48 protein-coding genes and 1 riboswitch (1 of these 49 cut by a window edge) are annotated in these 56,548 nt (G+C 74.1%); of the genes, 13 read left to right on the plus strand and 35 right to left on the minus strand.

The features are described 5' to 3' along the window. Positions 1 to 106: 106 nt before the first annotated feature. From ABZ721_RS22305 to ABZ721_RS22315, 3 genes are all read right to left on the minus strand, one after another. Complete coding sequence (locus ABZ721_RS22305) at positions 107 to 949, minus strand: AfsR/SARP family transcriptional regulator (protein WP_358790409.1); 843 nt, start codon at positions 947 to 949, stop codon at positions 107 to 109. 21 nt (positions 950 to 970) lie between these two features. Further along, a complete protein-coding gene (locus ABZ721_RS22310; protein WP_358790410.1) occupies positions 971 to 1,720 on the minus strand; it encodes a thioesterase domain-containing protein in 750 nt (249 codons plus the stop codon). Between the two features lie 109 nt (positions 1,721 to 1,829). After that, positions 1,830 to 2,639, minus strand: a complete 810-nt coding sequence (locus ABZ721_RS22315; protein ID WP_358790411.1) for an AfsR/SARP family transcriptional regulator — start codon at positions 2,637 to 2,639, stop codon at positions 1,830 to 1,832. A 285-nt stretch (positions 2,640 to 2,924) separates the two neighbouring features. Here ABZ721_RS22315 and ABZ721_RS22320 point away from each other — a divergent pair, with 285 nt between their 5' ends. The 4 genes from ABZ721_RS22320 to ABZ721_RS22335 all read left to right on the plus strand — a co-directional run bounded on the left by ABZ721_RS22320 (position 2,925) and on the right by ABZ721_RS22335 (position 8,342). Beyond that, entirely contained in the window at positions 2,925 to 3,167 is a 243-nt protein-coding gene (locus ABZ721_RS22320; RefSeq protein WP_358790412.1) for a hypothetical protein, read from the plus strand. Between the two features lie 36 nt (positions 3,168 to 3,203). Further along, positions 3,204 to 5,489 (plus strand): TOMM precursor leader peptide-binding protein, encoded by a 2,286-nt coding sequence (locus tag ABZ721_RS22325; protein ID WP_358790413.1) that lies wholly within the window; start codon positions 3,204 to 3,206, stop codon positions 5,487 to 5,489. Between the two features lie 38 nt (positions 5,490 to 5,527). Next, the gene (locus ABZ721_RS22330) at positions 5,528 to 7,159 is read left to right on the plus strand and encodes a SagB family peptide dehydrogenase (protein ID WP_358790414.1); all 1,632 of its coding nucleotides are present in this window, start codon (positions 5,528 to 5,530) and stop codon (positions 7,157 to 7,159) included. A 115-nt stretch (positions 7,160 to 7,274) separates the two neighbouring features. After that, complete coding sequence (locus ABZ721_RS22335) at positions 7,275 to 8,342, plus strand: histidine kinase (protein WP_358790515.1); 1,068 nt, start codon at positions 7,275 to 7,277, stop codon at positions 8,340 to 8,342. A 33-nt stretch (positions 8,343 to 8,375) separates the two neighbouring features. On the opposite strand, the gene ABZ721_RS22340 is transcribed toward ABZ721_RS22335, so the two are convergent. The 3 genes from ABZ721_RS22340 to ABZ721_RS22350 form a co-directional block, all read right to left on the minus strand. Continuing rightward, on the minus strand, positions 8,376 to 8,981 hold the full coding sequence (locus ABZ721_RS22340) for a response regulator transcription factor (RefSeq protein ID WP_358790415.1): 606 nt from the start codon (positions 8,979 to 8,981) through the stop codon (positions 8,376 to 8,378). Positions 8,982 to 9,073: 92 nt separating this feature from the next. Further along, positions 9,074 to 10,831, minus strand: coding sequence for a fatty acyl-AMP ligase (locus ABZ721_RS22345; protein WP_358790416.1), 1,758 nt, complete (start codon positions 10,829 to 10,831; stop codon positions 9,074 to 9,076). Positions 10,832 to 10,907: 76 nt separating this feature from the next. Continuing rightward, positions 10,908 to 11,192 carry a DUF6059 family protein gene (locus tag ABZ721_RS22350; protein WP_358790417.1) on the minus strand — a complete coding sequence of 95 codons (285 nt, stop codon included), beginning with the start codon at positions 11,190 to 11,192 and terminating at the stop codon, positions 10,908 to 10,910. Positions 11,193 to 11,430: 238 nt separating this feature from the next. Here ABZ721_RS22350 and ABZ721_RS22355 point away from each other — a divergent pair, with 238 nt between their 5' ends. Continuing rightward, positions 11,431 to 12,600, plus strand: coding sequence for a cytochrome P450 (locus ABZ721_RS22355; RefSeq protein ID WP_358790418.1), 1,170 nt, complete (start codon positions 11,431 to 11,433; stop codon positions 12,598 to 12,600). Here the strand turns inward: ABZ721_RS22355 and ABZ721_RS22360 are convergent. The 11 genes from ABZ721_RS22360 to ABZ721_RS22410 are packed head-to-tail and all read right to left on the minus strand — an operon-like array spanning position 12,590 to position 25,470. Beyond that, the gene (locus ABZ721_RS22360) at positions 12,590 to 13,072 is read right to left on the minus strand and encodes a DUF4260 family protein (RefSeq protein WP_358790419.1); all 483 of its coding nucleotides are present in this window, start codon (positions 13,070 to 13,072) and stop codon (positions 12,590 to 12,592) included. The two genes, ABZ721_RS22355 and ABZ721_RS22360, sit on opposite strands and share 11 nt — an antisense overlap. Further along, positions 13,072 to 14,148, minus strand: a complete 1,077-nt coding sequence (locus ABZ721_RS22365) for an alpha/beta hydrolase (RefSeq protein ID WP_358790420.1) — start codon at positions 14,146 to 14,148, stop codon at positions 13,072 to 13,074. The genes ABZ721_RS22360 and ABZ721_RS22365 overlap by 1 nt, the downstream gene beginning before the upstream one ends. Beyond that, complete coding sequence (locus ABZ721_RS22370; RefSeq protein ID WP_358790421.1) at positions 14,145 to 15,428, minus strand: FAD-dependent oxidoreductase; 1,284 nt, start codon at positions 15,426 to 15,428, stop codon at positions 14,145 to 14,147. Before ABZ721_RS22370 ends, ABZ721_RS22365 begins: the two co-directional genes overlap by 4 nt. After that, entirely contained in the window at positions 15,425 to 16,252 is an 828-nt protein-coding gene (locus ABZ721_RS22375; protein WP_358790422.1) for a 4'-phosphopantetheinyl transferase superfamily protein, read from the minus strand. The genes ABZ721_RS22370 and ABZ721_RS22375 overlap by 4 nt, the downstream gene beginning before the upstream one ends. Beyond that, positions 16,245 to 17,171 (minus strand): 2-oxo acid dehydrogenase subunit E2, encoded by a 927-nt coding sequence (locus tag ABZ721_RS22380; RefSeq protein WP_358790423.1) that lies wholly within the window; start codon positions 17,169 to 17,171, stop codon positions 16,245 to 16,247. Before ABZ721_RS22380 ends, ABZ721_RS22375 begins: the two co-directional genes overlap by 8 nt. Continuing rightward, a complete protein-coding gene (locus tag ABZ721_RS22385; RefSeq protein WP_358790424.1) occupies positions 17,168 to 17,395 on the minus strand; it encodes a phosphopantetheine-binding protein in 228 nt (75 codons plus the stop codon). Before ABZ721_RS22385 ends, ABZ721_RS22380 begins: the two co-directional genes overlap by 4 nt. Positions 17,396 to 17,432: 37 nt before the next feature. Next, the gene (locus ABZ721_RS22390) at positions 17,433 to 18,494 is read right to left on the minus strand and encodes a 3-oxoacyl-ACP synthase III family protein (RefSeq protein ID WP_358790425.1); all 1,062 of its coding nucleotides are present in this window, start codon (positions 18,492 to 18,494) and stop codon (positions 17,433 to 17,435) included. Beyond that, positions 18,494 to 21,469: a beta-ketoacyl synthase N-terminal-like domain-containing protein gene (locus ABZ721_RS22395; protein ID WP_358790426.1), complete on the minus strand. Its 2,976-nt coding sequence runs from the start codon at positions 21,467 to 21,469 to the stop codon at positions 18,494 to 18,496. The genes ABZ721_RS22390 and ABZ721_RS22395 overlap by 1 nt, the downstream gene beginning before the upstream one ends. Beyond that, complete coding sequence (locus ABZ721_RS22400; protein ID WP_358790427.1) at positions 21,466 to 21,867, minus strand: acyl carrier protein; 402 nt, start codon at positions 21,865 to 21,867, stop codon at positions 21,466 to 21,468. Before ABZ721_RS22400 ends, ABZ721_RS22395 begins: the two co-directional genes overlap by 4 nt. Positions 21,868 to 21,898: 31 nt before the next feature. After that, positions 21,899 to 23,707 (minus strand): acyl-CoA dehydrogenase, encoded by a 1,809-nt coding sequence (locus ABZ721_RS22405; protein ID WP_358790428.1) that lies wholly within the window; start codon positions 23,705 to 23,707, stop codon positions 21,899 to 21,901. After that, positions 23,701 to 25,470, minus strand: a complete 1,770-nt coding sequence (locus ABZ721_RS22410) for an acyl-CoA dehydrogenase family protein (protein WP_358790429.1) — start codon at positions 25,468 to 25,470, stop codon at positions 23,701 to 23,703. Before ABZ721_RS22410 ends, ABZ721_RS22405 begins: the two co-directional genes overlap by 7 nt. 281 nt (positions 25,471 to 25,751) lie before the next feature. Here ABZ721_RS22410 and ABZ721_RS22415 point away from each other — a divergent pair, with 281 nt between their 5' ends. After that, the gene (locus ABZ721_RS22415) at positions 25,752 to 26,618 is read left to right on the plus strand and encodes a nuclease (RefSeq protein WP_358790430.1); all 867 of its coding nucleotides are present in this window, start codon (positions 25,752 to 25,754) and stop codon (positions 26,616 to 26,618) included. Positions 26,619 to 26,679: 61 nt separating this feature from the next. Here the strand turns inward: ABZ721_RS22415 and ABZ721_RS22420 are convergent, their stop codons facing one another. Then, a complete protein-coding gene (locus ABZ721_RS22420; protein WP_358790431.1) occupies positions 26,680 to 26,895 on the minus strand; it encodes a hypothetical protein in 216 nt (71 codons plus the stop codon). Positions 26,896 to 27,004: 109 nt separating this feature from the next. On the opposite strand from ABZ721_RS22420, the gene trxA reads away from it, so the two are divergent. From trxA to ABZ721_RS22435, 3 genes are all read left to right on the plus strand, one after another. After that, positions 27,005 to 27,373, plus strand: a complete 369-nt coding sequence (gene trxA / locus ABZ721_RS22425) for a thioredoxin (RefSeq protein WP_358790432.1) — start codon at positions 27,005 to 27,007, stop codon at positions 27,371 to 27,373. A gap of 132 nt (positions 27,374 to 27,505) precedes the next feature. Then, positions 27,506 to 29,233 carry an AMP-binding protein gene (locus ABZ721_RS22430; protein ID WP_358790516.1) on the plus strand — a complete coding sequence of 576 codons (1,728 nt, stop codon included), beginning with the start codon at positions 27,506 to 27,508 and terminating at the stop codon, positions 29,231 to 29,233. Between the two features lie 61 nt (positions 29,234 to 29,294). After that, a complete protein-coding gene (locus ABZ721_RS22435; RefSeq protein WP_358790433.1) occupies positions 29,295 to 31,019 on the plus strand; it encodes a bifunctional 3'-5' exonuclease/DNA polymerase in 1,725 nt (574 codons plus the stop codon). Between the two features lie 34 nt (positions 31,020 to 31,053). On the opposite strand, the gene ABZ721_RS22440 is transcribed toward ABZ721_RS22435, so the two are convergent. From ABZ721_RS22440 to ABZ721_RS22485, 10 genes are all read right to left on the minus strand, one after another. After that, a complete protein-coding gene (locus ABZ721_RS22440) occupies positions 31,054 to 31,260 on the minus strand; it encodes a hypothetical protein (RefSeq protein ID WP_358790434.1) in 207 nt (68 codons plus the stop codon). Further along, entirely contained in the window at positions 31,257 to 31,649 is a 393-nt protein-coding gene (locus tag ABZ721_RS22445; protein WP_358790435.1) for a hypothetical protein, read from the minus strand. The genes ABZ721_RS22440 and ABZ721_RS22445 overlap by 4 nt, the downstream gene beginning before the upstream one ends. 48 nt (positions 31,650 to 31,697) lie before the next feature. Continuing rightward, positions 31,698 to 33,176, minus strand: coding sequence for a HAMP domain-containing sensor histidine kinase (locus ABZ721_RS22450; RefSeq protein ID WP_358790517.1), 1,479 nt, complete (start codon positions 33,174 to 33,176; stop codon positions 31,698 to 31,700). Between the two features lie 2 nt (positions 33,177 to 33,178). Then, positions 33,179 to 33,901, minus strand: coding sequence for a response regulator transcription factor (locus tag ABZ721_RS22455; protein ID WP_358790436.1), 723 nt, complete (start codon positions 33,899 to 33,901; stop codon positions 33,179 to 33,181). 109 nt (positions 33,902 to 34,010) lie between these two features. Beyond that, positions 34,011 to 34,991 (minus strand): lysylphosphatidylglycerol synthase transmembrane domain-containing protein, encoded by a 981-nt coding sequence (locus ABZ721_RS22460; RefSeq protein WP_358790437.1) that lies wholly within the window; start codon positions 34,989 to 34,991, stop codon positions 34,011 to 34,013. A gap of 325 nt (positions 34,992 to 35,316) precedes the next feature. Next, a complete protein-coding gene (locus ABZ721_RS22465; RefSeq protein WP_358790438.1) occupies positions 35,317 to 37,380 on the minus strand; it encodes a PQQ-dependent sugar dehydrogenase in 2,064 nt (687 codons plus the stop codon). Between the two features lie 173 nt (positions 37,381 to 37,553). Further along, the gene (locus ABZ721_RS22470) at positions 37,554 to 38,309 is read right to left on the minus strand and encodes a dienelactone hydrolase family protein (RefSeq protein WP_358790439.1); all 756 of its coding nucleotides are present in this window, start codon (positions 38,307 to 38,309) and stop codon (positions 37,554 to 37,556) included. Positions 38,310 to 38,425: 116 nt separating this feature from the next. Next, on the minus strand, positions 38,426 to 39,058 hold the full coding sequence (locus tag ABZ721_RS22475; RefSeq protein ID WP_358790440.1) for a hypothetical protein: 633 nt from the start codon (positions 39,056 to 39,058) through the stop codon (positions 38,426 to 38,428). Continuing rightward, positions 39,055 to 42,147 (minus strand): DEAD/DEAH box helicase, encoded by a 3,093-nt coding sequence (locus tag ABZ721_RS22480; RefSeq protein ID WP_358790441.1) that lies wholly within the window; start codon positions 42,145 to 42,147, stop codon positions 39,055 to 39,057. Before ABZ721_RS22480 ends, ABZ721_RS22475 begins: the two co-directional genes overlap by 4 nt. A gap of 54 nt (positions 42,148 to 42,201) precedes the next feature. After that, a complete protein-coding gene (locus ABZ721_RS22485) occupies positions 42,202 to 44,010 on the minus strand; it encodes a ricin-type beta-trefoil lectin domain protein (protein WP_358790518.1) in 1,809 nt (602 codons plus the stop codon). 316 nt (positions 44,011 to 44,326) lie between these two features. Between ABZ721_RS22485 and ABZ721_RS22490 the strand changes: the two genes are divergently transcribed. Beyond that, entirely contained in the window at positions 44,327 to 45,154 is an 828-nt protein-coding gene (locus tag ABZ721_RS22490; RefSeq protein WP_358790442.1) for an SDR family oxidoreductase, read from the plus strand. A gap of 45 nt (positions 45,155 to 45,199) precedes the next feature. Here the strand turns inward: ABZ721_RS22490 and ABZ721_RS22495 are convergent, their stop codons facing one another. Beyond that, a complete protein-coding gene (locus tag ABZ721_RS22495; RefSeq protein ID WP_358790443.1) occupies positions 45,200 to 46,777 on the minus strand; it encodes an acetolactate synthase large subunit in 1,578 nt (525 codons plus the stop codon). 152 nt (positions 46,778 to 46,929) lie between these two features. After that, positions 46,930 to 47,667, minus strand: coding sequence for a (2Fe-2S)-binding protein (locus ABZ721_RS22500; RefSeq protein ID WP_358790444.1), 738 nt, complete (start codon positions 47,665 to 47,667; stop codon positions 46,930 to 46,932). Positions 47,668 to 47,797: 130 nt separating this feature from the next. Between ABZ721_RS22500 and ABZ721_RS22505 the strand changes: the two genes are divergently transcribed. Continuing rightward, a complete protein-coding gene (locus ABZ721_RS22505; protein ID WP_358790445.1) occupies positions 47,798 to 48,661 on the plus strand; it encodes a serine protease in 864 nt (287 codons plus the stop codon). A gap of 89 nt (positions 48,662 to 48,750) precedes the next feature. Here the strand turns inward: ABZ721_RS22505 and ABZ721_RS22510 are convergent, their stop codons facing one another. From ABZ721_RS22510 to ABZ721_RS22525, 4 genes are all read right to left on the minus strand, one after another. After that, a complete protein-coding gene (locus ABZ721_RS22510; RefSeq protein ID WP_358790446.1) occupies positions 48,751 to 49,761 on the minus strand; it encodes an enoyl-CoA hydratase/isomerase family protein in 1,011 nt (336 codons plus the stop codon). Positions 49,762 to 49,831: 70 nt separating this feature from the next. After that, on the minus strand, positions 49,832 to 51,085 hold the full coding sequence (locus ABZ721_RS22515; RefSeq protein ID WP_358790447.1) for an MFS transporter: 1,254 nt from the start codon (positions 51,083 to 51,085) through the stop codon (positions 49,832 to 49,834). An 83-nt stretch (positions 51,086 to 51,168) separates the two neighbouring features. After that, positions 51,169 to 52,536, minus strand: a complete 1,368-nt coding sequence (locus ABZ721_RS22520; protein WP_358790448.1) for a GH1 family beta-glucosidase — start codon at positions 52,534 to 52,536, stop codon at positions 51,169 to 51,171. An 81-nt stretch (positions 52,537 to 52,617) separates the two neighbouring features. Continuing rightward, positions 52,618 to 53,442: a polysaccharide deacetylase family protein gene (locus ABZ721_RS22525; protein ID WP_358790449.1), complete on the minus strand. Its 825-nt coding sequence runs from the start codon at positions 53,440 to 53,442 to the stop codon at positions 52,618 to 52,620. 180 nt (positions 53,443 to 53,622) lie between these two features. Here ABZ721_RS22525 and ABZ721_RS22530 point away from each other — a divergent pair, with 180 nt between their 5' ends. Together ABZ721_RS22530 and ABZ721_RS22535 are read left to right on the plus strand one after the other, a co-directional pair. Beyond that, entirely contained in the window at positions 53,623 to 54,270 is a 648-nt protein-coding gene (locus tag ABZ721_RS22530) for a TetR/AcrR family transcriptional regulator (RefSeq protein ID WP_358790450.1), read from the plus strand. 39 nt (positions 54,271 to 54,309) lie between these two features. Beyond that, a riboswitch (ZMP/ZTP riboswitch) is annotated at positions 54,310 to 54,402 on the plus strand. Between the two features lie 20 nt (positions 54,403 to 54,422). After that, entirely contained in the window at positions 54,423 to 55,898 is a 1,476-nt protein-coding gene (locus ABZ721_RS22535) for a glycine hydroxymethyltransferase (RefSeq protein ID WP_358790451.1), read from the plus strand. A gap of 161 nt (positions 55,899 to 56,059) precedes the next feature. Here the strand turns inward: ABZ721_RS22535 and ABZ721_RS22540 are convergent, their stop codons facing one another. Beyond that, positions 56,060 to 56,548: the 3' end of a hypothetical protein gene (locus tag ABZ721_RS22540; RefSeq protein ID WP_358790452.1), read on the minus strand. Its footprint extends 681 nt past the window's final position; the window shows 489 of its 1,170 coding nt (coding positions 682–1,170); its start codon lies beyond the right edge, outside the window; the stop codon is at positions 56,060 to 56,062.

The following is a 56,548-nucleotide window of genomic DNA, read 5'->3' on the forward strand; positions in this document are numbered from 1 at the left end:
GCCGGCTGATGAACCAGCTGCGCTGGCAGCCGTGGACCGACCCGCACGTGTGGCAGCCGTACCCCACCGTCTTCCAGCTCGCCGACGCCGCCGGGACCTGCCCCGCTCAGCCGGCCCGCACCACCCGCAGCGGTCCCCCGCCGGGCAGCGCCCCGACCGGATCGCACTCCAGGCCCGGGTCGGACGCCAGCATCGCCTGCTGCAGTTCCTGCAGCGCCGAGGACGGGTCGAGCCCCAGCTCCCGGCCCAGCACGACCCGCATCCGGTGGTAGGCCTCCAGGGCGCCGCCCCGGCGGCCGGCCCGGTACAGCGCGAGCATCAGCTGTCCCTGCAACCGCTCGTGGGTGGGGTGCTGGGCGGCCAGCCCGGCCAGCTCGCCCAGGATCTCGTGGTGCCGGCCCAGCCGCAGATCGGCTTCGATGCGCTGGCTGAGGATGCTCATCCGCGATTCCTCCAGCCGGGTCACCTCCGCCTCCAGCAGCGGACCGACCTGCACGTCCACCAGCGCGGGCCCCCGCCACAGGGCGAGCGCCTGCTGGAACAGCACCGCCGCTCCCGCGTGGTCCCCGGTCTCCAGGGCCCGGTGGCCCGCGCCCGCCAGCCGCTCGTACTCCACCGAGTCCACGACGCCGCCCTGGGTGTCGAGCAGGTAGCCCCCGGCCTCGGTGACCAGGACGCTCTTGGCGCCGAGCGGGAGGTCGGGCTGGTCCTCCGCGACGAGCGCCCTCGTGATGAGGTTCCGTATCTGCAGGATGTAGGTCTGCAGGGTGGTCTGCACACTGCGTGGGGGATTACCGCCCCACAGCTCCTCGATCAGTGAACTCACCGAGACCACCCGGTCGGGCTGCAGGGCGAGCAGGGCGAGCACCTTGCGGGGCTTGATCGCGGTCGGGACGACGGAGAGTCCCGCCTGCGTCACCCGGCAGGGGCCAAGTACACCAATGTCCATCTTCTCGGCTCCTCTCGAGCGTCAGACGGCCGGTTCCAGCGGGTGGCGCTCGTCGAGCGCGTCACGCAGCAGGTCGGCCAGGTCGGCGTCCCTCACGAACAAGTGGTCCCCGGGCACGGAGCCCGTACGGAATCCCTCGGGCGCGTAGCGGGACCATGCGTGTACCGCACCGGGCGATACCAGCAGGTCGTCCTGGCCGGACACGGCCAGCACGGGACACGGGAGCGGGTCGCCGGCGGCGGCTCGCAGGCTGCGGGCGAGCAGCAGGTCGTCGCGCATGATCGTCATGGTCAGCCGCAGCCACTGCGGCCGGTCGAGCAGCTGGCCGGCGATACCGCCGGAAGCCCTCATCACGGAGAGCACGCTCTCCTCGGACACGTCGGCGCCCTCGAGCGCCGGCATCCCCAGGTGCGGTGCGGAGCAGGCTCCGACGGCCAGCATCTCGGGCGGGCGCCCGCCGGCCGCGTGGTGGTGGAGCGCGAAGGAGTACGCCACGAGGGCACCGAGACTGTGACCGTAGAAGGCGTACGGCCGATCGAGCCAGGGACCCAGTTCGGATTCCAACTCGCGCGACAGTTGCTCCCCGTCGACGACGCGTTCCTCGCGCAATCGCGTCTCGCGTCCGGGAAGTCGTACCGGGATAACGGAAATGTCAGAGCCGAAACGATTCTGCCATCGGGCGAACGACAAAGCGCCGCCCCCCGCATGATGGAAACAGAATAGCCGCAGCCTGGCGGCCGCTTTTGGCCTCACCGCCAGATATCCACCCACAGCTGACCGCCTCCTGGACTTGTGCCGCCCACATCCGGACGGATGCCGCGATCGTCCACAGGCCGCCTGGAAAGCGACTTGACGCAGGCTGGAGGCGGTGAGCCGGCTCTCAGCCGATACTCGACATCCCGACGACCGCGCCCGTGGGGACCCCGTCGAGCACCGGATCCGCCGAGAGAATCGCCCGCTGCAAACGCTGCACCCGGGCGGAGGGCTCCAGGCCCAACTCGTCCACCAGGCCCGACCGCAGCCGGCGAAAGGCCTCCAGCGCCTGCGAGGGCCGGCCGCACCGGTATAAAGCGAGCATGAACTGGGCGTGCAGGTTCTCGTGCAGCGGGAATTCCGCCGTGAGACCCGCCAGTTCGCCCAGGAGTTCGTGGTGCCGGCGCAGGGCCAGGTCGGCGTCGAGCCGGCGCTCCAGCGCGGCGAGGCGGCTCTCCCGCAGCCGCATCACCTCGACCTCGAGCAGCGACCCGTGCTGCAGGTCGACCAGCGCCGGCCCCCGCCACAGGCTCAGTGCCTCGCTCAGCCGGCGCGACGCCCGCGCCGCGTCCCCGGCCTCGTAGGCCGCATACCCGGCCACCGTCAGCTGGTCGAACTGCCAGGCATCGACGGCGGACGCGTCCATGCTCAGCTGGTAGCCGCTGTGCCGGGTGGCCAGCACGTCCTTCGCCCCCGTCACCGACCCGAGCGCCGCGCTCAGCTTCCGGCGCAGCTGCAGGATGTAGGTCTGCAGTGTCGTCGGCGCACTGCGCGGCAGATCCGATCCCCACAGCTCTTCCATCAGCCGGGCCACCGTCACCACGTGGTTGGCGTTGAGGGCGAGAACGGCCAGGATCTGCCGCGGCTTCGCCGCGCTGGGCACAATCGAAGTGCCGGCTTCGCTCGCCGTCAATGGTCCCAAGACGTTGATCTCCACAGGTGCCGTCCTCTCCCCGTTCCACGCCGCCGTTGTGTCGTCTCGACCCGGCGATCGCTGCGCACATAGGAGCACGAGCAAAGGTTCCCACCTAGGGCATTGGCCTGAACAGTGAGATCTTCATGGGTTTCGGCAGGAGCGGCCGAATCCGAGATCATGAAATCTTCACATGAGTTCCGTGACCGACCCACTGTTCGCTGCCCAATTTTCGGCCGCACACTCCTCGGTGTACGGCCAGGAACGCTTCTACGGGCCGCCGACAGGCCCGAGAACTGGAGAACTGAAATGCACGCAATAGAGCAGGACTGGCGTTTCGCCGAGCTGGTGGCGCTCAGTTGGATCGAGCCGGACTTAAGCATTCGGTACGCGCAGGACCCCTCGAAGGTTCTGGCCGAGTTCGGCCTGCACGTCACCGGTGACGGAACCACCCCCGACCTGCCGCCGGCGCCGGAACTGGCGCTGGTCATCGAGGACTTCACGGCGGCTTCGGCCCGCGGGTCCGTGCTCTGCATCTGTGGCAAGGGCTGATCCACCAAAACCGGACTGGCACAGGGGGATGTTGCTATGACCGAGTTCAAGGCTCATTTGCGGGCCGAGGTGGTACCCGGGGAAGGGACCTACATCTTCTCGGAGCGGGGCGTGAGGATGATCGACTGTCCGCAGTTGGAGCTGGTGGCTCCCCTCATGGACGGTCTTCGGGGATTGAACGAGATAGTCCGGGACGCGTCGCGGGAACTCGCACCGGAAGAGGTCGGATACGTATTGGCCCAACTCGCCGACGCCGCGCTGGTCGACTTCCGGCGTACCGCGCGGACGCTGAGGAACTCGGCCAGGACCGGCCTCGCGTTCTGGGAACTGGCCGGACTCGACGGTGAGCGGACCGCCGCCCGGCTCGCGGACGGCTCCGTCCGCGTCCTCACCGTCGGAGCCGTGGACGGCAGTGCGGTGCGGGCCGCGCTGCAGGCCACCGACCTGACCGTCGACACCATCTCGGCGGTGACCGGGTCCAGCTGCGAGATCCCGCGCACCGACCTGTCCGTCGTGGTCTGCGACGACTACCTGGCCAGCGAGCTGGCCGCGGTGGACACCGCACACCGCGCGGCCGGACGGCCGTGGCTGCTCGCGAAGCCGCACGGGGCCGACATCTGGCTCGGCCCCGTGTTCCAGCCCGGCGAGGGGCCCTGCTGGAACTGCCTCGCCCACCGGCTGCGCGGCCACCGGGAGGTGGAGAACCACGTGCAGCGCACCCTGGGCCGTACCGGTCCGCTGCTGATCCCGCAGGCTTCCATCCCCCCGAGCCAGGGGATGGGCCTGCACATGGTGGCGCTCGAAGCCGCGAAGTGGATGGCCGGACACCGCTACCACGGGCAGCAGTCCGTCCTCACCCTGGACAACTTCACGATGACGGCCCGTCACCACACCGTACAGCGCCGCCCGCAGTGCACCCACTGCGGCGACCCGGCCCGCGGCACCGAGCTGGCCGGCCGCCCGCTGCCCCTGCGTTCGCGCACCAAGGCGTACGCGAACGGCAGCGGTGACCGGTCCGCCTCCCCGGAGAACGTGCTGGCGAGGTACCGCTCGCAGGTCAGCCCGGTGACCGGGGTGGTGAGTCAGCTCGGCCCCGACCCGGCCGCGCCCCCCGGACTCCAGGTGTACCGGGCCGGGCACAACATGGCGCTGGGGACCTCCGGTCTGCGCTCGTTGCGGCAGGGGTTCCGCGGCATGAGCGCCGGCAAGGGCGTCACCGCGGTCGAGGCCGAGGTCGGGGCGCTCTGCGAGGCGCTCGAGCGGTTCTCCGGTGTCTTCACCGGTGAGGAGCTCCGGATCCGCGATTCGCTGCGGAACCTGGGCGACCGGGCCATCCACCCGAACCGCTGCCAGCTCTTCGACGAGCGCCAGTACGCCGACCGGGAGCGCTGGAACGCGACGCACGGGGACTTCCACCGGGTGAACCGGGTCTTCGACGTCGACGCCGAGGTGGACTGGACCCCGGTCTGGTCACTGACCGGCGGCGGGCAGCGGCTGCTGCCGACCAGCCTGCTGTACTACAACACCCCGGAGGCGTCCGGCCGCGGCTTCTGCGCGGCCGACTCCAACGGCTGTGCGGCGGGCAGCAGCCTGGAGGATGCCATCGTGCAGGGCTTCCTCGAGCTGATCGAGCGGGACTCCACCGCCCTGTGGTGGTACAACCGCACCCGCCACCCCGGGGTCAGCCTCAGCGCGTTCGAGGAGCCCTGGATCGCGGAGCGGCGCGCGCTGTACGCGGACCGCAACCGCGAGGTGTGGGCCCTGGACCTGACCGCCGACTTCGGCATCCCCGCGGTCGCGGCCCTGTCCCGCCGCACGGACAAGGAGGACGAGGACATCGTGATCGGGCTCGGCGCCCACTTCGACATGCGGATCGCGCTGCGCCGGGCGCTCACCGAACTCGACCAGATGCTGCCCTTCGTCATGAACGCCCGCCCGGACGGCACCGGCTACGACTGCGGCGGCGACGACATCCTCGAGTGGTGCCGTACGGCCACCGTCGCCAACCAGCCCTACCTGCTGCCGGATCCGGGGGTCGTGCCGCGCACCCCGGAGGACCACCCCTACCGGCCCAGGCCGGACCTGCTCGACGACGTCCGGGCCATCGAGCGCATGGTGGCGGAGAAGGGGATGGAGCTGCTGGTCCTGGAGCAGACCAGGCCCGACATCGGACTGCCCGTCGTCAAGGTCATCGTGCCGGGACTGCGCCACTTCTGGGCCCGCTTCGCGCCGGGACGGCTGTACGACGTCCCGGTTCTGCTCGGCCGACGCACGACGCCTCTGGGGTACGAGAAACTCAATCCGGTTCCTCTCTTCCTCTGATACCGCGTCCGTACCACTGCAGCTGAAGGAGACCCCCTGTGCATCCAGAACCCCGCCCGGACGTAGGCACGGACCTGCGCAGGGTCTCCTTGTGGTCGCTTCGGGAGGACGTCCATCTGGAACGGGCGTCCTCCGGCGGCGGGGCGGTGCTGCACAGCCGCTGGGGTGACGCGACGGTGGCCAGCTGCGACGAGCTGGTCTACGAGTCACTGCGCAGGATGAGCTTCGGACCGGTCGATCTGGAGAACATCCTGCGCGCCGCCCCCCGGCCGTACGCCGAGATCACCGCGATCGACCGGGCCCGGCTGCTGGCGCTCCTGGACAGCATCTCCTACCTCGTCGTCCGCTCCCTGGGCCTGGACGACACCGAGCCCCAGCTCCTGGACATGGTCCCGATCGCCCGGGGCGCCCGGCTGGACATCCGGGCGATCCCGCCGGAACAGCCCCTCAGGCTCTCCCGGTTCGCCGTCCTGCAGACCCGGAACGAGCTGCTGGTCCTGGAGTCGGCGCTGTCCCTGCACCGGGCCCAGTTCCACCGCCCCGAGGCCGCCTGGGTCGTCGGGGTGCTCGGCAAGGCGACCACGCTCAAGGCCGCCACGGCCGCGTTACCCGTGGCGGACGGCATCGTCGCGGACATCGTCGCCTATCTCGCCGCCGCCGGCATGGTCACGCTCGGCGAGCACGACGAGAACGGCGCGGTGGTCTTCGCGGAGGACCAGGATCCCTCACTCATCACCTGGACCCCGAACGAGTTGCTCTTCCACACCCGTACCCGGCTCGGCCGGCACGACGGCGACTTCGGCGCCACCTTCTCCTACATTGGCCAGTTGTCCCCGGAACCAGCCGTCAAGAGTGCGCCGAGCGGTGAGCGCATCCCGCTCTACCGGCCCGATCTCGACACGGTGCTCGCGGCCGATCCCCCGCTCACCGCGGTGCTGGAGACCCGCAGATCCATCCGCACCTACGCGGAGGAACCGCTCACCGATCGGCAGCTGGGCGAATTCCTCTACCGGATAGCGCGGATCCGTTCGCTCTACAGCAGCGTCGGTCTGGAGCCCGCCTCCTATCCCGCCAGTAGCCGGCCCTATCCCAGTGGCGGATCGGCATATGAGCTGGAGTGCTACATCACGCTCAGCCGCTGCGCCGGACTGGTACCCGGCAATTACTACTACGACCCCTACGGACACTGTCTGGTACTGCTGGACGATCCGGCGAACTCCGCCGCCGAACTCCTGTCGCACGCGGGCGCCGCCGCCGGGATGACCACGACCCCCCAGGTGCTCATCACCATCACCGCGCGCTTCCGCAGGCTGTCGTGGAAATACAGTGGCATGTGGTACGCCCTGGCGCTGAAACACGTGGGAGTGGTCCAACAGACCATGTGCCTGGTGGCCACGGCAATGCGGCTCGCCCCTCTGCCGCTCGGCAGCGGTGACATCGAGACCTCCGCCCAGGCCTTCGGTCTGGACTGGCGGGAGGAATCGAGTATCGGCGAGCTCCTTCTCGGACCGCTGTCCCCCGACGACCCCACCGCGGCGGAAGAAAGTGCCATGGCGGACCCCGTCAATGACAGTGATTGGGGCGACAGATGCGCGTCAACATCAATTCAATCGCACCCCGTAGCGAGTAGTCTTCCGGCACAGCCTGGTGCTCAGCACGATGACCGCTGATCCATTGCTGCAGGGGGGATAAGTAATGGTCGGTGTACGGGGGCAAGTGGGACACGATTCCACACCTGACGACGTTCCTGTGCCAGGTCTGGGCCGGGTGGTCGTGGCCGTGACCATGTCGGGATATCTGCTCCTCGGCATCGTCAGCATGCTGGCCCGCCAGGTACCGACCTCGGTCCTCGCGTGGGGGACGAGCATCCTCGTCGCCCTGTTCCTGCTGCAGAACCTCCATTCGCTCCCCAACCGGGGCGGCGACCGACCGCGCTACTGGATCTGGACGCTCTCGCTCCAGGGTCTGCTCACGTACATCCCGTTCCTGATCCTCAAGGACAGCTGGGTGGGCATGCCCGGCTACTTCGCCGGATCGCTCCTGCTGTTCCTGCGCGGGCGCACCGCCTGGTTCAGCGCGTCCGCCGTGGCGATCAGCATGTTCCTCATCGAGCGGAACCTCGGGTTCGACACGTTCACGTCCATCTACTACATGTGCGGTGTCGCCACCATCGGGCTGTCCGTCTTCGGGCTCACCCGGCTGGCGGACCTGCTGGTGGAGGTGCAGTCCGCCCGCGCCGAACTCGCCCGCCTCGCCGTCGCGCAGGAGCGCGACCGGGTCGCCCGGGACCTGCACGACCTGCTCGGCTACAGCCTCTCCGCGATCACCCTCAAGGGGGAGCTCGTCTACCGGCTGGTCAACACCCAGCCCGAGCGGGCCTGTGAGGAGATCTCCACGATGCTGGCCATCTCGCGCCAGGCGCTGTCCGACGTGCGCATGGTCGCCAGCAGCTACCGGGACATGTCGCTGGCCGCCGAGATAGCCGCCACCCGGGCCGTGCTGGTCTCCGCCGACATCGCCACCGTGGTGACCGTGGACTGCGGGCCCCTGCAGGACCGGGTCAACACGGTGCTGTCCACCGTGCTGCGCGAGGGCGTGGCGAACCTGCTGCGGCACAGCAAGGCGCAGCACTGCGTCATCGAGGTGGTCCTCGACAAGGGCGCGGTGCGGCTGCGGCTGGAGAACGACGGGCTGGGCAGCGCGCCCGCGGAGCCGGCCCGGCGGGACGGCAGGGGGCTCGACAACCTCTGCAAGCGCATCGGAGAGCTGGGCGGCACGCTCAACGCCGGTGCCGCCGAGGACGGCTGGTTCCGGCTGGTCGCCCTGGTGCCGCTCTCCGGCGCGCCGGCGTAGGCCCGGTCGGCCGCCCTCACCCGCCCGGCGGGTTCACAGCCAGCCGGCGTCCCGCGCGATCCTGATGGCGTCGACCTTGTTGCGGGCGTTGAGCTTGGCGAGGATCGTCGTCAGGTAGTTGCGGACGGTGCCGACCGACAGGAAGAGCCGGGCGGCTATCTCGACCGCCTCCGCGCCGTTGGCCGTCAGCCGCAGGACCTCGACCTCCCGCCGGGTGAGCGGGTTCTCGCCGGTGTCCCAGGCGGCCAGGGCGAGATGCGAGTCGATGACCCGCTCCCCCGCGCGCACGCTGCGGATCGCCTGGGCCAGCTTGGCCGGCGGCGCGTCCTTGAGGATGAACCCGGAGACGTGCGCGTCCAGCGCCCGGCGCAGGTTGCCCGGCCGGCCGAGGCTCGTGAGGATCAACGTCCGGCACTCCGGCATCTGCTGGTGCAGCTCCGCGGCGGCGGTCAGCCCGTCGATGCCCGGCAGGTCGATGTCGATCACCGCCACATCGGGGCGCATACGGACGGACGTCGGCACGATCTCGTCCCCGGACTCGACCTCAGCGATCACTTTGATGTCGACTTCGAGGTTCAGCAGGGCGACGAGCGCACCGCGGACCATGTGCATGTCCTCCGCGAGGAGAACGTGAATCATGCGTCGCGCCTCCCGGCTCCCCCAACTGCCCACTTCCGGGTCACAGGATCGCAGATTCGAGCACGCTCAGCACACGGATGAGCAGATTCGTCTCACCCGTGCCGCACCAGCCGCTTGAGTTCCGGGTCCACGACCTCGTGCAGCGGCCGGAGCCGGTCGGCGAGGAACAACTGCCGCATGGCCGAGCGCTGCACCTTGCCGCTGGTCGTCCTGCGGACGGTTCCGGGGCGGACCAGCACCACGTTCCGCACCGGCATCGCGAACTCCCGCGACACCTTCTGCTGGACCTGCGACACCAGCCCCGGCAGGTCGGCGTCGAAGGTGCGCCCGGAGCGCACCTCCTGGACGACCACCACGTGCTCGCGGTCGGAGTCGACGCCGAAGACCACCGTCGAGCTGAACAGGGCGCTCACCCGCTGCACGGTGCGCTCCACGTCCTGCGGGTACAGGTTGCGGCCGGCCACGATCATGACGTCCTTCAGCCGGCCGGTGACGAACAGCTCCCCGTCCCGCACCACCCCGAGGTCCCCGGTGCGCAGGAAGCCGCTCTCGCCGCTCGCGGTGACCGCCTGGAAGGCGTACGAGGTCTCCGCCGGCCGGTTCCAGTACCCCTGCGCGACGCTGTCGCCGCGGATCCAGATCTCGCCGATCGCCCCGGGCATCTTCACCCGGCCGCTCTCCGGGTCGACGATCCGCAGGTCGAAGTCGCGGACCAGGCCGGAGCCGACGAGGGTGCGGACGGGCCGGCCGGGGACCGGGTCCTCCAGCCGGTGGCGCTCCAGCGCGGCGGCGTCGACCGGCAGTTGCGGCGCCCGGCTGCCGGGGATCCCCCCGGAGACCAGCAGCGTCGCCTCGGCCATGCCGTAGCAGGGGTAGAGCGCGGCGGGGTCCAGGCCCGCCGGCTTGAACTTCTCCGCGAAGGCGCACAGCGTCTCCGCCCTCACCGGCTCGGCGCCGTTGACGGCGTTCTCCCAGCGGGAGAGGTCCAGTTCGGCGACCTGCTCGTCGGTGACGCGCTGCACGCACAGCTCGTAGGCGAAGTTGGGGCCGCCGCCGGTGGTGATCCCGTACTCGGAGACCATCTGCAGCCAGCGCACCGGACGCCGCACGAAGCTCATGGCCGGCATGATCACGCCCTGCGCGCCCAGCCACAGCGGGTGCAGCAGGTGGCCGACCAGGCCCATGTCGTGGTGGAAGGGCAGCCAGCCGCCGATCCGCGACCGGGCGCCGGTGCCCATCGCCCGCTGGATCGCCCGCTGGTTGGCGAGCAGGTTGCGGTGCGAGATCATCACGCCCTTGGGCTCGCTGGTGGAGCCCGAGGTGTACTGCAGGAACGCGAGGTCGTCCAGCGACAGGTCCGGGCGCCGCCAGTCGTCCGGGTCGGCCGGAGCGACCGCGTCGGCCGGCAGCACGTCGGTCGCCAGGCACACCACGTCGCCGTAGCCGGCCTCGGCCAGCAGCTGGGAGATGACCGGCGCGTGCCGGGAGTCGGTCAGCGCGAACGACGCGGCCGAGTCCTTGACGATGCCGATCACCCGCTCGATGTGCCGGCGGGTGCCGCCGGGCGGCGGGGCCGGCACCGCGACCGCTCCGGCGTACAGACAGCCGAGGAAGCAGGCGATGAACAGCGGACCCTGGTCCTGCAGTATCAACACCCGCTTGCCGGCCGCTCGGTGCTCCTGCAGCCAGGCGCCGAGCCGCCGCGCCTCCCGGTCGAGCCGGCCGTACGTGAGCCGGTCGACCGTCGCGGCCCCGTCCCGCGCCTCCCCGATGAACGCGAAGGCCTCCTGGCCCGTCCGCGCCTCGGCCTGCTGCCGCACTAATTCCGCGAAGTCCGCTTGTCCAGACAAGGCTGCTCCCCCGTTGGCGTCGCCGTACGGGGTCAGAATGGGCGTGTCGCCTCAAACCCTCCTCGAACCTGGGTGGTCAGGAGCGTTCGAACCCGTGCACAAGGCCCAGCTGGCGGGCCGCCTCGCGTTCGAAGGAGGTCAGCGGGACATCCGGACGAAGGGCCTCCGGGTGTCCGGCGACGGGACCGCCGTAGGCGGGCACCAGCTGCTGCTGCCGCTGCTGCTGCCGTCCGAGTCCCGCGGTCCGGCCGGACGGGTAGAGGTACGGGGTGATGGGCACGTAGAACGACCCGTAGGTCACCAACGCCCGGTAGACCGGGCCCAGGAAGTAGGTGACGGACCACTTGGCGAGCTGGCTCATTCAAGGCCTCCGTGGGATTCCGCGCCTCCGTGCGGCGCTGCGTCCATGGTGTGGGCGGCCGCTCAAGGACGGCTCCAGCACGAGTCATGGACGTTCTGATCCACTGGCTGATCCCTCGCGGCCGGACCTCCGTCGGCGCCGGATCTCCTTGACGGGGTGTTGACCGGAGCGCGAGCCCGGCGGCGGACGCTCGGGCCGGTGCGCGCTCCGGCGCTCCAAGGCCCCGAGGAGTCCCCCTGTGACCACCTACCCGCCGCCCCGGCCGTCCGCGACCCAGGTGCCGCCGGCCTACGAGGAACTCCGCGCAGGCTGCCCGGTCGCCCGGGTCACCCTGCCCAGCGGCGACCCGGGGTATCTGGTGAGCCGCTACGAGGACGTGCGTGAAGTGCTGGCCGGCGCCGAGTTCAGCCGCGCGGCCACCGTCCTGCCGCAGGCCCCCAAGCTGACCGCCATGCCGTTCGACGCGGGCGGGCTGTTCACCCTGGACCCGCCGGACCACACCCGGCTGCGGGCGCTGGTGGCCGCCGAGTTCACCGCAGGCCGGGTGCGCGCGCTGCGGCCGCGGATCGAGCGGGCCGCCGAGGAGCTCGTCGACGCGATGGTCGCCGCGGGCGAGGGCGTCGACCTGATCGGCGCCTACGCGTTCCCGCTGCCCGCGTTCGTCATCTGCGAGCTGCTGGGCGTGCCCTACGCGGACCGGGACCGCTTCCGCGGCTGGTCCGACGCGCTGCTGTCGCTGACCGCGCACTCCCCCGAGGTGATGCGGGCCAACCGCGACGAGCTGATCGGGTACCTCGCGGACCTGGTCGCCGCCAAGCGCCGCGAGCCCGGCGAGGACCTGCTCAGCGCGCTGGTACTGGCCCATGACGCGCAGGGCGCGCTCACCCACCTGGAACTGCTCACGATGGCGATGACGCTGCTGGTCGCCGGGCACGAGACGACCGCCGGGATGATCGGCACCTGCGCGTTCACCCTGCTGCGCGAGCCGGACGGCTTCGCGACGCTGCTGCAGCGGCCCGCCTCCGTGGTGGAGGAGCTGCTGCGCCACAACCCGATGGGCGACGGCGGCCCGCTGCGGGTGACCCTGCGGGACACCGAGGTCGCGGGCGTGCCGATCCCCGCCAACAGCGCCGTCATCGCCTCGATCTGCTCCGCCAACCGCGACGGGTCGGTCTTCCCCGACGCGGACGCCTTCCACCCCGGCCGGCCCGGCCCGTCGCACCTGGCCTTCGGTCACGGCGTCCACCACTGCCTGGGCGCGCCGCTGGCCCGCGCCGAGCTGGAGATCGCCCTGACGACCCTGGCGCGCGCGCTGCCGAAGCTGCGGCTGGCCGTCCCGGAGCAGGACATCACGATGCACACCGGCCTGCTGGTCAACCGGCTGACGGCACTGCCGGTCACCTGGTGACGTAGCCCGCCGCGTCCCGCGGTCCGTAACCGCAGGCGCGGTCCCAGCCGACGTGCCCGAGCCAGGCCAGACCGGCGACGGCGAGGCGGCGGCGCCCGGTGAGCGCCGCCGCCGTCAGCAGGACCGCCGGGACCGCGGGCGAGTGCAGCACGTTGTACGGGCGCACCGCGTAGGACGGCATCCGGTTCCAGGTGGGTGCGCCGGCGATGCCCAGCAGCAGCGCGCTGTCCGGGGCCGCCGCGCAGAACCACAGCAGCCGGTCGCGCCGGCCGCCCAGCGCCAGCGCCCCGCCCAGCGCGCCCAGACCCACCGCCAGGCTCACCGCGCGCCCGGCCGGGTGGCGGTGCGCCCAGCTGCCCGGAGCGCCGCTCCAGCGGGCGGTGGCGGGTGCCCGCGCCCGGTCCGGCAGCCGGCCCCGCGAGGCGTCGCGGGCGACCGGCGGGACGGTTCTACCGCCGGGGTGCAGGGGCATCAGGCGGCTTCCGGTACCGCGCCGGACGGCGCCGGCGCGGCGGCGGCCAGCGCGGCGCCCAGCAGCAGCCCGCGCGTCCGGTCCAGGTGGGCGGGCGCGCCGTGCACGTCGTCGAGGACCGTCACCTCGCCGGGGACGGCCGCCCGGCGCAGCACGGCGGCCTCGCCCAGCGGGACGATCTCGTCGCGCAGGGCGGCGATGTAGTGGACGGGGATCCGCAGCGCGCCCAGCTCCTGGTCGGTGAGCCCCCAGCCCCGGGTGTAGCCGAAGACGAGGGACGGCGGCACCCCGGTGGTGTGGGCCAGGGCGGCGAGGGTGGTGCGCGGCACCTGGCGCTGCCAGGCCTCGTCCTCGAAGAACAGCCGCACCGGGGCGCCGACGGTGGCCACGCAGGCCAGCCGGGGGTCGACCAGGGCGCAGCGCAGCGCGAGGTGCCCGCCGAAGCTGAGCGCGATGGCGGCGGTGCGGGCGACGTCCGCCCGGCCGGAGAGCGCGTCGAGGATCGCGGAGAGCATGCGCGGCGAGCGCGGCCCGTACGGCACGGTGTTCTCGCCGACGCCGGGCAGTTCGGTGACCGCCAGGGCCACGCCGAACGCCTCGGCGTGCGCCAGCAGCGGCGCCCACTGCTCCTTGACGCTGACGATGCCGCCCATGACGACGATCAGCGGTTTCGGGTCCGCGGCCGACAGCCCGCCGGTCCAGCAGACGGCGGTGCCGTCCTCCAGCGGGACCTCCAGCCGCTCGATGCCGGCGTCCTGTTCGGTGCGCCAGGCGTCGAACGCGGCGACGCAGCGGCGCTGCGCCTCCTGGCGGGGGCCGTCGCCGGGGTAGGGGAAGCGGGCCATGGCGTAGTGGCGGGAGGCCTCCAGGTGCAGGCCCCGGTCGGCGAGCCGGTCGCCCTCCGCGCCCCACACGCGCCCCCAGGCGCCCGGGCGGTCCCCCCACGGCTCGGTGACGCGGTCCAGCAGCTCCTGGGCGGCGCCCGGTTCGATGCCCTGGGCCTGGGCGTGCAGCAGGGACAGTGCGCGCAGTTCGTCCAGGCCGATGGCGTCGTCGGCACCGAGCCGTGTCGTCATGTCCGTGCCTCCTGCTCGTGCTCGTCGTGCCGGTCGTGGTCGCCGTCGCGCGCCGCGCCGCTTCCCCGGTCGGCCCGCTGGCCGGCGAAGTACGCCGGCTCCAGCATCCGGGCCCGGAGCCGGGCGGAGGTGTCGAGCGCCCGGTAGACGCGGCGGCGCACCGCCACGGCGGCCGGCGCCGACCAGGTGAAGATCCGTTCCTGGCGCAGCTGCAGCCGCCGGGAGCGGGCCACCTCGCGGGACCGCTGTCGTTGGAACTGTGCCGTGGCACGGTCGAGTCCGGCTGGTTCCCCGCTGTGGAGCGCGGCGGCGGCGAGCGGCGCGAGGGCCGCCGCGTCGGCGAGGGCGTGGTTGACGCCCTGCCCCAGGACGGGCGACAGGGTGTGCGCGGCGTCGCCGATCAGGACGACGCCCGGTGCCGCCCAGCGCGGCACGGTGGTGCTGAAGATGTCCAGCAGCGCGGTGTCGGACCACTCCCGCAGCGTCTGCCGGGCGGGTCCGGCCAGTTCCGGGGCGAGTTCGCCGAGCCGCTCGTGCAGCGCGTCCAGCCCCGCCCTGCGCAGCTCGCGCAGGCCCCCCTTGGGGATGTTCAGGCCCACCCGGACGGTGCCCCCGGAGTCCGGGAGCAGCAGGGCGTGCCGGTCGCCGCGGATGCGGATCCGGTAGGCCGCGTCCGTCCACTCCCCGGGGCGCGGCAGCCGCATCCAGATCACGTCCCGCTCCAGCGGCCGGACGTGCGCGGCGAGTTCGGCCAGCTTGCGGACCTTGCCGTAGCGGCCGTCCGCGCCGACGGTGAGCCGGGCGCGGATCTCGCACTCCGCCCCGCCGGGCCCGGCGGCCCGCACGCCGGCGGTCCTGCCGTCCGCGCTCAGCAGGCCCTTGGCGGTCCAGCCGCGCAGCATCACGAAGCCGTCGTGGCGCCCGGCCGCGGCCTCGAGCTCCGCGAGCAGCAGGGACTGCGGGATCTCCAGCGGGAAGCGGTACGGGTAGGGGAAGGAGTCGAAGCCGACGTCGAGCACGGTCCGGCCGCCGTCGGCGACCTCCAGCCGGCGCACCCGCAGCGCGATGGCGCGCAGCGGGTCCAGGACACCGCTGCGGTCCAGCAGCCGGACCCCGTCGGGGGACAGCGACTCGCCGCGGAAGTCGCGGCGGCCGCCGGCGGAGCGCTCCAGCACGGTCGTGCGCACCCCGAGCCGGACCAGCTCCAGGGCGAGCGCGAGGCCGGCCGGCCCGCCGCCGACCACGACCACGTCGGTCTCGGCGGGCGGCGGCCCGCTCACGCGGCCACTCCGGCTCCGGTCAGCGGCACGTCCGTCGCGGTGGTGGGCCCGACGGCCGCCTGCGGCGCCTCGGCCGGCTGGTGCAGCAGCGCGGTGACCAGGCCCTCGTCGAGCATGGTGCCGGCCCGGGTGTCGTCGGTGTCGCCGAAGCCCGCGTCGTACAGCGCCCAGCTGGCGGTGTAGCGGCCCTCGACGCGGCAGGTGCCGAACGCCCACTCCTCACCGGTGCCCGGCGAGCCGTCCGGTCTGAGCACTTGGACCGGGTGCCCGCTGGGGCCGAAGCCGAACTCGTTGAAGCGGAAGCGCATGCCCTGGCCGATGGCCTTGCTGTACGCCTCCTTGAGCGTCCACAGCCGCACCATCTCCTGGTTGCGGTCGCTCTCGCGGACCTGCGAGAGCATGGTGCGCTCGTACGGGGTGCACACCTGCCGCTCGATGCCCGAGACCAGCATGGAGCGGTCCTCCAGCTCGGCGTCCACCCCGATCCAGCCGCGCCGGGTGATGCCGACCAGCAGCAGCTCCTCGGTGTGGCTGAGGCTGATGTCGATCTGGTCGCAGCCGCGCAGGTAGGGGCGGCCGCCGGGCTTGTAGGCCAGCTCCACGGTGGCGGGCGGGGCCTGGATCGCCTGCGCCGCCACGTGTTTGAGCAGCAGCCGGGAGGCCGCGAAGCGCTCGCGCACGTGGTGGTGGCGCATCGCCTGGTAGCGGTGCCAGTCCCGGCCGAGCACCGGGCGCAGTTCGGGGTCGTCGAGGTTCTCGGGGACCCAGTCCGACAGCAGGGCGTGCACCATGACGCTGCCGCGCTCGTCGAGCGCTTCAACCACGCGGTGCCACGGGCCTTCCGGACTGGTCACCCTGATGGGCCGGCCGATCACCGGAACGGCGTTGGGGGGCGTCCCACCCCCCGGGAAGAGCGGCATCGCATGCCTCCAGGAGTAGTGCCAGGTCGTCCAGTACGTCGGCGGCCGCCGCGCCGTCCAGCACGCGGTGGTCGAAGGTCAGACCCAGGCGCATCACCGGTGCCACGGCGACCGCCGTCGCACGCGCCACCGGGACCTCGGCGATCCGGCCCGCGGTCAGCGTGACCGCGGTGCCACCGTAGGAGTGGAAGGTGTCCACCCTGCGGTGGCCGAGCGAGCTGACCGCCACGGTCCCCAGCAGCTCGGCCCGGCGGGCCCGGCTGCCGACGGCCGTCCGGAAGGCGAGGTGCCCGAGCGGCGGGGGCAGCCGGCCGAGCCGGCGCACCCCCTCCGCTCCGGGCAGGTCCTCGGCGGCTCCGTTCCGGTAGCGGTCGACGAGCTGCTGGATCCCGGCCAGGTCCAGCAGGTCCACGTCGGGCAGGACCGCCACGCGCACCGCGCGCTGCCCGCCGTCCGCGTCCGCGCTGTCGACGGCCAGCTTGGCGTGCACCCGGTCGTAGCGCAGGGTGCGCGGCACGATCCCGCCGGCGGTCGTGGCATTGGCCTCCGGGTGGGCGGCCAGCACCCGGCCCGCCGCGTACAGCAGGTAGCTCACCACGGAGTACCGGCGGCCCTCGGCGCGGGCCGCGGCGCGGTGCGCCTGGACGCCGGACATGTCGATGTCCGCGCCCAGGTGCACGGGCGCGGCGGCGCGGGCCCACCGCAGGAAGTACCGGGTGTGGCGGCGGGCCCGGTCGGCCCGCGCCGTGTCCTGGTGTGCCGGGTCCTGACGTGCCGGGTCCCGGCGCGTCGTGTCCCGGCCCGACGAGGGCCGCGCTGTCACAGCCCCACCGCCAGCGCGTGGATCTCGGCGAGGCTGCCGGCCGTGACGAGGTCGGCGACGGGCAGCGGCCGCCCGGCCTCCTCCTCCAGCACGGCGACGAGCCGGAACAGCAGCAGCGAGTCCCAGCCCGGCAGGGCGTCCAGCGGCGACCCGGCGTCCTCCGGACGCAGGAACAGGCCCAGCTCCCGGTTGAGCAGGGTGATCATGTCCTCGACTCCTGTCACTGTGCCTCCTCCTTCATGCGGGTCTCCTCCGCGGTCCTCACGTGGCCTCCAGGGCGAAGCCGGCCGAGATCCATCGGCTGGACTCCACGCAGGCGCACAGCGCCCGCGCTCCCGGGGTCAGCTGCGGCAGCAGGTGTTCCAACTGGCTGAGCACGAGGGCGTTGCCGGTGTTCCCGGTGTCCGCCACGCAGGAGATCTCGACCGCCTTCTCCACGCCGAGCCGCTCGCGCAGCGCCGCGGTGATCCGCCGGGTCATCAGCCCGCCCAGCTGCGGCGGCAGCAGGTAGCCGAGGTCGGCGGCGGACCAGCCGAGGGTGTCCAGCAGGTCGGCGCAGACCCGCTGGGCCAGCTCGGGGACCAGGCACTCGACGGCCTTGTAGTCCTCCGAGACCGGCGGCAGCGCGCTGTCGCGGTCGGCGGCCCCGTACCACTCGACGTGCTGGCCCGGCGGCTGTCCCGGCAGGGCCAGCCGGTTGCCCAGCCCGTGGAAGGCGGCGCTGCCGGGTCCCGGCGCGCCGCTGACCACGGCGGCGCCCGCGCCGTCCCCGAAGATCACGTAGTTGACGAGCTGGGCGGGCGGCATCCGCCGGAAGTCCTGCTCCAGGTCGAGGTGCTTGGCGCAGACGTCCCCGCCGAGCACCAGCCCGTACGGCCCGCCGCCGGCCCCGGCGGGCCGCTGGGCGAGCAGCGCCTCGGCGAGGGTGAACGCCTGCACGGCGCCGGAGCAGCCGGACTGCAGCTGGTAGGCCGGGATGCCCGCGGCGCCCAGCCGGTCCGCGACGACGGCGGCCGTGCTGGGCATCAGGGCGTCCGGGGTCGCGGTGGCCAGCACCACGAACGACAGGTCGCCCACGCTCACCCCGGCCCGCTCCAGACCGCGCACGGCGGCCTGCTCGCACAGGTCGGCCAGCAGAAAGCCGACACCGCCCGCGAGGTCCCGGGCGAAGTGCCGGGTCCGGGTGCCGATGAACATCTCCACCCACTCGGCGGACAGCCCGAGCCGCCCGGCCAGCGCCTCGTTGCCGATCGCCGGGCCGGGCAGCGCGGTGGCCGCCGCGAGCAGGTGCATCCCGGGCCGCAACGGCGGGCCGCCGCTCATCAGGCGGGGACCCGGGCCAGCTGCTCGCGCAGGTAGCCGATGAGGGTCGTGACCGAGACCAGGCTCGACATCATCTCGGGGATCGACAGCTCGCCCAGCGCCGGAACCGCCTCCTCCAGCCGGTACTTGAGCTCCATGAACATCACCGAGTCGAAGCCCAGGTCGTCGTAGAAGCGGTCGTCGTCGCGCAGCGTCCCCTCCGCGGCGCCGGTGATCCCGGCGACCGTCTCGCGCACCGCCTCGGCGAGCCCGCCGCCGTCGCGCTCCGGTGCCCGCGAGCCGGAGTCCGCGCGCACCAGCGACAGCACCGGGGTCCCCGGCTCGCCGCCGGGCGCCGCCGCGGGCCTGGGGGGCTCGTGCCAGAACCGGGCCGAGGTGTCGAAACTCTGCGGCGCCAACCGGGCGTGCACCTTGTCCTCGGGGCGGTACAGCCGCTCCCAGCGGATGTCGACGCCCGCGGTGTAGAGCGCGGCCGCCGCCTCGGCGGCGGTCAGCGCCCCGCTGTGGGCGTCGCGGACCACCGGGATCCCGGGCAGCGCGCTGCCGCCGGGCAGCCGCCGCGCGAGCGACAGCAGGACCGGCTTGGGGCCGATCTCGACGAGGTGCGTGACGTCGGAGCCGAGCAGCGCGGCTGCGGCGTCGGCGAAGCGGACGGTGCCGGTGATGTGCTCGCACCAGTAGTCGGCGTCGAGCGGCCGGCCGGCGAGCAGGGCGCCGCGGACGGTCGAGTAGAACGGCAGCCGCGGCTCCCCCGCGGTGATCCGGTCGGCCGTGGTGCGGAAGCCGGGCAGCACCGGGTCCATCAGGACCGAGTGGAAGGCGTGCGAGACCTTCAGCGGGGTGCAGCCCACCCCGCGCGCCGCGAGCTGCTCGCGGATCCGTGCCAGCGCCGCCAGGTCGCCGGAGAGCACGGACGCGGCGGCGCCGTTGGCGGCGCCCAGGCCCACCAGCGGCTCGTCGGCGAGGAGTTCGCGCAGGTCGTCGGGGTGGGCCCGCACCGCGAGCATCCCGCCGCCCTCCGGCAGCGCCTCCATCGCGGTGCCGCGGGCCGCCACCAGCGCCGCGGCGTCCGCCAGGCCGAGCGCCCCGGCGGCCACGGCCGCCGCGAACTCACCGATGCTGTGCCCCAGGACGGCGCCGGGCCGCACGCCCAGCTCCCGCAGGTACCCGGTCAGCGCGTACTGCACGGCGAAGACGGCCGGCTGCGTCCAGCCGGTGCGGTGCACCCGCTCGTCGCGGCCGAGCAGCAGCTCGGTGATGGATTCGCCGAGGTGCGGTCGCAGCGCGCGCGAGGCCTCGTCGAGGTGGTGCCGGTAGAGCGGCGACTCGCGGTACAGCCGGCTCGTCATCCCCGGGTACTGGGCGCCCTGCCCGGTGTAGAGGAACGCCACGACCGGGGGCTCCGGCGGTTCCTGCACGCCCTCCCCCGCCTCCGCGGCGGCGTCCAGGGCGGCGGCGAGTCCCGCGGTGTCCTCGGCCGGGATCGCGATCCGGTACCCCATGCCGGTCCGCGTCACGTTGCTGGTCCAGCACAGCGGGGTGACCGGTTCCTGGGCGCGCGCCGCCAGCGACCGGGCCTGGACCACCAGGTTGCGGCGCAGCGCCTCGGCGCTGGGCGCGGTCAGGGTGAACACGCCGGGGTGCTCGCCGCCCTCGCCGTCCTCCGTTTCCTGCGGGCCGTGCGGGTCGTGCGGGTCGCTCCGCAGGGCGGGGGCCGGGCGGGGTGCGGAGGACAGCACCACGTGGGCGTTGCTGCCGCCCATGCCGAAGCTGGAGACGGCCGCGAGCATCTCGCCCTCGGGCAGCGGCAACGGGTCGGTCAGCAGCCGCAGGCCGTGCGAGGCCAGGTCGAGTCCCGGGTGTTCGCCCCCCGCGGTCCGCACCGGCGGGACCAGCCGGTGCTCCAGCGCCAGCACGGCCTTGATCAGGCCCGCGATGCCCGCCGCGCCCTCGGCGTGGCCGATGTTGCCCTTCACCGAGCTGATCGCGCAGGGCTCCGGCCGCAGTCCGCCGTACACGTCGCCCAGCGCGCGGGCCTCGATGAGGTCGCCGACTGGGGTGCCGGTGCCGTGCGCCTCGACCCAGCCGACCCGCTGCGGCTCGACCCCGGCCCGCCGGCAGGCGGCCTGGATCACCTCGCGCTGGGCGCGCCGGGACGGGGCCATGATGCCGTTGCTGCGCCCGTCCTGATTGATGGCGCTGCCCAGCAGCAGCGCCCGGACCGGGCGGACCTCCTCGCGGGCGTCCGCGAGCCGCTGCAGCACCACGGCGCCGACGCCCTCGGCGCGGCCGATGCCGTCGGCCTGCGCGCCGAAGGGCTTGCAGCGGCCGTCCGGGGCGGCGAGTCCCGACTGCCCGTAGATCTCGTCCAGGACGTCGGACATGACCAGGTTGACCCCGCAGGCCAGCGCGATGTCGCACTCGCCGGACCGCAGCGCGCCCATCGCCAGGTGCACGGCGATCAGCGCGGACGAGCAGGCGGAGTCGACGGTGAGGCTGGGGCCGCGCAGGTCCAGCTGGTACGAGAGCCGGTTGGCCAGGATCGCCCGGCCGGCGCCGGTGCCGGTGCGCGGGGTGATCGCCGCGTCGTCCGCCAGCCGCAGCCGCGACCAGTCGTCGGCCATGGCGCCCACGTACACGCCGGTGCCGCTGCCGGCCAGGTCCCGCGGGTTGATGCCCGCGTCCTCCAGGGCCCGCCAGGCGGTCTGCAGCAGCAACCGCTGCTGCGGGTCCATGGCGGCGGCCTCGGCGCGGCCGATGCCGAAGAAGGCGTGGTCGAAGGCGTCGGCGTCGTCGATGAACCCGCCGTCGGGGCGGGCCGCGGGCCCGCTCGCCCGGCGGGTGTCCCCGACCCGCCGGGAGGCGGGTCTCGGCCCGACGCCGTCGGCTCCGGCGGCGAGCAGGTCCCAGTAAGCCCCCGGGTCGGGGGCGCCCGGGAAGCGGCAGTCCAGGCCGAGGACGGCGATCGGGTTCATCGCGGTCCACCCCCCGGGGTGTTCCGCGTCCAGCCGGACGTGCCGGGGTTGTCGCGCGGGTCGGTCGGGTCGCCGCCCGCCCGGCTGCCGCCGATCGGCTCGCCGTAGGGCGCCTGTGCCAGCGGGCCGGCGGCGCTGCGGGCGGACTCGGAGGCCAGGTAGCGGGCGAGGGACTGCACCGTGGGGTGGTCCCACGCCACCGTCGGCTCCAGGTAGAGCCCGAACCCGTCCTCGATGTCACCGAAGATGCTCAGCGCGGCCACCGAGTCGATGCCGTACTCCGCGAAGGGCACGCTGATGTCGATGTCCGCCGGGGGCCGCCGCAGGTACTGGCCGAGCTTCTCCAGAAGCCACCCGCGGAACTCCCGCTCCTGGACACCACTGCCGGGAACCACCATGTCCGACTCCTCTTGTGTGTCTCGGTGCCGCTCAACCGGCCAGGGGGCTGTCGTACAGGTCGTAGCTGCGCTCGCCGTGGTACCGGTCGAGGACCTCGCCGAGCAGCCAGTCGACCTCGTCCCGGGTGCGTTCCGGCACGGGCAGGCCCAGCCGCCGGGCGATCCGGGCGAGCGCCGCCGTCGGCCAGGCCGGGTCGGCCAGGAACGGCGAGCCGCCCCCCTGCTGTTCGCGCCACACGTTCAGGACGGCGGAGCCGGCGAGCACCAGCGCGTACCGGTCGGCGAGCGCGTAGGCGTGCGGGCTGGCCAGGACGGTGCGGTCCTCGGGCGGCATCTCCGTGCACTCGCCCTGCAGTTCGCGCAGCTCCTCGACGAGCGAGCGGACCAGTTCGGTCAGCGCGGCCGCGTCCGCGCCGCCGCTGCCGGTGGCCCGCAGCCAGTCGTACCCGCTGACGAGGGAGGCCGCCAGCGCGTCGCCCTCCGCCGCCAGCGACAGCCGGCTCGTGTCGAGCGGCGGCAGCCCCTCCCAGCTGCGGAACAGCGAGGCGGGCGCGGGCTCGCCGGCGAACCAGGACTTGCGGGCCAGCCGCGGCAGCTGCGGGATGATCGTGGCCTGGCAGGCGGCGGTCCCGGCGTGTCCGAGGCTGGTCATCGGCAGGTCGCGCACGTGCTTCTGGAAGATGCCGTACTCGCCGTTGCGGACGTAGAAGTTGGCGCCCAGCACGATCGACAGGTCGTAGGTGGCGTCCTGCAGCAGCTTGGGCACCAGGTACTTCACCACCGCCGCGTAGACGCTGGTCTGGCCGGGCAGCAGGTGGACCGCCCGGGTGGCGGCCAGCGCCAGGGAGTCGCAGATCAGCAGGTCGGTGAAGGCGCCGGCCACGGTGGACCTGGCGTGCGGGATCTCCAGCACGGACCGGCCGTACAGCTGCCGGTCGACGGCGAAGCCGACGACGGTGCGCAGCGCGGTGTCCGCGCCGGCCAGCACCATCGCGGGGATGGCGCTGCGGGTGATCTGGAAGGACCGCAGCGCGATCTCCACGCCCTCGCCGAGGCCGCCGACGAGCGCGTCGCCGGGCAGCGGGCAGTCGCGGAAGTGGAAGCCGCCGATCTCGCAGCCCTTCACCCCGACCGTGCGGTAGCGCGGCAGGTGCTCGAACCGGTCGGCGGGCAGCACGCCCTTGTCGACGAGCAGCACGGAGTGGCTGCGGGCGCCGGCCTCCTTCGCGGTGCGGCTGAACAGCACGAGCGCCTCCGCCCGCCCGGCGTTGTTGATCACTTCCTTGCGGCCGTCGAGCCGGAAGCCGGTGCCGTCGGGCAGCGCGGTGAACTCGTTGCGGACGAAGTCGTTGCCGTGCGCCAGCTCGTGGTAGGCGATGGCCAGGCGGCCGCCGCCCAGCAGCAGGTCGGCGGTCCAGCGGCGCTGCTCGGGGGTGCCGGCCGCCCAGACCGCGACCGCGGCGAGGAAGGACGTCACCCCGTACCCGAGCGCGAGCGAGGCGTCCCGGCGGAAGACCGGGCGCAGCACGCGGGCGAGGGTGTCCACCCGGGCGAGCCGCCCGCCGAGCTCCTCGGGCACGAACTCGTGGTTGAGGCCGAAGCCGGTGAGCGCGTCCTCCGCGCAGGGCAGCAGCTCGCTGCGGTCGTCGGCGGCGAGCAGCGCGTCGTGGCCGAAGGGGTTGTCCGGGTCGCGGGGGTCGCCGAGCAGTTGCTCCAGCTCGGTGATCCTGGCCTGGATGGCGACTTCCGCCGGGTCCACGGACCGGAGCCCGTCCGGCCGCGCCGGCGCGGCGTCCGGATCGAGGCCCGGCTGCGGGCGGGAGCTGTTGTCCTTCAGCATGATGGCGGTCCCTCGGCTATCGGGCAGGGCAGCAACGAGAAGAGACTGCCGTCCTGGTACTGCTGGGTCAGCTGGGTGTACAGGCGCTCGAACAGCGGGTCCTCGGCGGCGGCCGCGGCCGGGCGCGCCTCCAGACGGGCCAGCAGGCGGTTCAGTACGGCCTCGAGCCACAGGCCGTCCTGCCAGAGCCCGCCGGTCGCGCCCGCCTCGGCCTCGCGGTGGCTGTGCAGCCACAGGCCCAGGCAGGCGGCGCCGGCGAAGCAGAGCCCGTACTTGCGCGCGTCGGTGAAGCTCTCGGGCGACGCGGCCGCCACCGTCTCCATCCGGCGGGCGATCCTGCGGTGCAGCGCGTCGGCCGCCACCCGCAGTTCCGCGGCGGCCTCGGCGGCGCCGCCGAGCGCGGGGTTGAGCAGCGCCGCGTCCGCCAGCCGCGTCACGGAGGCGGGCAGGGTGCCCAGGACGCTGCTGCCGTAGCGGGAGAGCAGGGTGAGCCGCTCGGGGTCGAACCGCGGCAGCGGCCGGCTCAGGTTGAACAGGGTGCCCAGCCGCGGGCGGTGGTCCAGCGGCCCGAGGTAGTTGCGGGCCAGCGACCGGAACTGCGCCACCAGTGAGTACTGGTTGACCAGCGTGTTGCCGTCGAAGATGCCGACGATGCGGTGGTCGCGGGCCACCTTCTGGAAGCTGCCGTGCGCGAACTCGCCCGCCAGGAACGACCGGGCGCCCAGCAGGGATCCCAGCGAGGCGACCTGCCCGTCGATGATGGTCGGCACCAGGTACTTGGCGACGGCGGAGGTGACGCTCAGCTCGCTCGGCAGCGCGTGGATGCTGCGGGTCGCCACCGTGCTGAGCGCCTCGCAGGCCAGCAGGTCGGCGTAGGCCTCGGCCAGGGTGCGGCGGGTCAGCGGCAGTTCGGTCAGCCGGCGGCCGTACAGCACCCGCTCACCGGCGAACTCCATCGCCAGCCGCAGCGCGTGGTCGGCCGCGCCGAGCGACAGCGACGGGCAGAGCGTCCGGGTGAGCTGCAGCGACTTCAGGAGCAGCTCCGCTCCGCCGCCGGCCCCGCCGACCACCGCCTCCGGGCCCACCACGGCGTCCTGGATGACGACGCCGCTGATGTCCGCGCCGCGGATGCCGTGGGTGGGCACCTTGGGCAGGCAGCGGTAGGTCTCCGGCGGCAGCTCCTCCTTGTCGAGGAGCAGCAGGGTGAAGCCGCGCGGGCCGCCGACCGGCGACGTGCGGGCCAGCAGGCTCAGCAGCCGGCCGCGGGTGGCGTTGTTGATCAGCCACTTCTCGCCGTTGACGCGGTAGCCGGGGCCGACCGGCTCCGCGGTGAGCTCGCCCGCCATGATGTCGCTGCCGTGGGTGCGCTCGGTGAGGCCGAGCGAGACACGGGCACCGCCCTTGACCAGCGCACCCAGCCGCGCGGCGGCCGCGTGGTCGCCGGAGACCCACACCGACACCGAGCCGAGGAAGGTCTTGCCGTGTCCGACGGCGACCGTCAGGTCGCGCCGGGCCAGCATCCGGATGAGCTGCTGCAGGTCCTCGAAGCCGGTCAGCACCCCGCCGTAGTCGGCGGGCACGTAGTAGTCGGGCAGGCCCCAGGCGTCGAGGGCGGCACACGCCTCGTCGGGGAACTCCTCGGCGTCGTCCAGCCGCACCGCCCCCTGGTACGAGAAGACGGTGGCCGCGTCGCGCGGGTCCCCCAGCTCCCGGTCGAAGCGGGCCGCCAGCTCCCAGGACGGATGGAGCGGTTGCGGGGCCACGGGGGCGCTCTCCCCGGCAGCGGCGCGCCGCAGGACCGTCACCACGGCCGCCGTCCCGGCTCGAGGAACGTCGCGCGTACGTTCACAGCAGGTTCCTTTCGGGTCACTCCGGGCGATGCGTCCGAGGATGTGCACGGGTCCTCGAATCCGACTGGAGGGGGCGTCCACACCCTGGGGCGATGAGAAGAATTCAGCCCGCCGATCCCGGCCGGATTCCGGTGCCGGGGGGATTTCTGCGTCACGCTGGACGCGACGGAACCGCGCGCTGAGGAGGCGACGCCATGCCCATGCTCGTCATCGAGGGCACGTACCGGATCACCGGAGCCCGCCCGGACGGGGACTCCATCCGCTTCTATCCCGCCGACCCGGCCCAGTGGGACCTGGTCGGGGGCAGGCACCGGGTCCAGCGCAACGCGGCGGGCGGGGCGCAGCTGCGGCTGGACGCCATCGACGCGCTGGAGACGCACTACGTGCCGGCGCACGGCCGGGAACTGCACCAGCCGGCGCCCTACGCCGATCTGGCCGCCGCGGAGCTGCTGTCGTGGCTGGGATTCTCCGGGGTCGCCCGCGACGGGCACGGCACGGTGAGCGCGGCGGAGCCGGCGCGACTGCCCGGCTACCTCCTCACCCGCGGCGCCGACCTGTACGGGCGGTGCGTGGCGCTGGTCGGCAAGGGCCCGGCGCCCGGTCCCAGCGGGGAGCGGATCCGGGTGGAGAGCGGGCTGCTGGAGGAGACGGCCAACTTCCACCAGCTCGCGGAGGGGCTGGCCCATCCCACGTACTACCGGAACCTGTACGTGGGGCTGCGCCAGGTGCTGACCGCGGCGGTGGACGGGGCCCGGGGCAAGGGCGCCGGGCTGTGGTCGCTGGACGTCACGCAGTCGGGGGCGCGGATCACCGGCCTGGAGTCGATCACCGCGGAGTGCGTGATCATGCCGAAGCTCTTCCGGCGGCTGGCGGACTATCTGACGCTGGGCGCGGGAGACCCGTCGCTGGACGGGTTCGGGGCCTTCCTGGAGCAGCGGGGCGACCGCGTGCTGATCGTCTCCCGGGGCCAGTACACCGGCTTCGAGACGGTGGTGGAGGTGTCCGAGCAGACGGTGCGGATGAACCGCCCGCCCGAGGACCTGGTCTTCGACGAGGGCTGAGGCACGGGCCGGGACCAGGGCCGGGACGGAGGCTGCCGGGTCCTCGCGGCGGCCGCGCCCGTCACACCCCCGTCAACCTCGGGATCCGTCCCACCAGCTCGGCCCACTCCTCGTCCGTCTGCCCCGGTACCATCCGCCCGGCCGACCGCCACTGGTCGGCCAGCGCGGCGTACACCGGGACGTCGGAGCGGTGCGGGCCCGTGCCGCCCCGGGCCCGGCGCCGTCCGGGGCCGTCGTTCGCGCCGCCGCTGTCCCGGGTCCATTCCGTCGTTCCCATGACCGGTCAACGAGAACCACCCGCTGATCGCCACTGCACCCGGTCACCCCATCACCCGGATGAGTGAAAGCGCCGGAATATCCGCTCGGCACACCCCGTTATGCGCACCATGAGCACTGTCGAGCTGACCAAGGACAACTTCGACGAGGTCGTGACCCAGAACGATTTCGTCCTCATCGACTTCTGGGCCGCCTGGTGCGGGCCCTGCCGGATGTTCGCACCGGTCTACGAGAAGGCCGCCGAGGCGAACCCGGACCTGGTCTTCGCGAAGGTCGACACCGAGGCGCAGCCGGAGCTGGCCGCCTCGTTCGAGATCCAGTCGATCCCGACGCTGATGATCGTCCGCGACCGCGTCGCCGTCTTCTCGCAGCCGGGTGCGCTGCCCGCCGCCGCCCTGGAGGACGTGATCGGCCAGGCCCGCGCGCTGGACATGGACGAGGTCCGCAAGTCCGTCGAGGAGGCCCAGCAGGGCTCCTGACCGACCGCGACCGACCGCCACCCCGGCCCCGGCGGCCCCCGCCCCCGAACGCCCCCTCCACATCTGACGACTAGTCAGTTATGGTGCCGCTTGCTGTCCAACGGACGGGAGGCGGCGATGGGGAGCAGGGACATGGCGGGGGCCGCGCCGCGTGCCGCGCGGGCCCCGGGGGCCGGAGCGGCGGCCGGCACCACGGTCGCCGAGCTGGTGCGGGCGCGCCGGCACGACCACCGGCCGGGCCTGAAATACCGCGACCTGGTCCTCACCCACCACGAGGCCGCCGCCGCGTCGGCCGCCCGCGCGGCGCTGCTGCGCGACCTGCTGCCGCCCGGGGCGCAGCCGCACGTCGGCGTCCTGCTGGACAACGTCCCGGAGTTCCCCCTGTGGCTGGGCGCCGCCGCTCTGGCGGGCGCCACCGTCGTCGGCGTCAACCCGACCCGGCGCGGCCCCGAGCTGGCCCGCGACATCGCCCACACCGAGTGCGCCCTGCTGGTCACCGAACGCGCCCACCTCCCGCTGCTCGACGGCCTCGACCTGGGACCGACGCTCTCCCGCGACCGCGTCCTGGTCGTCGACGACCCCGCCTGGGACGCGCTGCTCGCCCCCTACGCGGGCGCCGAGCCGGAACCCGCGCCGGAGGTCACGCCCGCGACCCGGATGCTGCTGTACTTCACCTCCGGCTCGACCGGCGCCCCCAAGGCGGTGATCTGCTCGCAGGGCCGCCTCGCCCACGCCGGCCGGGCCCTGGTCGACTTCCTGGACGTGGTGCCCGAGGACGTCCACTACATCTGCATGCCGCTCTTCCACGGCAACGCCGTCATGGCCAACTGGGCCCCGGCCCTGGCCGGCGGCGCCGCCGTCGCGCTGCGCCGCAAGTTCTCCGCCTCCGGGTTCCTGCCCGACGTACGGGCCCACGGCGCCACCTACTTCACTTACGTGGGCCGCGCCGTGCAGTTCCTGCTCGCCACCCCCGAGCGCCCCGACGACCGCGACCACCCGCTGCGGCACGGCTTCGGGACCGAGGCCGGGGCCGTCGACGCCGCCCGCTTCGCGGCCCGCTTCGGCGCCCCGCTCATCGAGGGGTACGGCTCCTCCGAGGGCGGAGCCGCCATCCAGCGCTCCCCCGGCACCCCGCCCGGCGCCATCGGCCGCGCCGCCCCCGGCGCCGACCTCGCCGTCGTGGACCCCGACAGCGGACGGGAGCGCCCGCCCGCCCGCTTCGACGCCGACGGGCGGCTGCTCAACGGCGACGAGGCGATCGGCGAGCTGGTCAACCGCGCCCGGAGCACCTTCGAGGGGTACTGGAGGAACGAGGAGGCCGTCGCCGCCCGGCTGCGCGGCGACTGGTACTGGACGGGCGACCTGTTCTTCCGCGACGCCGAGGGGTTCTTCCACTTCGCCGGGCGCAGCGACGACCGGCTGCGCGTCGACAGCGAGAACCTGGCCGCCGCCGTCATCGAGAACATCCTCGCCCGGTTCCCCGACGCGGCCTCGGCCGCGGTCTACGCCGTCCCGGACCCCGTCGCGGGCGACCAGGTGATGGCGACCCTCGCCCTGCACGAGGGCGCCGCCTTCGACCCCGCCGCCTTCGCCGCGTTCCTCGCCGCCCAGCCGGACCTCGGCACCAAGATGCCCCCGCGCTTCGTCCGCGTCACCCCGCGGATGCCGGTCACCGCCACCAGCAAGGTGCACCGCGTCGCGCTGCGCCGGGCGGGGTTCCGGTGCGACGACCCGGTCTGGTGGTCGCCGCCGGACGCGGGACCGTGCGGCACGCGGTACCGGCCCCTGACCGCCGCGGACCGGGCGGAACTGCTCGACCGCTACCGCGCCCAGGGCCGCGAGGCGCTCCTGGACCGCTGACCGGCGGCCGTGTCGTGCGCTCGGTCCGCCCGATGTCAGTGCCCCGCCCTAGGCTCGACAGGTGACCACTCCTGCCTCCTTCGCGCCACGCGTCGCCGTCGCCCCCGATCCGGTGGGGCACGGCGGGCGCCTGCTGGCGCTGGACGAGGAGGGCACGCCGGCCGGGACCCCCGAGCGGGTGGGCGACCTCGCCGCCGCGATCGCCGCCCGCGAGGCCTCGGGCGGCCCGCGCTGGGTGTGGGCCGCGACCGAGGACCTGTACCCCCGGCTGCTCGACCGGCTGCCGGTCCGGCCGGGCCGCTGCCACGACCTCAAGCTCGTCGAGTCGCTGCTGCTCGGCCGCGACGGGCGGCACGGGCAGCCGCGCTCGCTGGGCGCCGCCTGGGCGCGGCTGAAGGACCTGCCGGTTCCCGAGGACGCCCGGGAGGGCGCGGCCGACGATCAGCCGGTGCTCTTCGCGGCCGACCGGCACCACCTGCCGCAGGACGCCGATCCGCTGACCGCCGTCGTCGCCGTGCACGCCGAGCAGCAGCGCCGGCTCAAGGAGGGCGAGCACCCGGCCCGGATGCGGCTGCTGTGTGCCGCCGAGTCCGCGGGATCGCTGGCCGCCGCCGAGATGGGCCGCGGCGGGCTGCCGTGGAGCGCGGCCGTCCACGACGAGCTGCTGACCGGGCTGCTCGGCCCCCGCCCGGCGGGCGGCGCCCGCCCCAAGCTGCTGGGCGAACTCGCCGCGCAGGTCCAGGAGGCGCTCGGCAGCCCCGTCAACCCGGACTCCCCCGCCCAGGTGCTGCCCGCCTTCGCCCGGGTCGGCGTCCAGCTGCCGTCGACCCGCTCGTACGTGCTGCGCGAGGTCGAGCACCCGGCGGCGGCCCTGCTGCTGCGCTACAAGGAACTGTCGAGGATCCACGCCGCCCACGGCTGGGCCTGGCGCGAGCAGTGGGTGCGCGGCGGCCGCTTCCGCGCCGAGTACGTCGTCGGCGGCGTGGTCTCCGGCCGCTGGGCGACCCGGGGCGGCGGCGCGCTGCAGATCCCCCGGCTGCTGCGGTCCGCCGTCGTCGCCGACCCCGGCCACCGGCTGGTGGTCGCCGACGCCGGGCAGTTGGAGCCCCGGGTGCTCGCCGCGATGTCCGCCGACCGGGGGCTGGCCGCCGCCGCGGCCGAGGGCGACCTCTACGCGGGCATCGCGCGCACCGCCTTCGGCGGCGACCGGGCCCGCGCCAAGATCGGGCTGCTGGCCGCCATGTACGGCCAGACCAGCGGCGAGGCGGGCCAGCTGCTCGCCGTCCTGCGCCGCCGGTTCCCCGACGCGATGGGCCTGGTCGAGTCCGCCGCCCGCATCGGCGAGGGCGGCGGCGTGGTCCGCTCCCGGCTGGGCCGGACCTCCCCGACCCCGTCCTCCGGCTGGCTCGACGCGGAGGACGGCGAGGCGGCCTCGGGGTCGGGCTCCGGCTACGGCTCCGACGACGGCTCCTCACCGGACCGGAAGGCCGCCCGCTCCTGGGGCCGCTTCACCCGCAACTTCGTCATCCAGGCCAGCGCGTCCGACTGGGCACTGGCGATGCTCGCCGCCACCCGCCGCCGCCTCGCGGCGATCGGCCCGGAGCCGCAGCTCGTCTTCTTCCAGCACGACGAGATCATCGTCCACACCCCGACCGGTCTCGCGCCCCCCGTCGAAGCCGCCATCGCGGCAGCCGCCGAGGAGGCCCGCCACCTCGTCTTCGGCGACACCCCGGTCCGCTTCCCCCTGGAGACGAACGTCGTGGAGTGCTACGCCGACGCCAAGTAGCGCCGGTGGCCCGGTGGAACCGGCCGGCCGCCGGTCACTTGTCGGACGCGGCGTCGGACTCCGCGGCGTCCGCCGCCGACTCCGCGGCTCCGACGAGCTGGTCCAGGTGGGAGAGCTGCGAGCCCGAGGGGGTGGGGGCCGGGCTGTCGGCGGTGCCGTGGCCGGGGCCGCAGCCGGTGGCGAGTGCGGCGCAGAGCAGTGCGGCCGCGGCGAGCGCGGCCGCCCGGCGGCCGGCGGTCACTTCGCGGTCCCGTTGTTGTTCGCCTGGCACCAGGTGCGGACCGCCTTCAGGTCCTTCTGGCGCTGCTGGAGCGTCGGCACCAGCGACCTGCGGAGCGTCAGCCGGTCGTTCAGGTACGTCTCGATCTCGCTGTGGCCGGCCGCCTTGGCGTTGGCGACGCGCTGGGCGAGCCGGGCGACGGAGCCCTTCGTCGCGGCGTTCCCGCCCAGCCGGGCGAGCGCCTTGGTGATCCGCGCGTCGGCCTTGGGCGCGCGCTTGCAGACGCCCTTGGCGCCGTCCCCGGCCGGGGGCGCGGACGGCGTGGCGGCCGCGCTTCCCGCGGCGCCGAGCAGCACGGCGACGGCCGCGCAGGCGGCGACCGACGTCCGGGTGGTGCGAGTGGTGCGCATGGTGTCCTCCTCGACGGGCCGGGCCCGGTGCCCGGCCGCGGGACGACGCTAGGAGGGGTCTTTGTGGAAACCTTGTGGGGGCGGAGCGGTCACGGGTTCGGCCGCCAACCAGTCCCTGGGCGACGGCAGTCGGGCGTCCTTCCGACCGCTCACGGCCAGCGGCAGCCGCGCCTCGAAGCGGGCACCGCCGAGGGCGGACGGCCGGTCCGCGATCCGGACCGTGCCCCGGTGCAGCGCGATCTGCTGCGCCACCAGCGTCAGGCCGAGGCCGGAGCCGGGGCTGTCGGGGCCGCGCCGGAACCGCTCGAAGACCCGCTGCCGCAACTCCCCCGGCACCCCGGGACCGTCGTCGTCCACCGTCAGCACGGCGCTCCCCTCCTCGGTACGCAGGGCCACGTCGACGGCGCCGCCCCCGTGCGTCACCGCGTTCACCAGCAGGTTGTCGACAACCGAGCGCAGCCCCGGCTCCCAGCCGTGGACGGTGATCCCGGGCCCGCTCCGCACCGTCAGCGCCGCGTCCGGCCGGCTGCCGCGCAGCGCGGCGGCCGCCGACTCCACCACCTCGGCGAGGTCCACGGGGCCGAACGCGTCGGCCTCCACCAGGTCGCCCTGCGCCAGCGCCCTGAGCATCACCAGCAGCCCGAGCAGCCGCGCGTGCTCCCGGCTCAGCTCCGCCACCACCTCGGCGCGCTCGGCCGGGTCGAGGCCGGGGTGCCCGCCCAGCACGTCCAGGTTGATGCGCATGCTCATCAGCGGGGTGCGCAGTTCGTGCGAGGCGGCGGCGGAGAAGGAGCGGGCCGTGGCGAGCGCCTCGGCGGTGCGCGCGGCCTGCTCGTCGTAGCGGGACAGCACCGTGCGCAGCGTCCGCGCCAGGTCGTCGACCTCGGTGATCCTGGACGGCTCGTGGTCCAGCCGCGCCGCGCTCCGTCCCGGGTCGAGCCCGGCGGCCCGCCGCTGGAGCAGGCGCAGCGGGCGGACGGCGGCGGTCGCGGCGAGCCAGGTGACGGCGGCGGCCGGCGGGGCGCCGAGCAGCGCCACCATCACCACCCGCCGCCGCACGAGCCGGATCTGCGCCTGGCTCGCGGTGTCCGGCGAGAAGACCCACAGGGTGCCGGTCGCCGCCGGGCGCTTGGCGACCACCGGCACCGACAGCACCCGCCAGCCGCGCTGCCCGTCGCGGACCGTGACGGGACGGGAGGCGTCGGCGGGCAGCGTGAAGGACGGGCCGGGCTGCGGTCCGCCCGCCACGGTGCCGTCCGGTCCGACGAGCCGGATGCCGACGTCCAGCGCCGAGGTGAACAGCCGCTTCTCCTTGGCCTGCTCGGCGGCGGCCGACCGGTCGGCCGCGGTGGCGCGCAGCAGGTTGCGGGCGTCCTGCGCCATCGCCGCCGCGCGCTCCCGCAGATGGGCGTCGGCCTGGGCGTGCAGGTCGTCCGCGACCAGCCGCACCAGCAGCCAGCCCGAGGCGAGCACCAGGAGCGGGACGAGGACGCCGACGGCGATCGCGATCCGCGTCGACAGCCGCAGCGTCATCGCGTGCCCTCCGCCGGGCTGTCGCGCAGCACGAAGCCGACACCGCGCACGGTGTGCACGATCCGCGGCCGGCCGCCGGCCTCCAGCTTGCGGCGCAGGTAGCTGACGAACGTGTCGACGGCGTCGGTCCGCACCGCGAAGTCGTACCCCCAGACCCGGTCGAGGAGCAGGTCGCGGGTGAGCACGATCCCCGCGTTGCGGGCCAGGGTCTCCAGCAGCTCGAACTCGCGGCGGGTCAGGTGCAGCTCGGCGCCGTCCAGGTGCGCGGTGCGGGCCGCCGGGTCGAGCAGCAGCCCGCCGGCGCGCACGGGGTCAGCGGGCCGGGGCGGGCGGCGGCGCAGCAGCGCGTGCAGCCGCAGCACCAGCTCGTCGAGGGCGAACGGCTTGACGAGGTAGTCGTCGCCGCCCGCCTGCAGCCCGGCGACCCGGTCGGCCACCTCGTCCAGCGCCGAGAGCATCAGCACCGGCAGGTCGTTGCCGTCCTCGCGCAGCGTCCGGCACACCTCGATGCCGCTGACGTCGGGCAGCGAGATGTCCAGCACCACCACGTCCGGCGGGTCGTCGCGGACCGCGGCGAGCGCCGCCCGCCCGCCGTCCGCGTCGGTGACGCGGAAGCCGTCCAGGCGCAGCCCGCGCCCCAGCGAGCGGCGGATCGCCGCGTCGTCGTCGACGACCAGCACCCGCCCGCGCACCGCCGTCCCGTCGCCTGCTTCCCCCATGGGCAGGCACCCTACTCCCGGCCCGTCCTGGGCCGTGTCGGACACATCCCGCCCCGCCCCTCGGGCGGACGTCGCCCGGTGTCGGACACGACCTGGCCGCCCGCAGGGCTCAGAGCACGCGGCGCCGCACAAGAGCGGCGAGCACCAGGACGCCGGGGATCAGCGGCAGCCAGACCGTCACGAGCCGGTAGCCGAGGACGGCCGACGTGGCCACGACGGCCGAGGCGCCGGCGGTCACCAGGGTGAAGGCGAGGGCGGCGTCGAGCGAGCCGAGGCCGCCGGGGGCCGGCAGCCAGGCCGCCGCGGTGCTCGCGAACAGGTACGCGAGGACGATCCCGCTGACCGGCACGGGGGCGTTCAGCGACTGGACCACCGCCACCAGCACGGCGGCGTGCATCACCGGGAAGGCGAGCGAGCCGCCCCACAGCGCGGCGACCCGCGCCGACTTGCTGTGCAGCGCCCGCACGTCGACGGCCACGGTGCCGAAGAAGGCGCGCACGCGCTGCCGCACCCGGCGGGCCAGGAGCAGCAGCAGCGCGCCGCCCACGGCGCAGCCCGCCACCACGGACACGATCAGGACGGGATGGGCCGGGCCGGTCGGCGCGACCCGGTCGACCTTGAGCGCGTGCGGGAAGACGGCGAGCAGTATCAGGAGCATCGCCACGCGCACCACCGCCGCGGCCACGGCCCGCACCGCCAGCGCGGCGGCCGAGCGGCCGGGCGGCAGTCCGTGGCGCAGCAGGAACCGCAGGTTGACGGCGTTGCCGCCGACCCCGGCCGGCAGCAGGTGGTTGGCGGCGGACGCGGCGAACTGGGTGGCGAGCAGCCGTCCCGGGGGCAGTGACTCCACCACCGCGCCCTGCTGGGCGGTGGCCGAGCAGATCCACGTCATGACGGCCGCCGCTGCCGCGACGGCCAGCCATTCGCGGTCGGCGGCGCCGAGCTGGTCGGCGCTGGAGCCGATCAGCGTCCACTTCTCGCCCGCGAGGAACGCGAGGGCGAGCAGCGGGATCAGGACGGCGAGGGAGCGGACCGAGGTCCGCTGCCAACCCGGCTGCCACTTGACCCGTTCCACCTGGGCAAGTGACATGGCCCCTCCTCCGTGCAGATGGTCTCGATACGGCAACGACCGGGTAACGGCGATGCGACGGTCCGCCCAGCGTAAGCGTGTTCCGGCGCCCGGTCTCCCGCACGACCGGCTGCCGCATGGGGTGGGCGCGTTCCCGCCACTGCCTCAATTCATGCCCCGCGCACGGGAAGAGCGGGGGTCGGCGGGCCGAACAGTCCATGAAGGAGTTCACCCGGTCCCGCAGCCAAAGGGGTGACGCGCCCGGGAAACGCGAAGCCGGGCGGGGCCCCCTGCGCCCCGCCCGGCGGTCCGCGGCCGGCGCCTCACGGCACCGGTCCGGTGTGCGCTACTTCAGCTCGATCCGGAAGACCTTGTCCGCGCCGTCGGCCGCGTTGCCGTTGTTGTCGCAGTTGGTCGTCGACAGCCACAGCGCGCTCTTGCCGGGGATCTTCTCCACGGTCCGCAGCCGGCCGTACTGGTTGACGTAGTACGCGGCCGGGGTGCCCGTGGTGGTCCCGTGGACCGGGATGCGCCACAGCCGCTGCCCCTTGAGCGCCGCCATGTAGATCGCCCCGTCGGAGTAGGCGATGTCGCTGGGCGAGGCCTGCGCGACCGGCCACTGGGCCTTCGGGTTGGTCATCCCGGAGGTGGAGCAGGTGCCCTCGCAGGTGGGCCAGCCGTAGTTGGCGCCCGGGGTGATGAGGTTCAGCTCGTCGTACTTGGAGTTGCCGAACTCGGCCTCCCACAGCCGGCCCTGCGGGTCCCACGTCAGGCCCTGCGGGTTGCGGTGGCCGTAGGAGTAGACGAGCGTGCCGAACGGGTTGCCCGGTGCGGCCTTGCCCGCCGTGGTCATCCGCAGGATCTTGCCGTTGAGGGAGTTCTTGTCCTGCGCGAGGTTCGGGGTCTGGGCCTCGCCCGTGGAGGCGTAGAGGTAACCGTCGGGGCCGAACTTCAGCCGTCCGCCGTTGTGGTACTTGCTCTTCTTGATGCCGCCGACGAGCTGCGTGTAGCTCTTCAGCGTCGAGCCGTCGTAGGTCATCCGGGCGATCCGGTTGCCCTCCGCGGCGGTGTGCATCAGGTAGACGTAGTGGTCGCTGCTCCAGGCCGGTGACACCGCGATGCCGAGCAGGCCGCCCTCGCCGTCGGTGGTGACCGCGTTGGGCACGGTGCCGACCTGGGTCCGCACGCCGGCCTGGGTGAGCTTGAAGACCTTGAACGAGTCGCGCTCGGTGATCAGCGCGGAGCCGTCCGGCAGCCAGCTCATGCCCCAGGGGATCGTCCAGCCGCCGGCGACGGTCGTGATGCTGGAGGGGGTCTTGTCGCTGCCGCTGTCGGGCAGGGTCTTCGCCGTAACCTGGTTGCCGGCCGGCGAGACGTTGCCCGCCGCGTCCTTGGCCGTGACGGTGAAGGTGTACGAGGTGTCGGCGGCGAGGCCGGTGACCGTGGCGGTGGTGCCGGTGACGTCGGGGAGGATGACGTCCGTGCCGTTGTGGACGTCGTAGCCGGTCACGCCGGTGTCGTCGGTCGAGGCCGCCCACGTGAGGGAGACGCTGCCGGAGGTCGTCCCGGTGACGGCCAGGGTGCCGGGCGCGGTGGGCGGGGTCGTGTCCGCGCTGGGCGGGGTGGTGACGGCGGCCAGGTTGCTGGCCGGGGAGACGTTGCCGGCCGCGTCCCGGGCGAAGACCGTGAAGCGGTAGGCGGTGTTGGGGGTCAGCCCGGTGACGTTCTTGGCGGTGGCGGTGCCCGCCGCTTCCGCGATCTTGTTGCCGTCGTGGTAGATGTCGTACGCGGCCACGCCCGTGTCGTCGGTCGAGACGGTCCAGGCGAGCGCGGCGCTGGTCGCGGTCGTGCCGGTGGAGTGCAGGCTGCCCGGGGCGGTGGGCGGCCGGGTGTCGGCGCTGCCGCCGCCGAAGACCTGGAACTCCTGCAGCGAGTAGCCCATCGTGGGGCGGCAGCGCGCGGTGCCGGTGGTCCGGACGTAGCGGGCGGTGCCGGTGACCGCGAGGTCGTCGGTGCCGCCGTCGCCCGCGGTGGTGGAGTAGACGCTCTTCCAGGTGGTGCCGTCGGTCGAGAACTCCACCTTGTACGACGTGGCGCACGACAGGTCCCAGACCAGCTTGACCGAGCTGACGGCGGCGGCCGTGCCCAGGTCGACCGAGATCCACTGGGGGTCGACGTTCTTGACGCTCGCCCAGCGGGTCGCGCTGTCGCCGTCGAACGCGAGCTTCGCGGCGTACGTGGGGCCGCCGTCGGACGACGAGGTGGCGGGCTTGCCCTGGCTGAGCAGTACGGGTGCGGCACTGCCCGGGGCGGCGACGGCCACGAGCAGTCCGGCGGCGGTGGCGGTGACCGCTCCGGCGGCTATCGCGGCTCTGGGGGTGAAACGGCGGCGGGTGGGGGGCCTCGGCATTGCGCGTCCTCCTACAGGATCCGTGCTCGGCCCAGCATTTGTTCAAGACATGACAAATCTTCACGGCATGACGATGCACCGAGCGGACCGCGGCGGATGGGCCGAACCTCTACCGCCATGGACAGTAAAGAAACCTTCCAATTGCGTCAAGGGATCGGCCCGTACGCGGGCGGCTAAGAGCCCTGCGGGAGTTCGGCCGCGAAGAGTTCCCGGACGCGCAGCCAGGCGTCGTCCGCGGCCTCCTTGCGGTAGGTGTCCCGGACGTCGCAGAAGAAGCCGTGCGGGACCCCGGGGTAGACGGTGATCTCGTGCCGCACGCCGGCCTCCGCCAGCCGGGCGGCGATCGCGGCGCGGTCCGCGGCGGGCACGGCGTGGTCCTCGTCGCCGACGAACAGCGCCAGCCGGCCGCCGCGCTCGGCGATGCCCCCGGTGAGGCCGAGGGTCGGCTCCGGCCGGCCGAGCCCGATGTCGCGGCTGCCCAGCCAGCCCGGGTAGAACACCGCGGTCGCGGCGAGGGCGAACCGCGTGGCACCCAGGTAGGCGAGGTGCCCGCCGAAGCTGAAGCCGACCATCCCGATGGACGGCGCACCGCCGGCCCGCAGGTGCTCCACGGCCGCGCCGATGTCCGCGAGCGCCTCCTCGCGGGTGAGCCGGCCGCTGAGTTCGAGGCCCTTGCGACGCCCGTCCGGGTCGTCGGTGAAGTCGATGCCGGTGCCGGCCCGGTGGTAGAAGTCCGGCACCAGGACGGTGTGTCCGAGCCGGGCGATCCGCCCCGCGACGTCACGGACGTGCGCGGTCAGCCCGAAGATTTCGAAGGCGACGACCACGCCCGGGTGGTCGCCGGGGGCCTGCGGCCGGACCAGGTGGGCGGCCATGGAGCCGTCGTCCGACGGCAGGGTGATGCTCTCCTCGACGATCTCGTATGCCATGACCGGAGCGTAGGACGCGCCCGCGGACCCCGGCCAATAGCCGCAGCCGCAGCGGGACATCGGGTTTCCGATCCCTGCGGGCCGACCTGCCGGGCGGTCCGCCGGCCCGGCCCGCCTCACCAGCCGGTGAACGCCTCGTAGGCCGGCCCCAGCACCTCGGTCAGGTTCCGGCCGCGGACGGAGATCCCCGGGCGGCCGAGCAGCCGCAGCGCGGAGTCGGCGGGCTCCCGCCGGGGCGCGGCGGGCGGCAGCTCCTTCAGCAGCTCCTCGCGGGTGCGCCCGCGCCAGGCCAGGACGAGGTACGGATCGGCGTCGAACGCGTCGGCCAGGCTCCGCAGCACCGCGCTGAGGTGGGCGCAGGGCAGCGCCCAGTCGGGGCACGAGCACTCCATCACGAGATCCGCGGTCCGGCCGGGGAAGAGCCGCAGGCCGGCCCGGGCGAGCAGGTCCTCGGTGTCGGGGGCCAGTTCGTTGTCGAGCAGCCGGGCCCGGCACTCCGGGTCGGCGCCCATGGCCCGCGCGGCCCGGCTCCACTGGGCGGGGGTGAACTCCGCCAGCGCGATCCGCACGTCGTAGCGCGCCTGCCGCTCGCGGACCCGGGCCGTCACGGCGCCGGAATCCACGTCCAGCCCGGTCACCCCGGCGGCGGGCGGGCCCGGCGGCACGGCGGCGCCGATGGCCCGCAGCCGCTCGGCGAACCGCCGCGACCACGAACGCGCCCCGCCGGCGGGCCCCGGCCGCGCCGTCATTCGCTCACCGCGTCGGCGCCGAGGCCGACCACGTCGTACAGCGCCTCGGCCGACAGCCCCGACAGCTCCGTCAGCCAGTTCTCACCGGTGCTCACCGCCGCTTCGGCCACGGCCCGCTTCGCCTCGATCATCGCGTCGATACGCTCCTCCACGGTGCCCACGCACACGAACTTGCGGACCTGGACGTCGCGGCGCTGGCCGATCCGGAACGCCCGGTCGGTGGCCTGCTCCTCGACCGCCGGATTCCACCACCGGTCGACGTGGATGACCTGGTTGGCCGCCGTCAGGTTCAGGCCGGTGCCGCCGGCCTTGAGGGAGAGCAGGAACACCGAGGGGCCGTCCGGGTCCTGGAAGCGCTCGACCATCTCGTCGCGGGCCCGCTGGGACACCCCGCCGTGCAGGAACAGCACGTCGGTGTCCAGCCGCTCCGCCAGATGGCCGCGCAGCAGGGAGCCGAACTCGGCGAACTGCGTGAAGCACAGCGTCTTGTCGCCCTCGGCGAGCGCCTCCTCCAGCGTCTCCTCCAGCCGCGCGACCTTCCCCGAGCGCCCCGCCAGGGGCGAGCCGTCGTGCGCGAACTGCGCGGGATGGTTGCACACCTGCTTGAGCTTGCTGAGCGACGCCAGCACCAGCCCCTTGCGCTCGATGCCGCGGCTCTCCCGGATCTGCTCCAGCAGGTCCGTCACGACCGCCTGGTACAGCGCGGCCTGCTCGGCGGTGAGGTTGCACAGCACCGTCATCTCCTGCTTGGCGGGCAGGTCCCGCGAGATGGCCGGATCGCTCTTGAGCCGGCGCAGCACGAACGGCCGGACGCGCTGCCGCAGCGCCTGCGCGGCGGCGTCGCTGCCGTCCCGCTCGATGGGCACGGCGTACCGCTCCTTGAAGCGGTACGCCGAGCCGAACAGGCCGGGGTTGGCGAAGTCCAGGACGGCGTGCAGTTCGGCCAGCCGGTTCTCCACCGGTGTGCCGGTCAGCGCGACGCGGTGCTCCGCGGTCAGTTCGCGCACCGCCCGGTACTGGCGGGTGGCGGAGTTCTTGACGTGCTGTGCCTCGTCGAGGATGACGCGCCGCCACGCGATGCGCGTGAGCGCCCCGGTGTCGCGCTGCACCAGCCCGTACGTGGTGATCACCAGATCGGCGCCGGCGACCGCCTCGCGCAGCTCGGGCCCGGACAGCCGCCCGGCCCCGTGGTGGACGTGCACCCGCAGCATCGGGGCGAACCGGGCGGTCTCCCGCCGCCAGTTGCCGACCAGCGACATCGGGCAGACCAGCAGCGTCGGCCGGACCTGCCCGGCGGGCCGCTCGGCGTGCTCCACCGCGAGCAGCGCCAGCGCCTGCGCGGTCTTGCCGAGTCCCATGTCGTCGGCGAGGACGGCGCCGATCCCCAGCTGCGACAGGAACCGGAGCCAGGCCAGCCCCCGTTCCTGGTACGGGCGCAGCGTCGCGCCGAAGTCCGCGGGCAAGGGCACCGGACGCAGCCGCTGGTCGGCGGTACCGGAGAGCAGTTCGCCGAGCCGGCCGTCGGCGCTGACGGCGGCGACGGGCAGGCCGCCCGCGGTGGCGTCCGGGTCGAGCGCGATCCGCAGCAGCCGCCCGGTGTCCGCCGTCCCGCTGCCGTCGCGCTCCAGGAAGGCGAGCGCGGCGGCGATGCGGTCCGGGTCGACCTCGGTCCACTGGCCCCTGATCCGGATCAGCGGCTGCTTGGCGGCCGCCAGCTCGGCGAGTTCCGCGGCGGTCAGCGGCTGGTCGCCGAGGGCGGCCTGCCAGCGGAACGCGACGATGGCGTCCTGGTCGGCCAGGCTGTCGATGTCGACGGTGCCGGGCTGCGGGGTGCGCACGGTCAGGGTCATGCCGAGCTTCTGCGGGCGCTGCCACCAGGTGGGCAGCAGGACGCCGAAGCCCGCGTCGGCCAGCGCGGGGGCGGCGTCCCGCAGGAAGCCCAGCGCGCCGGCCCGGTCCAGCGGCAGCCCGGCGGGCCGGTTGCCGCGCAGCGCCCGGCGCAGCTCGGGGTAGGCGCGGCCGGCCCGGTCGAGGCCGGACAGCAGGGCCTCCTGGGGGCGGGCGGTCTTGCGTTCCAGGGCGCTGAGGGCAGGGCCCTGGATCCAGACGTCGTCGGCGTGGACGGTCAGCGAGGGCTCGTCGGCCGCCTGGAGCAGGAAGTCCAGCCGCCAGTTGTCGTCGGAGGGGTGGCCGCGCGGGTCGGCGGGGTCGGGACCGACCGGCTCCACGAGCCGGAAGCAGACGCGCAGCGGGCCGTGCGCGGGCGGCTCGGAGCGGTGCCAGGCCGTGAGCCGCTCCGCCAGCTCGGCCAGCTCGGCCGGGTCGGCGCCCTCGATCCGGCCGGTCGGCGAGGTGAGGGCCCGCAGCCACAGCTCGGCGGCCGTCGTGGCCGGCCGCCGGCCGCGCGCGGTGCGCAGCAGCTCGGGTTCGTCGTCGAGGACCGCGCGGGCCTCGCGGTCGGTGAGGACGTCGAGCAGGTCGGTGAGGACGGCCGCGGCGGCGCGGCCGTCGGGCCGGCCGTCGTGGTGCTCGGCGCAGCTGTCCCGCGGTGCGGCGGCGGCGAGCGCGCCGGCCTCCTGCCAGCCGGCGTCGTCGCGGACCGGGCGCCAGCGGGCGTACGGCGCTCCGGCCTCGCTGACCAGCACGGGCAGCACCCTGCCCCGTCCGACCGTGCGCCAGGCCAGGTCGTGGGCGGCGACCAGCCAGCGCAGTCCGGCGCCGTAGGGGGCGTGCGGCAGTCCGGCGGTGGCCAGCTCGCCCAGCAGCAGCGCGGCCTCCGCGGGCTCGACGAGCAGCGAGGGGACGGTCCACGGTTCGGCGGGCGCGCCGTCGGGGGCGGTGGGGCCGCCGAGCTCCGGCGAGGGCAGCGGGGCGCCGTCGCGGGTGGGGAGCAGCAGGCCGGTCGGGCCGGCGCCGGCCCGGCCCGCGAGCCAGCCGAGCGCGGCTCCGCCGTCGCCGAGCAGCTCGGCGACGGCGGGGGCGGGCAGGGCGTACGGGTGGCCCGGGGCGGGGGCCGGCGGCTGCCGGGAGTCCTCGGCCCACAGGGCGAGCCGCCGGTCCGCTCTCCACAGCGCGTGCAGAGCGAACACGGTGCGGCCTCTTCCTGCTGGGCGTGTGACGACACCCGGAAGCCTACGTGCAGGTCAGGCCGCGGGGACGGTCCACTGCTGGTTGGTGCCCCCCGCGCAGTCCCAGATCTGCAGCCGGGTCCCGTTGGCGGAACTCATCCCGGTGGCGTCCAGGCACCTGCCGGAGGCCGGATTGACCAGCGTCCCGCCGCTGCCGGGCTGCCACTGCTGGGCGCCGGTGCCGTTGCAGTCGTACAGCTGGGCCTTGGTGCCGTTGGCGGTGCCGCCCGCGGCGAGGTCCAGGCACTTGCCGAGCGCCTTGTAGGTGCCGGCCGAGGCGGTCCACTGCTGGGCCGCGCTGCCGTTGCAGTCCCAGAGCTGGACGGCGGTGCCGTTGGCGCTGCTGCCCGAGGCGACGTCGGCGCACTTGCCGCCGATGCCGGTGATCGGCCCGGTGCCGCCGGTGCCGCCACCGGAGCCCGGGGTCCCGGTCCAGGTGAAGGTCGCCGAGGCGCCGGCGGGCAGGGTGTACGCGAAGGACTGGTTGCCCCAGTTGACGCGGACGGGCTGGGCGCTGCCGGTGTCGTTGTAGGCGATGAGCGCCTTCGAGCCGTCCGGGTTGCGCCAGGCGACGTTGGGCACCGAGGTGTTGGCGGTGGACGCGATCCGGTACGCGCCGGGCTTCACGAACTTGGTGAGGTGGCCCATCGTGTAGTACTCGACGGTGTAGTCGACCTGTCCGCTGCGGCTGTCGCCGTTGTGCACGGTGACCAGGCCGGTGCAGGTGCCGCAGCCGCCGTTGTGCGGTCCCATGTTCTGGTCGACGGCCAGGCTCCACTTGACCCAGCTCTGGCCCCAGTTGCGGGTGTAGTCGATCAGGTTGTGCATGTCCTCCTTCTGCTGGTTGGCGATCCAGGTGCCGCCGGAGTGCTCGGTGTCGAACGCCTTCACCGTCGGGTACCTGTTGTGGACGGCGGTCTGCTGGGCGACGTCGCCGCCGTAGCCGTGCCAGGCCATGCCGCCGAAGTTCGGGTCGTTGCGGATCGCCGCGTCGTCGAGGGTGGGGGCGGCGAAGGCGTCGTACTGGTCCCAGTTCCAGTCCAGCGCCAGGACCTTGGTGGACAGTCCGGCGGTGTGCAGGGCCGGCAGCAGGTTGTTCTTGGTGAAGAACGCCAGCCCGGCGCCGTTCCACTGCATGGACGGGTAGCCGCCGCAGCAGGTGGGCTCGTTCTGCGCCGAGATGTAGTCGACCGGCACGCCGGCCGCCTGGTAGGCCTGCAGGTACTTCGTGAAGTACTGGGCGTAGGCGGCGTAGTACTGGGACTGGAGCCAGCCCAGGCTCATGCTGCCGTTGTCCTTCATCCAGGCCGGCGCGCTCCAGGGCGTGCCCATCACCTTGACGGCGGGGTTGAGCTGGCGGGCCTGCTTGGTCAGGGGCACGACGTCGGCCAGGTCGTGGGCGATGGAGAAGCGCGCGAGGCCCGGGTCGGTCTGCCCGCTGGGCAGGTCGTCGTAGGTGTAGTTCGAGCGCGCCAGGTCGGAGGCGCCCATGGGGTTGCGCAGGAAGCCGACGCCGATGCCGTTCACCGGGTCGAAGAGCTTCTTCATCACCGCGTCGCGGGTGGCGGCCGACAGCGCTCCGCTGGAGTTCATCAGCCAGGCGGCGGTGTCGGTGAACGACGCGCCCCCGCCCTCGAACTGCTGGTAGCGGGTGTTCTCGTCGACGGTGACGGACTGGCCGGAGCCGCTGCCCGCGGTGAAGGCGATCGGCGCCTGCTGTTCGAGCCCCTTGACGACGTTGCGGCCGCCGGAGTCGGAGGTGGTGGTCAGCCACACCTGGACGCTCTCGCCCGCCGCCTGCGCGGTGAGCGGAGTGGCCAGCATCGGGGTGACGACGGCGACGGCCGAGGCCAGCAGGCCGGCGGCGGCGCGGGCGAGCCCGGTGCGGAGGAACCTGGTACTGCCCGTGTGGGGACGGGTGCGTGAGCGCATGGGTCGGTTGCCTTTCTACGGCACTTGCCCTGGTGCGTGACTTAATTCAGCACTTGATTTACCGCTTAGTTCGAGGCGTGAGTTAACTCGGGCGACTTGAGCACGTCAAGGCTTCGCACAGGAACGGCCGCTTCCGCACCCGCGGGCGCCCCGAGCCGGCGGTGCGGACACCTTTCGACCTGACGCACCGTCATGAGACGGTGCGCCCATGACCCCACCCGCGACGCACGCCCCGCTGCACGGCAGGACCGCCCTCGTCACCGGCGCCTCCCGGGGGATCGGGCTGGCCGTCGCGCACGCCCTGGCCCGGGCCGGGGCCGCGGTCCTGCTGACCGCGCGCGACCCGGACGGCCTGCGCGCCGCCGTCGCGGAGGTACGGGCCCGCGGCGGCCGGGCCGCCGGCCTGGCCGGATCGGTGGGCGACCCCGCGCACGGGCAGGCGTGCGTCACGCGCGCGGTCGAGGAGTTCGGCGGGGTGGACATCCTGGTCAACAACGCCGCCACCAACACGCCGCTCGGCCCGCTCGTCGACATCGACCCGGACGCCTGGCGCGACAGCTTCGCCGTCAACGTCGAAGGCCCCCTGCGGCTGGTCCAGTGCGCGTGGCGCGCCTGGATGCGGGAGCACGGCGGCACGGTGGTGAACATCTGCACCGAGGGGACCCACGGCGTCGGCCCCAACATCGGCGCCTACGGCACGAGCAAGGCCGCGCTGCTCCACCTCACCCGCCAGCTCGCGGGCGAACTCGCCCCGGCCGTCCGGGTCAACGCCGTCTCCCCCGGTCTGATCCGCACGGAGATGGCGCGCTTCGTCTGGGAGGACGCCGAGCCGCAGATCGCCGCCGGGCTGCCCCTGGGCCGGATCGGCGAGCCGGAGGACGTCGCGCGCGCCGTCCTGTGGCTGGTCTCCGACGACGCCCGGTGGATCACCGGGACGGACCTGGTGGTCGACGGCGGCACCCGGGTGCGCGGCGCGCGCACCGGGTCCGGCGCCGCCTACACCGTCCACGAGCGGCTGCGCGCGCACGGCGGGTGACCGCGCGGGACGGTGCGGGACGGTGCGGGACGGTGCGGGTGCCGGTCAGAACACCGGCGGCACGACGCAGTCGATCAGGTGCGGGCCGGGCTCGGCCAGCGCGCGCTCGAACTGGGCGGTGAACTCCTCGGCGGTGGTCGCCCGGGTCGCCGGCACGCCCATCCCCGTGGCCAGGGCGACGAAGTCGAGCGCCGGGCCGGACAGGTCGAGCAGCCGCCGGGCGCGCTCGCCCGCCGCGGCGGCGCCCACCTGCCGCAGCTCCAGGTTGAGGATCGCGTAGGAGCCGTTGTTGAACACGACGGTGGTCACGTCGAGCCCTTCGCGCGCCTGCGTCCACAGCGCCGAGACGGTGTACATCGCGCTGCCGTCCGCCTCCAGGCACACCACCGGACGGCCGGGGCAGGCGACCGCCGCGCCGGTCGCCAGCGGCAGGCCCTGGCCGATCGCGCCGCCGGTGAGGGTGAGCCAGTCGTGCCGGGGCGCCCCGGCCGTCGCGGCGGGCAGCCACAGCCCCGAGGTGTTCGCCTCGTCCACGACCACCGCGCCCTCCGGCAGCAGCGCCCCGATCGCCTGGCACGCGGCCTCGGCGGTGAGCGGGCCGGTGGGCCGCTCCGGACGCGGCCGGGCCGCGGGCGCCGGGTCCCCGTCCCCCGCGTCCCCCGCCACCTCGTCCGCGAGCCGCCGCAGCGCCGCGGTGACGTCCTCACCGGCGGCGGCCAGCTCCCGCGCCTCGCAGCCCTCCGGCACCAGGTCGCCCGGCTTGCCGGGGTAGGCGAAGAACGACACCGGTGAGCGGGCGCCGGCCAGGATCAGGTGCCGGACGCCGGCGAGCTGCGCGGCGGCGAAGTCCGCGAGGTAGGCCAGCCGCTCGACCTCCGGCAGCCCGGCGCCGCGCTCCAGCCGCGCGGGGAAGGTCTCGCAGAGCATCTTCGCCCCGGTGGCCGCCGCGATCCGGGCGGCGGCCAGCAGCCCGGCCTCCCGCGTCGCGCCGCCGCCGAGCAGGATCGCCGCGGGCTCGCCGGACCGCAGCGCCTTGGCGGCGGCCGCCACGGCCGGCTCGGACACCGGGCCCGGCCCGTCGCCGCGCAGCCGGGCGAGGGCCGTCGCGGACGGGCCCGGCTCCGACCAGGAGACGTCGGCGGGGAGGATGAGCGTGGCGACCGCGCCGTCGGACCCGCTCGACGCGGCGATGATCGCCTCGGTGGCGTCCAGCCGCAGGTCGGCGCCGTCCGTCGTCCTGCGCACCCAGCCCGAGACTGTGCCCGCGAGCGCGTCGATGTCGGATTCCAGGGGGGCGTCCAGCGGCTTGTGGGCCAGGGCGTGGTCGCCGACGATGTTGACGACGGGGCTGTGCGCCCGGCGCGCGTTGTGCAGGTTCGCCAGGCCGTTGGCGAGCCCGGGGCCCAGGTGCAGCAGGGTGCAGGCCGGCAGGCCGGTCATCCGGGCGTAGCCGTCGGCCGCGCCGGTGGCCACCCCCTCGAACAGGCAGAGCACGGCCCGCATCCGCGGGACGTCGTCGAGCGCGGCGACGAAGTGCATCTCGGACGTTCCGGGGTTGGCGAAGCACACCTCGACCCCGCCGTCGACGAGCGTACGGATCAGGGTCTGCGCGCCGTTCGGCATGGCGTTCCGCCTCTGTTCTGGTCTGCCGCGGTTCCGGGTGCGGGGGTCTGGTCACGGTCCTGGGCGCCGCGCCGTCACCGCGCCCGGCACCAGGGGCGATCCTCCCCCGCGGCCGCCCTCCGCGGTAGACCCCGCCGCCCGGTCCGCCCCGGTCAGCGCAGGACGCAGTCCCCGCACAGGCCGCCGCCCGGGACCCGGTAGTACAGGCAGCAGCTGCGCCGCACGAACCCGACCGTGGCGCGGTCCAGGGTCCCGGTGCCGTGCAGCGGCGGCTCCCGGAAGAGCCGCTCGGCGAGGTCCAGGGAGCCGCGCGCCCGCTCGGTCCGGCCGTGCGCGACGCACCAGGTGTGCAGCACCCGCAGCGAGCCGGCCAGCGCGGAGCCGGCGTTGCCCCACAGCAGGCCGTCGGCGACCGGGCCGGCCTCCCGGGTCGCGCGGTGCAGCGGGACCAGGTGCCCGGCCAGCACCGCGTCGGCGAGCTGCCCGGCGAGGTCGCCGGAGCCGGGGAGGGCCGAGGGGTGCGGCAGCCACAGCTCGTCCGGGGCGCTGAGCGCGGGGTTCCACCACAGGCGGTCGGCGGCCAGGTCGGGGACCCGGTCCGCCAGGACGGCGGCGCCCAGTGCCACCGACCACAGCCGGGCCGCCAGCCCCTGGAAGGCCAGCGAGGCGCCCACCCGCAGTTCCGGCGTGCCCAGCCGCACGGCGACGTCCGCCGCCCGCTCCCGGACGGGGTGCGGCGTGTCCGGGGCCGCGCCGGCGGCCGCGTCCGGGGCCGGTGCCCCGTAGACCTCGGCGAGCGGCCGGTAGCCGTGCGCCCGCGGCCGGCCGGGCCCGGTCCTGACGGCGAAGAACGGCCCCACTTCCGCGACATCCCGCAGCGTCCTGTCCATGTCCCGATCATGGCGCACCCGCCGGGCCGCGAACGGGCCGGGCCCGAGGCCCTATTGCCGGACCAACATCCGATCCCGACAATGCTCATGACAATGCCGAACGAACCTTCGGTCTGGAGAGGACCCCCACATGAAACGACCTCTCGTCGGTGTCTTAGCCGCCCTGCTGCTCGGCGGCGCGGCGCTGACAGGCACCGGTGCGGCGTCCGCCTCGGCCACAAGCCGGGATGCGGCGCCCGCACCTGCCGCGAAGGCGGCCGTCGCGGTCAACTTCGCCGGCACCGTGGCACTCAGCAACTGTTCGGGCTCGGTCGTCAAGATGCCGACGTCCGTGCCCACCGACCCCGCGATCGTCATGTCGAACGGGCACTGCCTGTCCGGCGGCTTCCTCGATCCGGGCGAGTCCATCGTCAACGTCGCGTCCAGCCGGACGTTCAGCCTGCTCAACTCGGCCGGGACCAAGGTCGCCACCCTGCGGGCCACCAAGATCGCGTACGCGACCATGACCGACACCGACATCTCGCTCTACCAGCTGAACACCACGTACGCCCAGATCCAGTCCAGCTACGGCATCGCGGCACTCGAACTCTCCGCGAGCCACCCCGTCGCCGGAACCGCGATCAAGGTGGTGTCCGGCTACTGGAAGCGGATCTACAGCTGCAACATCGACGCCTTCGTCTACCGGCTGCACGAGGACAGCTGGGTCTGGAAGGACTCGGTCCGCTACACCTCCGCGTGCAATACCATCGGCGGCACCTCGGGTTCCCCGGTGGTCGACGTCGCGACCGGCAAGGTCGTCGCCATCAACAACACGGGCAACGAGGACGGCGGACGCTGCACCCTCGACAACCCGTGCGAGGTGGACCAGAACGGCAACATCACCGTGCACCAGGGCATCAACTACGCCGAGCAGACGTATCTGATCACCCAGTGCGTGAGCGCCGGCAACAAGATCAACCTGAGCCTGCCGGGATGCACCCTGCCCAAGCCGTGAGCTGAGGCGGCCCCGGCACACAGCGCCGCTCCCCGGACCTGGGATCCGGGGAGCGGTGACGGCCCCGCACCCGCGCCCTTCACCCGTGCCTACGCGTCGAACCAGGTCAGCAGCTCCGCACGGTCCGCGGCCGTGAGCGGCTCCGGCGACCACCGCGGGGCGCGGTCCTTGTCGACCAGCGCGGCCCGCACGCCCTCCGTGAAATCGTGGGCGCGGGCGGTACGGCAGGCCAGCCGCAACTCCCGGTCCAGGCAGGCGCCGAGGTCGGAGTCGGCGCCGCGCCGCAGCAGCTCGAAGGTCAGGAACAGGCTCGTCGGCGACATGCGCCGCAGCCCGGCCAGCGTCTCGGCCGCCCAGTCGCCGTCCTCGGCCGCCAGCCGCTCCAGGACCTGCGGCAGGTCGGGGGCGGAGAAGCAGCGCTCGACGGCGTCCAGGTGCGCGCCGAGCTCGGAGACGGGCGGCACCACCGCGAACCGGTCGAGCGCCGCGGCCGGCTCGTCGCCGCCGGTCAGCACCGCCTCCAGCGCGGCCAGTTCGCTGGAGGGCACGTAGTGCGTGGCGAGCCCGCAGCCGACGGCGGCCGCGCCCGGGATCCGCGCGCCCGTCAGCCCCAGGTACCGGCCGACCGAGCCGGGCAGCCGGGGCAGGAAGTAGCTCGCCCCGATGTCGGGGAAGAACCCGATGGCCGTCTCGGGCATGGCCAGTGCCGCCCGCTCCGTCACCACGCGCGCCGTGCCGTGCACGGAGATGCCCAGGCCGCCGCCGAGCGCGAAGCCGTCGATGATCGCGGTGTACGGCTTGGGATACCCGGCGATCAGCGCGTCGAGCGCGTACTCCGCGGCGAAGTACTCCCGCACGGCCGCGTGGTCGCCGCGCAGGCTCGCCTCCCGGATCGTCCGGATGTCGCCGCCCGCGCAGAACGCCTTCGGCGAGGTGCTGCGGACGACGACCGACCGGATCTTGTCGTCCTCCCGCCACGCCTCCAGGGCCCCGGTCATCGCGCGGACCATGGTCAGGTCGAGCGCGTTGAGCGCCTCGGGGCGGTCCAGGGCGAGGACGCCTGTGCCGTGGGCGGCGTGCGTCTGCACGGGGAGGTACATGGTGCTCCGTGGGTTCTCCGCGGCCGCGTCGCGCGCCCGCGTCCGGTCGTGGGCCGTCCGTCGGTGATCCTCAGTCCACCCCGACAATACGCAGCACCAGCGCGCCGCCGAGCAAGGTCACCAGGGCGGTGGCCACGTACAGGCCCGGATACCCCCCGAGGTGGGCGACGATCGGCGCGGCGACGGCGGGGGCCAGCACCTGCGGCCCCGAGTTGGCGATGTTGATGACGCCGAGGTCCTTCGCGCGGTCGGCGGCGGACGGCAGCACCTGGGTGATCAGCGCCTGGCCGACGGCCAGGTACACGCCGAACCCGGCGCCCAGCACGGCGGCGGCGACCATCACGGCCGTCCAGGTGTGGGCGGCGGCCAGCAGCAGGGCCGCCACCGCCATGACCACGCTGCACACGACCACGAACACCTTGCGGCGGCCGACCCGGTCCGACGCGAAGCCCGCCGGGATCGCGGTCAGGGTCGCGGAGGCGGTGTAGATGACGGTCAGCACCAGCACGCCGGTGTCCGGGTCCGGGTGGTGCACCTCGTCGGTGAGGTAGAAGAGCAGGTAGAGCGTGCCGAGGGCGTTCCCGAGGTTGATCAGGAACCGGCTGAGCCAGGCCCAGCCGAAGTCCGGGTGGGCGCGCGGGTCCACCCACAGCCCGGTGAGCAGCGTCCGGACGCGGAGGGCGGGGCGCAGCGCGCGCGGCAGGACCGGTTCGCGGAAGCAGAGCACGTACGGCAGGGCCAGCGCGACGGCGAGCAGCGCGGTGAGCAGGTAGCCGGGACCGACGCCGGAGACGGCGGTGGTCACCAGCAGCGCACCGAGCACCAGGCCGAGGGACTGCATGATGCCCGTCCAGCCGGAGACCGCGGCGCGCTGCCCGACCGGCACCTGGTCGACCACCGGCGCCGTGACCCCGGCGAGCATCGCGTTCAGACCGCCCTGCGCCAGGCACCAGCCGGCGACGATGCCGGGCAGGGTGTGCTGCGCCGCGGTGACCAGCAGCCCGGCGGCGCCCGCGAGGGCGCCGCCGACGATCCACGGCCGGCGCCGGCCCCAGCGCCCGGTCGTGCGGTCCGACAGGGCCCCGGCCAGCGGGTTGACGACCACGGCGACGAGCGCGCCGGCGCCGGTCACCCACGCCAGGTCGGTCCCCTTGTGCGCCGCGTCGAGATGTTCCAGCTGCAGCGGCAGCAGGATCTGGATCGGGGTGAAGAAGGCCATGAACACCGCGAGGCTCGCCAGGCTCAGCGCGGCCGTCCAGCCGGCCCGCACCCGGACGGTGGGTTCGTCGAGCGCGGCCGGCGGCCGGGCGGACACCGCGCGCATGAGCCCTCCTCAGTTCACAAGAACATGAGTAGCGCTCATGTTGGCGCGAGTGTAGCCACGCCGCCCGGCCCCGCCAAGGGGTCTCACCCGGCGGCGGCCCCCGCTCCGCCGGCGCGGTGGGCGGCGATCAGGTCGCGGTACCAGGCGTACGACGCCTTCGGCGTGCGGCGCTGCGTCGCGAAGTCGACGTGCACCAGGCCGAAGCGCTGGCTGTACCCCTCGGCCCACTCGAAGTTGTCCAGCAGGGACCAGGTGAAGTAGCCGCGGACGTCCACCCCCTCCGCGACGGCCGCGGCGAGCGCGTCGAGGTGCCCGGCGAGGTAGTCGATCCGGGGCTGGTCGGCCACGGTGCCGTCCGGGGCCGGGACGTCCGCGACCGAGCAGCCGTTCTCGGTGATCGTGACCGGCGGCAGCGCCGTCCCGTACCTCTCGCGCAGGCCGACCAGGAGTTCCCGCAGGCCGTCGGGGACGACCGGCCAGCCGAAGGCCGTGCGCGGCACGCCCTCGATCTCGGCCTCGGCGAAGGGGAGGCCGGGGTCCGTGGGGGCGGCGATCCGGGTCGGGTTGTAGTAGTTGACGCCCAGGCCGTCCAGGGGCGCCCCGGCGATCAGTTCGAGGTCGCCGTCCCGGACGCTGCCCCCCAGGTCGGGCAGGACGCCGAAGGCGCCGAGGTCGGGGTAGCGGCCGAGCAGCAGCGGATCGAGGAAGAGGCGGTTGTGCAGGGCGTCGTACGCGGCGGCCGCCGCCGCGTCGGCCTCGCCGTCGCCCGCCGCCCGGACCGGGGTGAGGTTGTTGGCGATCATCACCTGCCCGCCGCGTTCGCGCAGCGCCGTCGCGGCCAGGCCGTGGCCGAGCAGCTGGTGGTGGGCGGCCGGCAGCGCGTCGAGCATCAGGGTGCGGCCGGGGGCGTGGATGCCGAGCGCGTACCCGAACACCATGTGCACGAAGGGCTCGTTGAGCGTGATCCAGGCCGGGACGCGGTCGCCGAGGCGGTCCGCGACCAGGGCCGCGTAGTCGGCGAAGCGGTACGCGGTGTCGCGGGCGAGCCAGCCGCCGCCGTCCTCCAGGGCCTGCGGGAGGTCCCAGTGGAAGAGCGTGGGCAGCGGGGTGATCCCGGCGGCCAGCAGGTCGTCCACCAGCCGGTCGTAGAAGGCGAGCCCGGCCGGGTTGACCGGCCCGCCCCCCGCCGGCTGCACCCGGGGCCACGCGATCGAGAAGCGGTAGCCGTCCAGGCCGAGGCCCCGCATCAGCGCGATGTCCTCGGCGTGCCGGTGGTAGTGGTCGCACGCGGTCCGCCCGGTGTCGCCGTTCTTGACGGCGCCGGGGCGGGCGGCGAAGACGTCCCAGACCGAGGGGCCGCGCCCGTCCTCGTCGACCGCCCCCTCGATCTGGTACGCGGCGGTGGAGACGCCCCAGCGGAAGCCTGCGTGCAGGTCGAGACGATGCGCCATGTCCGATCCCCTCCTACGTCAGAATATGAGCCATCCTCATATTAGGGCGCGTTCCGCCGGAGATCGCGGTGGATCCGTCTCTCACGGTCGGTAGACCGCGCCGGGCTCGGGGCGGGCGGGCGCGAGGAGCTGCGAGACGGTGACGAAGGTGTAGCCCTGCTTGCGGAGCTCGGTGATGATCCGCCCGACGGCCGGGATGGTGCCGGCGTACCGCTCGTGCAGCAGGATGATCCCGTCGCGCTCGGTCTGGTCGAGGACCCGCTTCGTGATCAGGGCGCTGTCCGTGGTCGAGAAGTCCTTCGCCGTCACGCTCCACAGGATCTGCGCCAGGCCCAGCTCCTTCATGATCTTCGAGACCTCGTCGTTGGTGGCACCGCCCGGCGGTCGCATGAGGGTGGGGGCACGGCCCGTCGCCTTCCTGATGTCCTCCTGGACCGGCGCGATCTCGGCGCGCACCTCGTCCGGGGTGAGCTCCGTGAGGTTCTTGTGCGACCAGGTGTGGTTCCCGATCTCGTGCCCCTCCTCGGACATCCGGCGCACGGTGGCGGGATACGTGCGGGTGTGGCCCTCCCCCTGCAGGAAGAAGGTGGCCGGCACCTTCTCGCGCTTGAGGAGGTCCAGCAGCCTGGGCGTCGGCTCGCTGGGACCGCCGTCGAAGGTGAGCGCCACGCACGTGGCGGTGCGGCAGTCCACCGGCGTCACGGGGGCGCCGCCGGCGGCGGAGGCCGCGTCCTCGCGCGCGCCCGCGGGTGACCGCACGCCGTTCAGCGTGCTGCAGGAGGTGGCGACCTGCGTCGTGAGACCGACGAGCAGCAGCGCGGCCACCGCCTTCGCGACCCGGGTGCGGGCGAGGGATCCCCCGGCACGCGCCGGACGGCGGACGGCGGCGGGAAGCGCGGGACTCATACAGATCCTCTCGGTGCTGCAGTGCGGCGGTGCGGTGGTGCCGCGGTGCCGCTGCGCTGCGTGATGTGGCGTCCGGTCCGGACGGGTGGGATGCGATCCGACTATCGCATCTCCGCACCGACCACGGTACGGACCTGCCCGGGGCACACCGCGCGAGCGGCCGTCCGGCAGAGTGGCCCCATGCGCGAACACCCTCCGACCGCCGGCTCCGCCGCTCCCGCCACCGTCCGCCGCACCCCGGTGCAGCGCCGCAGTGCCGAACGGGTCGAGCGCATCCTCGGCGCGTGCGCGGCGCTGCTGGACGAGGTCGGCTACACCGCGCTGACCACGAAGGAGGTGGCCCGCCGGGCCGAGGTGCCGATCGGCACCCTTTACCAGTTCTTCCCCGGCAAGGACGGGCTGCTCGGCGCGCTCGCCGCCCGCAACCTGGAGCGCTACACCGACCGGCTGTCGCGCCGGATGGCGGCCGAGTCCCCCCGGGACGTCGCCGCCCTGGTGGACCTGGCCGTCGAGGAGTTCGTCGCGATGCGGCGGGCGGTGCCGGGGTTCGGCGTCGTCGACTTCGGCGCCGTGGGCCGCGAGGACCCCGCCGCCCGGCACCTGCTCGACACCGAGCTGGACAACAACACCGCCGTCGCCGACCGGCTGTGGGCCCTCACCGACGGCCTGCTGGACCCCGCCACGTCCCGGCTGGCCGGTCGCGTCGCCCTGGAGTGCGCCGACGCCGTCCTGCGGCTCGCGTTCCGCACCGACCCGGACGGCGACCCCGCGCTGATCTCCGAGTGCAAGCGGGTGCTGCGCCGCTATCTCACGGGTCGGACGGAGTGAGGCGGGAGGGCACGTGCGGCGGCCCGCGCTGCTAGGGTCGGCGTGAGCCGTGACTGGCGCTTGGATGGGACCGACCATCGGGGAGCGGCTCCGTCTCCTGACGATGTGATGCCGCGCGCCTGGGCCGTCCCCTTCTCCTCCAGGAGGCCCGCATGGCCGCAGAACCGTCGTCCTTCAGCATCAAGCCCGGCGAATCCACCGAGTCCACCGCCTTCCGCAGCGCCCTGGACGTCATCCGGGCCGTGGAGCCGCGCGTCGCGGACGCCATCGGCGCCGAGGTCGAGGACCAGCGCGCCCAGCTCAAGCTCATCGCCAGCGAGAACTACGCCTCCCCCGCCGTCCTGCTGACCATGGGCAACTGGTTCAGCGACAAGTACGCCGAGGGCACCGTCGGCCGCCGCTTCTACGCGGGCTGCCGCAACGTCGACACCGTCGAGGCGCTCGCGGCCGAGCACGCCCGCGAGCTGTTCGGCGCGAGCCACGCCTACGTCCAGCCGCACTCGGGCATCGACGCCAACCTGGTCGCCTTCTGGTCGGTGCTCGCCCAGCGGGTGGAGAGCCCGGCGCTGGAGCGGGCGAAGGTCCGGCACGTCAACGACCTGAGTGAGCGGGACTGGGCGGCGCTGCGCCGCGAGCTCGGGGACCAGCGGATGCTGGGCATGTCGCTCGACGCGGGCGGCCACCTGACCCACGGCTTCCGGCCCAACATCTCGGGCAAGATGTTCGACCAGCGCAGCTACGGCACCGACCCGGCGACCGGGCTGCTGGACTACGACGCGCTGCGCGAGACCGCGCGCGAGTTCCGCCCGCTCATCCTCGTCGCCGGCTACTCCGCCTACCCGCGGCTGGTCAACTTCCGCATCATGCGGGAGATCGCCGAGGAGGTCGGCGCGACGCTGATGGTCGACATGGCGCACTTCGCGGGCCTGGTCGCGGGCAAGGTGCTCACCGGCGACTTCGACCCGGTGCCGCACGCCAACATCGTCACGACCACCACCCACAAGTCGCTGCGCGGCCCGCGCGGCGGCATGGTCCTGTGCGACGCCGAGCTGGCCGAGCACGTGGACCGCGGCTGCCCCATGGTGCTCGGCGGCCCGCTGCCGCACGTGATGGCCGCCAAGGCGGTGGCGCTCGCCGAGGCGCGCAGGCCCGACTTCCAGGACTACGCCCGGCGCATCGTCGACAACGCCTCCGCCCTGGCCGAGGGGCTGCTGCGGCGCGGCGCCTCGCTGGTGACCGGCGGCACCGACAACCACCTGGTGCTCGCCGACGTCTCCGGCTACGGACTCACCGGCCGCCAGGCCGAGGCCGCGCTGCTGGACGCGGGCATCGTCACCAACCGCAACTCCGTCCCGCAGGACCCGAACGGCGCCTGGTACACCTCCGGCGTCCGCATCGGCACCCCGGCCCTCACCACCCGCGGGCTCGGCGTGCGGGAGATGGACGAGGTCGCGGGCCTGATCGACACCGTGCTCGCCAACACCCGCCCCGGCACGACCGCCGCCGGCACCCCGTCCAAGGCGAGCCACGTGCTCGACGCGTCGGTGGCCGACCAGGTCGCCGCGCGCTCCGCCGAACTGCTCGCCGGCTTCCCGCTCTACCCGGGCGTCGACCTCAGCGAGGGCTGAGCCGGGTCGCCCTCCCCCGGCAACGGCGGCGCCACCTGCCGCACTCCCCAGCGGAGACCGAGGCCGGGACAGGGATCGAGCCCGTCACCGCCCCCGCATGACGTGGCAGCGGCCCGGCCGGGAGACCCCGACCGGGCCGCTGCCGGAGAACCGGTGCCGCCCTACCTGCTGCGGGCGTACTTGCGGCTGATCGCGTTGTAGACGCCCTGGGCCTCGGGGCCCAGGTGCGGGCCTGCCAGCCAGGTGTCGTCGGCCGGGCCGATCGACGTGTTCGACACCAGGGCGGTCCTGCCGTTCGGCATCGTGGCGAACCAGCCGCCGCCGGAGGAACCGCCGGTCATCGTGCAGCCGATCCGGTACTCGGTCGGCATGCTGGGGCTCATCGACAGCCGGCCGGGCTTGCCGATGCAGTCGAACATCCGGGCGCCGTCGTACGGCGCCGCCTGCGGGTAGCCCCAGGCGCCGATGCCGCTGAACAGCGTCGGCGACGGGGCGCCGAACCACACCGGCAGTGAGGCGCCGACGGTCTCCTGCAGCGACTTGCCGCCGCCGTTCTCCGGCTGCACGTGCAGCACCGCGAAGTCGTACGGCGAGCCGCCGCCCCCGGAGTGGGTGCCGGTGGCGATCCACTGCGAGGAGGTCTGCGCCCA

This window comes from Streptomyces sp. NPDC006733 (assembly GCF_040636125.1).
Lineage (GTDB): Bacteria > Actinomycetota > Actinomycetes > Streptomycetales > Streptomycetaceae > Actinacidiphila.

Excerpts from the sequence above, each read along its gene's own strand:
- ABZ721_RS22485 (WP_358790518.1), bottom strand. The coding sequence starts at position 44,010 with ATGCTGGCCACTCCGCTCACCGCGCAGGCGGCGGGCGAGAGCGTCCAG.
- ABZ721_RS22495 (WP_358790443.1), bottom strand. The coding sequence starts at position 46,777 with ATGCCGAACGGCGCGCAGACCCTGATCCGTACGCTCGTCGACGGCGGG.
- ABZ721_RS22400 (WP_358790427.1), bottom strand. The coding sequence starts at position 21,867 with ATGGTGGTTCCCGGCAGTGGTGTCCAGGAGCGGGAGTTCCGCGGGTGG.
- ABZ721_RS22405 (WP_358790428.1), bottom strand. The coding sequence starts at position 23,707 with ATGCTGAAGGACAACAGCTCCCGCCCGCAGCCGGGCCTCGATCCGGAC.
- ABZ721_RS22420 (WP_358790431.1), bottom strand. The coding sequence starts at position 26,895 with ATGGGAACGACGGAATGGACCCGGGACAGCGGCGGCGCGAACGACGGC.
- ABZ721_RS22470 (WP_358790439.1), bottom strand. The coding sequence starts at position 38,309 with ATGGCATACGAGATCGTCGAGGAGAGCATCACCCTGCCGTCGGACGAC.
- ABZ721_RS22530 (WP_358790450.1), top strand. The coding sequence starts at position 53,623 with ATGCGCGAACACCCTCCGACCGCCGGCTCCGCCGCTCCCGCCACCGTC.
- ABZ721_RS22325 (WP_358790413.1), top strand. The coding sequence starts at position 3,204 with ATGACCGAGTTCAAGGCTCATTTGCGGGCCGAGGTGGTACCCGGGGAA.
- ABZ721_RS22415 (WP_358790430.1), top strand. The coding sequence starts at position 25,752 with ATGCCCATGCTCGTCATCGAGGGCACGTACCGGATCACCGGAGCCCGC.
- ABZ721_RS22505 (WP_358790445.1), top strand. The coding sequence starts at position 47,798 with ATGAAACGACCTCTCGTCGGTGTCTTAGCCGCCCTGCTGCTCGGCGGC.
- ABZ721_RS22340 (WP_358790415.1), bottom strand. The coding sequence starts at position 8,981 with ATGATTCACGTTCTCCTCGCGGAGGACATGCACATGGTCCGCGGTGCG.
- ABZ721_RS22395 (WP_358790426.1), bottom strand. The coding sequence starts at position 21,469 with ATGAACCCGATCGCCGTCCTCGGCCTGGACTGCCGCTTCCCGGGCGCC.
- ABZ721_RS22515 (WP_358790447.1), bottom strand. The coding sequence starts at position 51,085 with ATGCGCGCGGTGTCCGCCCGGCCGCCGGCCGCGCTCGACGAACCCACC.
- trxA (WP_358790432.1), top strand. The coding sequence starts at position 27,005 with ATGAGCACTGTCGAGCTGACCAAGGACAACTTCGACGAGGTCGTGACC.
- ABZ721_RS22520 (WP_358790448.1), bottom strand. The coding sequence starts at position 52,536 with ATGGCGCATCGTCTCGACCTGCACGCAGGCTTCCGCTGGGGCGTCTCC.
- ABZ721_RS22465 (WP_358790438.1), bottom strand. The coding sequence starts at position 37,380 with ATGCCGAGGCCCCCCACCCGCCGCCGTTTCACCCCCAGAGCCGCGATA.
- ABZ721_RS22535 (WP_358790451.1), top strand. The coding sequence starts at position 54,423 with ATGGCCGCAGAACCGTCGTCCTTCAGCATCAAGCCCGGCGAATCCACC.
- ABZ721_RS22320 (WP_358790412.1), top strand. The coding sequence starts at position 2,925 with ATGCACGCAATAGAGCAGGACTGGCGTTTCGCCGAGCTGGTGGCGCTC.
- ABZ721_RS22430 (WP_358790516.1), top strand. The coding sequence starts at position 27,506 with ATGGCGGGGGCCGCGCCGCGTGCCGCGCGGGCCCCGGGGGCCGGAGCG.
- ABZ721_RS22350 (WP_358790417.1), bottom strand. The coding sequence starts at position 11,192 with ATGAGCCAGCTCGCCAAGTGGTCCGTCACCTACTTCCTGGGCCCGGTC.
- ABZ721_RS22445 (WP_358790435.1), bottom strand. The coding sequence starts at position 31,649 with ATGCGCACCACTCGCACCACCCGGACGTCGGTCGCCGCCTGCGCGGCC.
- ABZ721_RS22360 (WP_358790419.1), bottom strand. The coding sequence starts at position 13,072 with ATGCCCCTGCACCCCGGCGGTAGAACCGTCCCGCCGGTCGCCCGCGAC.
- ABZ721_RS22475 (WP_358790440.1), bottom strand. The coding sequence starts at position 39,058 with ATGACGGCGCGGCCGGGGCCCGCCGGCGGGGCGCGTTCGTGGTCGCGG.
- ABZ721_RS22390 (WP_358790425.1), bottom strand. The coding sequence starts at position 18,494 with ATGAGCGGCGGCCCGCCGTTGCGGCCCGGGATGCACCTGCTCGCGGCG.
- ABZ721_RS22455 (WP_358790436.1), bottom strand. The coding sequence starts at position 33,901 with ATGGGGGAAGCAGGCGACGGGACGGCGGTGCGCGGGCGGGTGCTGGTC.
- ABZ721_RS22335 (WP_358790515.1), top strand. The coding sequence starts at position 7,275 with ATGTCGGGATATCTGCTCCTCGGCATCGTCAGCATGCTGGCCCGCCAG.
- ABZ721_RS22460 (WP_358790437.1), bottom strand. The coding sequence starts at position 34,991 with ATGTCACTTGCCCAGGTGGAACGGGTCAAGTGGCAGCCGGGTTGGCAG.
- ABZ721_RS22305 (WP_358790409.1), bottom strand. The coding sequence starts at position 949 with ATGGACATTGGTGTACTTGGCCCCTGCCGGGTGACGCAGGCGGGACTC.
- ABZ721_RS22490 (WP_358790442.1), top strand. The coding sequence starts at position 44,327 with ATGACCCCACCCGCGACGCACGCCCCGCTGCACGGCAGGACCGCCCTC.
- ABZ721_RS22365 (WP_358790420.1), bottom strand. The coding sequence starts at position 14,148 with ATGACGACACGGCTCGGTGCCGACGACGCCATCGGCCTGGACGAACTG.
- ABZ721_RS22500 (WP_358790444.1), bottom strand. The coding sequence starts at position 47,667 with ATGGACAGGACGCTGCGGGATGTCGCGGAAGTGGGGCCGTTCTTCGCC.
- ABZ721_RS22510 (WP_358790446.1), bottom strand. The coding sequence starts at position 49,761 with ATGTACCTCCCCGTGCAGACGCACGCCGCCCACGGCACAGGCGTCCTC.
- ABZ721_RS22525 (WP_358790449.1), bottom strand. The coding sequence starts at position 53,442 with ATGAGTCCCGCGCTTCCCGCCGCCGTCCGCCGTCCGGCGCGTGCCGGG.